A 57,671-nucleotide genomic window follows, 5' to 3' on the forward strand; every position below is an offset into this window, starting at 1 on the left:
TTTAATCATATAGAAGTTTGTTCTAGAGAATATTTCGATTCTCGGAATAGTTAGACCCACGAAACACCGCTTAAAACGCTCCACGACACTTTTTCATATAGAAAACTGTTCTGAAAGAGGAATATAGAAAATGAATCCATGGGGCTCAAATCCCTCCTCTAAACGAAGAGATAAGTTATACATAATTGCAGAAATTTTAGAAATTGCAAAAGACGGTACTTTGAAAACTCAAATCATGTACAGAGCGAACCTAAGCTTCACACAACTTAACGATTATCTCAGGTTCATGCTAAAAATTAACCTACTAGAAAAAATATTGGAGAATGACAAAGACGTGTATAAGGCAACCGAAAAAGGTTTAGATTTCCTTCAACGTTACCGCGAAATAACGGAACTAATTAAGGCAGAAGGCGAAAACTACAATAAAAACGGCGTTAAGATACCGCCACCACACCTACTCAAGAGAAACTAAAAACTCCACATAAAAGCAGAATTCTTCAAAAATTTCTCTCCATGAACTATCTTTTGGGTTTTTGCTCCTTCAAATAAACCTTAACTTTCTCTTTTAACTGTGGAAACTCGTCTAACATGGCTTTTATAACTTGCCAGCGGATTTCTTCGTTTTTTGAACTAGAACCCATAGTTTTCAATCAACCTCAAATAGTGTGTAGCAATACACAATATAAACTTTTATTTCCCAGAAGAAATATGTCCATAGAAACAAAAAAAGAAAAAAGGGTTTTAGTGGACGTTTACTATGTTAACTGGCTTCTTTCGCAATTTCATAGCTGCAACGGCAACTGCTATGATTATTGTAGCTCCAATTAGAATCATCAGCAGATTGGTTGGCATCCACGGAACAACATTTTCAACACCAATCGAAGGGTCATGCTCTAAAATATTGCTGCCAAAGTACGGATAACCAATAAATACTCGCATGTGGTGCCCGGCAGGAATGTAGGTTGCTGTGACGTTTACAGGCGTAGTTTCTTGGGTTGTTGAGTTAATTATAACTGCTTGATCTACAAAGTCAAAGAATCCTGCTAGGGTTTGGCTTCCTTTAGCAAAGCGCAGTCTGTAACGTTCGCGTATTCGGTCTCTAATAGTCATGGGCGTCTCATCGGTACCTTGAGCTGTTAGATTTTCACGCACTTGAACTCGTTGACCTCCCACAATCATGTCGGAAGCTCTAGAGTTGGGTTCTATTGCATCGTACGTTGAGCTTGCATCTTGATCGGCTATGGGCATGTCCACGATTTCTATTGATGCCAGGTCAACCCATAAGGCTAGACCAGCACGCACTTGTGGAACCGTTATGCCATATTCATCATGTAGAATATTGAAAAGTCCGTTTATCTTGTCAATGTTCCACTTCCAGTTTTTGATGATTAAGTCCATTTTGAGCTCTCCTGCATTTACTGTGTAATTGTATAAGCCGTAAACGTTCTCCGTAGCATCTGTCGTATAGAATCTGCATCTGATGATTACATTGTCTTTGGCAAATTCAAATTTTGGCGGCGGAGTGCTTAGAGTAAAGTTAAAAGTGATGTATGAGGTGCCATCTTCTCTGGTTACGTTAGATGGTTCTGTGAGGTTCCACTGGCATGCGCTGAATGGCAAATAGGCAGGATGTAAATCTAGAAGCCAATTTAAGTATCCGTAAATTCTGTTCCTTATTTGATTTTGATGCGGTCCTGCTAAGGCATATTTTGCTTCTAGTCTTTCGCGTATTGTTAAGCCATCTGCTTGATATCTGCGCAAGTAATATGGGTAATCAATGGTTAAGTATTCGATTAAGCCTTTGAATTTGACAACATAAATATTATTTGTGTCGTTTGAATACCACCAGAGGAACATCGGCTTTTTGCCTCCAGCAGGAAACAGTATTGTTATCAAGTCAGTTTCGATTCTCCTCCATTTATTGTTTCTATAAAGTCCATAGCTAACATTCAAGGGTTCGCCGTCGCTAACAGCATTGGCTTCATTCAAGAACATTGGAGAAGCGGCAGAAATCATAAGAAAAGCCAGAAACACTGTTATTATTGATTTTTTCTTGTTTTTCACGGTTTTTCACTGAAAATAACTACATAAAACGGTTTATTAAGAAAATCGTTTCGAAAAAGCCCGAATATCACATGTTTAAAGTTCTAGAAATCTCGAACTTTATGAGAAACGTCCCAAAATGAATAGTACTGCTATGTTTAGGTACATGGCTGTTAGGCTTACGACTATGGCTCTATCTAGTCTTATGCCTTTTCCGAAGCAGAAAGCTGCTGAAAGAAGTAGCAAACTCCAAATCTGCATTATGAACAGAATGTATTGCGCCACAATTTCGGATGTGAAAAGGTAGATGTATGGAAAAATTGCAAGGGGAAATGCTGCTAAACCTATGCACGTGAAGAGCTGTAAATCATTTCCTAACCGCTTGTAAAGAACATAGATTAAGAATTCCGCAAAGAGGAATAAACCTATCCAGTTGAAAAAGAATGACGCCATTATTCTAGCAGAACTGTAGATGGAATAGGGAAAATAAAAGAAAAGCGCAGAGTCAAGGTTTGCATTAGATGTGCCAAACGCACCCAAGAGCAATATAGCTATTGAAACAGGCAAAAGCTTCAAAGGTTTGGCTGTTTGGGCGAAAACAGGTGAGAGGAAAAGCCATTTTCCTAAGCGGTGGCTGAAGGCTTCGCCTATTTCAAGAGTTGCTGGAACGTTTCCTTCCTTCAAAATTCTATACAATGTTTGTCCACGGTCATTAAGTCTATACTTGCGTTGCTTGTCTTGTGTTATAAAGTTTGAAAGCATGTCTAAGTGGTAGTAGACTGTTCCTACGCCTAAGCCTAAGGCTTCTTTTAATTCTTTGAATCCAATTTTCTCTTGGGTACCTAAAATTTCAATTATTTTTCGACGCGCTGGGTCTCTAAGTAAAGTGTAATATCGCGATAGGTCTTCCATTATATACGTCCTCACAATTCTTGAAACCTTGTTTTAGACTTGATATTTATACATTTTTTATGATTGATAAGCATTAGGCACCTTCTTTAGAAGATGCTCTTCTGTAAGAATATTACTTCATTGGGAATACATGCTTTATTTTCAGAAACGGTTGTTGAATTGTGAGAGAGGAGAAGCTCTAGAGCTCGGTTATAGGGGATAGGCTTGTCCATAAAGCTGGATAGATTAAAAAATTCTAAAGCTGTTTACTTACTGTTTTGTATACCACTCGTTCTAGCTTATGTTTCTTGGCAGTTTTTCCCTGCGTTCGCTAATTTGCTTATAACTCAAATTTTTAGATATGGTATACCAACGCAACCGGCAAATTGGCTTTGGTACACAGTTGTTCGCTTTTTCTATAGTTGGTATACTTTTTTAGCTGTTGGCATTGCTGGATTTTGGGCTGTTGCTGCAACGCTTGCCAAGATTCAACATGATAAAACTAAGCAAATGCACTATCCTATGGTTTCTCTAGTTGTTCCAGCCTATAACGAAGAGAAGAATATTTCCCGTTGCATACAGAGTCTTTTCAAATGTACAGAGAAATACAATGGGTTGTGCGAGATTATTGTTGTTGATGACGGAAGCAACGATTACACTTACGAAGTTGCGTGGGCAACCATAGAACTTAACCGTAGAAGGTATCCGCATGTACGTGGGAAGGTTGTTAGGCACTCTGCGAATTTAGGCAAGGTTGAAGCAATTAGGACAGGTGTGAATAAAGCTTTAGGTAGTATTATAGCGATTATTGATGCAGATTCTTGGTGGATGCCCGAAACTCTTGTGCGGCTTGTTAATCATATGCTCTTGAATGGAAAAAAGGCTGTAACTGGTTATGTGCATCCATCAGACGGAGACGCTGAGGTGAATCCATACGTAGTTTTGCAGCAGCTTGAGTATAGTCAAGGCTTAGGTGTAGCTCGATGTGCCCAGTCTTTAGGTAATAATGTTTTGGTTGTTTCTGGAACCATCGGCTTGTACGATGCTGACATTTTGCGAGGAATTTTAGACTCAAAGAATGTTCGTTCTGTTACTGAGGATTTGGAGATTACTTTAGAGATGCATAAGAGAGGTGCAAAAGTTGGTTATGTCGATGTTGCCACAAGCTTAACCATCGCTCCTACCTCTTTCAATATGTTGTGGAATCAACGCCTGAGGTGGTTTACTGGCTGGCTGCATAACACTTTAAGCATCCATAAAGACTTACTTTTCAAGAAGGCTTGGTTAACTTTGCTTCTATGGTATTGTTATATTTTCGAATATGCGGGAGCCTTTATTGATTTGGCTGCGCTATTTGCATTTCCATTTCTCTTTTGGTTTGCACCTGACCAGATATTTTTTGTACTTAACTTGCTTGTTTTTGCATCATATGGCCTATTAATAGGTGTCATAAACCAAGCCATCGCTTTGAAATATGCTTATGATAGGCATAATTATAGGGCATTACTTTTCTATACTCCGTTTTATTCGATTTTAAGATTAATAAACATAATCGCCCGCTTGACTAGTGGTGTTAAGTATTTTCTAGGTGACCATGGGAATTGGCATCGTATCAAAATATGATTCTATTTTGCTTCTTCTGCATATTTTAGATATCTCCAAACTATGAACCCAAAGAAGGATAGAGCGAAGCTAATCATAACGAAAGTGTCTAAAGTAAGCCACGGAAGGTTTCTGTCCACAGGCCAATCTCCTGACCATGTTTGAGTTATGTGAATGACAATTATACCGTACACAAAAATCATGAGACCGTAAATGGTCAATGCCTCTGCAATGGATAAGAGCAGTTTATGAATGTTCACTTTTGCGTCATCCTCCACCCTTGTATGCTAATATTAAGGTTTATGTAAATTTTAATTGTTTGTTGCGAAAACCGTTTTATGCTTGCCTTGGATTATGGGTTCAAGGTGTGCGGATGCAAGTTGAGGCTGTCCTTTTTGATTTGTTTGATACTCTAATTCTAATTGGGGAATACGAGATTTATTATCCGCACTGTTTGAGGAGACTTCATGAATCTCTAGTCGAGAACGGAGTTACTGTTCCTTTTGAGGATTTTAGCCGGGTATATTTTGAAGTCAGGGACAAGTTTTATTCTGAGTCGCGTAAAAGTCTAGAGGAACCTCATTTTAATGTTCGCGTTGCGCAGACGTTGCAGAGGCTCGGCTACAAACTCGATGATTCTGACCCAGTTGTAATGTCAGCCACTCTGGCTTTTGCTGAAGAGTTTATGCGTTATGTGCGATTGGACTCTGAAGCCCATGAAGTGCTGCAACAACTTAGCGAAAAATACAAGCTCGGGTTGGTTTCGAACTTTGCTATTCCAGAGTGTGGTCGGATGCTCTTAGAAAAATTTGGCTTGAGAAAAATTTTCAATGCCGTCGTCATTAGTGGTGAGATTAACCGACGGAAGCCTAGCCCCGAGATTTTCAAAAGAGCACTTGAAGCTTTGAATGTTGAAGCGTCGAAAACGGTTTTTGTTGGTGATACGTTGGATTTGGATGTTATGGGTCCTCAAAGTGTCGGAATGAGAACCGTTTTCATCAAAAGAAGGTCTATGGAAGAAAGCACGGATATCAAACCAGACAGGGTTATTACTCGTTTAGGCGAGTTGCCACATGTCCTAGAAGATTGTTAACAACAAGATAATAATGTATATTAGGGTGTAAAGAAACATTTATATTGGCTGAGACGCCTTCAAATTCATTTTGGCGAATGATAGCTAGCCCCGCAATTACACGGCGGCGGCTCAACCCCAACTACAAAGGCGTTTAAACGCCCTATAGGATGAGGATGGTTGGCCTCCAGTTGCGGGGACAAACATGTGGACCTGACACGCTTACATTTGTTAGGTCTGAATTGGGCTTTGGCGTTTAGTGGTTATTTCCCTCCAAATCCAGTCGGCTTTGCCGGCTGTACCACAATTAGCGTCTGGCTTGTGGTCAGCATGGAGCGTAACTCCGGTTGATCCTGCCGGACCCCACTGCTATGGGGATGGGATTAAGACATGCTAGTCGTGCGTCTCCAAACCACGGTGGAGGCGCGGCACACAGCTCAGTAACACGTGGCTAACCTGCCCTTGGGACGGGGACACCCCCGGGAAACTGGGGCTAATTTCCGATAGGTGAAGAATCCTGGAATGGATCTTCGCTCAAAAGACGCTTAGATCATGCTTCTAGGCGTTGCCCAAGGATGGGGCCGCGGCCGATCAGGTTGTTGGTGAGGTAACGGCTCACCAAGCCTTTAACCGGTTCGGGCCGTGGGAGCGGTAGCCCGGAGATGGGTACTGAGACAAGAACCCAGGCCCTACGGGGCGCAGCAGTTACGAAAATTTCGCAATACGCGAAAGCGTGACGGAGCTATCCCGAGTGCCGTCCGCTGAGGATGGCTTTTCCCTAGTGTAGATAGCTGGGGGAATAAGGAGAGGGCAAGTCTGGTGTCAGCCGCCGCGGTAATACCAGCTCTCCGAGTGGTGGGGACGTTTATTGGGCCTGAAGCATCCGTAGCTGGCTGAGCAAGTTTTCCGTTAAATCCAGCGATTTAATCGTTGATCTGCGGGGGATACTGTTCGGCTAGGGGGCGGGAGAGGCTGACGGTATTCTCGGGGTAGGGGTGAAATCCTATAATCCCGGGAAGACCACCAGTGGCGAAGGCTGTCGGCTAGAACGCGCCCGACGGTGAGGGATGAAAGCTGGGGGAGCGAACCGGATTAGATACCCGGGTAGTCCCAGCTGTAAACGATGCAGGCTAGGTGTTAGGGCGGCCACGTGCCGCTCTAGTGCCGCAGGGAAGCTGTTAAGCCTGCCGCCTGGGGAGTACGGCCGCAAGGCTGAAACTTAAAGGAATTGGCGGGGGAGCACCACAAGGGGTGAAGCTTGCGGTTTAATTGGAGTCAACGCCGGAAATCTCACCGGGAGCGACAGCAGGGTGAAGGCCAGATTAAAGGTCTTGCCAGACAAGCTGAGAGGAGGTGCATGGCCGTCGCCAGTTCGTGCCGTGAGGTGTCCTGTTAAGTCAGGCAACGATCGAGACCCGCATCTCCTGTTGCAACCAGCCTTGAGCTGGGCACACTGGGGAGACTGCCGCCGATAAGGCGGAGGAAGGAGCGGGCCACGGCAGGTCAGTATGCCCCGAATCCCCCGGGCCACACGCGAGCTGCAATGGCAGGTACAATGGGTTCCAACCCCGAAAGGGGGAGGCAATCCTTAAAGCCTGCCGTAGTTGGGATCGAGGGCTGTAACCCGCCCTCGTGAACATGGAATCCCTAGTAATCGCGTGTCACTATCGCGCGGTGAATACGTCCCTGCTCCTTGCACACACCGCCCGTCGTTCCACCCGAGCGACTCTTGGGTGAGGCGTGGTCCTTCGTGGCTGCGTCGAATCCAAGTTTCGTGAGGGGGGAAAAGTCGTAACAAGGTGGCCGTAGGGGAACCTGCGGCCGGATCACCTCCTATGTAAGTGTTTGCCTTTGCAAGGCTGGCTGGAGGAGAAAGGTGAGGAGTGCCATGGTGGGGGCGTCAAAGCCCATTTGTTAGTTAGTGTGTTTGTGTGCGCGGAAAGTTATAGCCCCCCTTATATATAGGTTGAAACGGTGGTTAGAACTTGCTTTGGGAGAGTTTTTGGACGAATTGTTTGTTTTTTGGGCTCTTAATCCTCATTACGAAAAAATGTTCCTTCATAAATGGTGTTGTTAAATTGGATAATCCTCCAAAGATTTTACTTGTTCCTTCCTCTCTAAATTTTCACATTTCAGAGAGTACTGAAGGAAATAATCCCTTCGATTAAGGTTTTTAGTTAACTGATATCATTAAAACCGATAAATTATGTTAGCTTTTCGTTAATCAAGGTCGTGTGTTGTGGATATTTTTCTTTTAAGAATGATTTAAGGCGATTTTTATCTTGAATTAGTTGTCTAAACTGTTCTGTGGTGATATGGAGTTGTCTCGTGCATTTGTCTCTTACCGTTGATTCATGGACGCTATGCTGTTTGGCTATGTCTTTGAAAGCTTTGTTGAGTTGTTCTCCTTTAAAGACTAAATCAGCGACTTCAAGAACCTGTAGTAGCTTTTGTGGGACTTCCTTAGATGATATTATTTCCTGAATTTTTGGTCTTATCTCGATTCTTTCTTCAAAAAGCGGTTGGAACTCATGTATGTGAACTTCGATGCTTATGTTTTCTCTAGTGTATGTTTTGAATTCTATTATTGTGGTTGGAAAGGGTAGCTTTTTACAGATGTAGTCGAGTTCTGGGGTTTTCTGGTCGATTATTATTACTATGGTTGGCTGAATGTCTATTAATTCGGTTAACGTTTTGTGTAGGTCCTCGATGTTTTGCTGTTTCATTATGGCTGTTTTAAAAAGGTCTTCTCGAATCGCATTATACAAAGTGTTTACGATTTTCCTTCGAGTTCCTGTCTCTTCATAGGCTATGCTGAATTTTGTTATCTGGGGGATTATGTGTTCAGGAAGGGGATGTTTAGCTAATTCGACTTCAAGGATGAACCATCTGTTTTTGTCTATGGTTAAAATTATACCGTCGGTCCTTGCTTCTATTCCAATTTGTGTTTTCATGGTTTGAGGGTCAAAATATAGAGCATTCGTGCCAAAAATTTCTTTTATATGTTCGATTATCATTTGCGTAAGTTCTTCTTCTGATAAGTATTCGTAGGGTAGGTATTTGACGCCGTCCTTCAAGAGCAACATTTGTTTTTCACATTCTCCTTTTTATTCTTCCATTAGGGTTTTAAATTATTCGATTTCTTTAGCTATGGCAGAGTGAAGATAGTTCCAATAATTGATTGGTTTGTTCGGTTTTTTATGAGCCTTCAAACCATTTAGTTATGGTAGCGGTTTTTTCGAGTTTTTCTTCTTTTTCTGTTGCATTTTTTGTCTTTTTGGATGGTTTTCGTGAGGTTTCTAGGATTTTGTGCATGGTTTCGAGTTCTTTTGCTACTGCGTCGTAGATTTCGTCTAGACGTGGTTTCCAGTTTTCGATTCCAAGCATTTCGAGAGCTAACTCGTCTATTTCTCTTTGAATAGGGTCATGCTCCTTAATACGCACAAAAAGAGACTTAACATCAACTTTACTAACATTTTTAAAGACTTTTTGTGCTTTGTTTGCGATTTTATTCAATCTTTCAGATGTTGGGGTATGAATATGATTCCATACTTGTCTCCCATGAAATGTAACCCATGCGCCTTCTGTTTCCGCCATAAGAGAAATGAGCTGCAAAAAAGTAATTGTGCTATTAAGATAAAGAATTAACGGAACAGTCATTTTATGGTCGGCTATGTTCATGTTAAGTAATGCCGACGTAGTTCCCAACATTCTTTTGTTCGAGAAAAAGGCGGTCCAAAAGAAATCTGGCGATGTTAACCTAACTTTTCTAACAAGCAGAATGTTACCAGAAAGGTGGTCATATGCAGATGATATGTCCTTTGTTGCTTTAATCGCATCATTCAATGGAAGAAGACTAGCCATTTTCAGAGTTTCGTGAGGAATTAATTCTGCATCAATTATTGCAATTTCTTCTTCATCTGTTATGTCCAGATGTCGGACTTTACTGTATGTTCTCAATGAAGACACTGTAGAAGACATTGGAATTTTGAACGACGCTTTCGTCCTTCTAACTCTTATAGAAGCCTTTTTGTTGTCCATGCTTTCGATAAAGAAGATAGTGTTTGGACTTCTTGCGCCATATCTGCTTACAAAAAGTTTACGGGCAAATGGTTCAATCCCTTTTGTGGTGAATTGCCCCGGATTGTAGACCTTTACCTCAATTTTCTTTTCGTTTATTAAATCTCCTATTGTCGGATTATCTTTCAATTCATCAAGTAATTCTATGACGAGAGTGTATGCTTTTGGCGTATTAAATCCTACAAGTGGTTTCAAATTGCCGATATGCCGATTAACAAAGTCTTTTACATTAGCTATTTTGAGTAAGCTTATTTCTTCTGAATTTAATTTTTTATCTGAAGAAGTCTTAAATTCCATTACTCTGAGGGCTATTTTATCGATTTTTCCTCGCAAGTCATCCAATTTTTTCTTTACGACTAATAAAATGAGGTTTTCATTCCTTGCGCTTTTTTGCAGCACAATCAAGTAATCACGGTAATGCGCTGATTCGCTAAAAGCGACTTCTACTGCACTTCTTGCGATGTATTTAATAGCATATCCATTCTCAAAAAGGTACTTTCTGACACTCTTAGCCGATTTACCAACGAAGAATTCCTCAGGTATAACCACTGCTAATATTCCGTTTTCAGCAAGAAGTTTTTCCGATGTAGGTAAAAAGTATGCCCAGTATCCTGTTTTTCCTTTAACTTCTGGTACAAGCCTTTCCAAATCTTCCTTTTTGGCTGGTATCCGCTCTCTCCTTGTAAACGGCGGATTCATTATTACTACATCAAAATCTTTCGGTATCCGCTCCTCCCTCATAATCTTTAACCATTTTGTAATTGACTGCTCGGCAATCTTTGGTGGGTCATTATCACCTTCATTTTCTCGCGCTGACTCAACCATAGTTTTTATTCCGTCTTGACTTACAACATGAGGCTTTAAAGGCACTTCAATATTCTGTGCTGTAAGATTCATCGAAGTCATGTGCGAAGCAAAATGCATAACATCAATACCATAAATATCCCCAATAAACTTCTCATGCAACTTTTCTCGACTCATCGGCGGAGCCAACTGTGCTTTCCGCTGGTAAGCCTCAACCAAAAGCGTCCCAGAACCACAAGCAGGGTCCAACACCTTCGCATCCCACTTATCAATCGCAAGAGCCGCCAACAACCTCGCAGCTTCTGGCTTCGTATAAAAAGCGCCCAGATTCTTTCTTGTCTCAGGCGGAATAGTTTCATGATAAAGCCTTCCAAAAAGGTCTTCCTTAATGTGTTGCGGTCGCAACGCCTTCAGCGTGGAAACAACCCTCGCTATAGACCAAACAATTCTCAAATCACCACGCAAAACAGGAAACAAATCAAAACCCAAAATATGCGGATAGACCTCTCGTCCTTTCTTAAGAGTATGTTCGAGAACATCCAGAAAATCCTTCGGCGGATTCATCGGGTCTACATCAGGCAATCTATTATATCCAAGCCTTTCAGATATTATGTGATAAAACAGAAGCTGATTCACCAAAATGTAAGATGTTATATCCGCAATGTATAACCGCGCCTCATTCTCTTTCACGCCAGAAAAGTCCTCTAGCAAACTTTTGTAAATGTCAAACCGTCCAACAACAGCCATCGCACTATCAAGAACGGGTTTCTGTGAAAGACTCTGGCGCAGATACCCTGCAATCTCCCGAATCGAGTCTCTAGCAACATCAACTACCAAATCATAGCTAACCCTAGTCTTCTTAGTTTCCACCCAATCCCTAAAAGAAGTCGTAAAAGCTTCAGCCAAACTCTCTAATGTTAAGTCCTTCCTCTCTGCAAGCCAATCCGTCAAAACTAAAGCACACACAGGTAAACGCGCATAGTTTCTTTCTAACTCACTCGGCAATATTTCACGAATATAACTTGGGAAAAGCAAAGCAACAGCATTCCGCGTTCCTAACTTTCGAGCCTTCTGGTCAGCATCAATAATAGCTTTAGTTAGCTGAATCTCAGAATCAATCTTCACTTCAGAAATAACCCTAGTACCATCTCCTTCAATAATCAAATCAGGAAACTGCTCACCAACACTCGTTTCAGAAAAACAACGCCAACCGTACTTATCAAAGACTTTCTCAATATACTCGTAAAGTGTGCGTTCTGTAATCCTAGCAGACAATATACATCACGTAATAGATTAGAAATCTGAAAAGATAAAAATATTCATTGCGTTCATCAATCAGCAAGTCCCGCAGTGTCATTTCTGTAGGTTTACCCAAACTCATCCAGCATCAACCATGCCCTACCGTTATATCATAAATTAAACATATATTAGAATTTACTCAAACACCAACCCTAACACAAAACCAAAAGCTCCAACGGCTTCAATTCTCCAGTCACTGTGTCCACTTGCAAACCAAGCTCCTCAAGCGTCGTAACCCCCAACACTTCAGCATCAGAACCCTCACCAAAAACCACAACCGAATAAGTCGTATGACCGTTAATCTCCACTTCCACCGCGCCAACATCACGCTCAATAACCAGCCCATCAGCAGTCTTAAACCGCCTCTTATCCCCAGCCTCAACACCAAGCCTCTCCAACCGCTCCCGCCTCAAAATAGTATAAATGGCACCAGCATCCACCAACAAATCCGCCTCAGCTTCAAGCTCAGGCTTATGAACATTACGAACTTTAACCTTCACTTCCACGTAACCCACGATTCCTCACACTACTATAATAAATACACATCACCGTCAAAAATCATTCCACCAAAATTCTACCCTTACCATAAGGAATAAACTCTCTAATCGCTTCAACAGACGCTTCTGCAACCATTTCCCGATACTCCTTCGACAACTTCAAAGCCAAACTCCTCAAAACCCGCCTAAACAACTCTTTACCCGCCATGTCGCCGGGCACAACAACAACATAAACATCACTCTTCGCTTTAACAGCGTCAACTGGACCACCACCAACGCGAACCAACCCTTCATCCTCATTCACAGCAACACCAATGCCAACCCTAAGCGGAACATTACGCATCCAATTTCTCTCACCATGAACAGCAAAACCCCCACGAGGCACACTCTCACCCGAAGACCCACCCTTACTCAACTGCGAAGGCTTAATCCAATAAACATCAACTGTGCCGAAGCCTTCACGCCAACCACGCGAGAAAGCAGCAGCAAACTCTCCAGCCTCCCGCAAAGTCTGCCCACTCGGCTCCTTTCCTTCAGTCTTAACAACAACAAACGGCGCACCAACAACATCCGCATGAAAAACCACATCATCCACACTCGTATACTTCTTAATCAAAACCTCATTACTCACCGCATCTTTACCCGCAACAACCAAAAAACCATCAGAAGAAACAAACCACCTAAACTTCTCAAACCACTCCCTATGCTTAACCCTACGCTTAGCCATACCCTCCAAAACCTCAGCCGGCTTCACACTTTCCAACATTTCAGCCTCCCTAATTTTAGCCTCAGCCTCCACCAGCTTCTTGCGTGTCTCCTCCAAAGCCGCTTTGGCTCCTTCCAACTTCTGCCTAGCACGCTTACTCCTCTCAAAAAACCTCGCAGCATTCCCAAACACGCTACTCCGCAAATCCAAATCAAACCGTAAACCATCCACACAAACCCACAACACCATATTCTTAGCGTCAAAAGACTCAAAAAACAACCAAGGACTAACCCCCGAACGCTTCTCAGCCAAAGCCTGCGCAACAACCTCATCCCACTCTTTTCCACCCTTTTTTGCAGCCAAAAACCAATCCATTAAACCCTGAAGCTCACCACTATGCGCATAGATTAAATCACCAACACGCCTATCCCTCTCAGCCTTACCCTCACCCTCAACAATCATCTCCTCCTGACCAACAATAATCCGCTTAAGCCTCTCAGCCTCACGACGCAAAACATCCACATCAACACCAGCCACAGCCTTCTCCACCGCCGCAACTCTAACATAAAACTCATCCAAAGCCTCATTAAAACTCCCATAAGACTCAAACCTAAAACCTTCATAACGCCTAAGCTTAACAGGCACAACATCCACCAACCCGCCATCCTCATCCAAAACAACAGAAGGCTCAAGTTTACCATCCAAAACCTGAGAAAGCATTCCCCGCAACACATCAAAAATCAAACCAGCTTCAAAGTCACCGAGAACATTACACGGCTTAGTCTTGTCCACTCCCGCTCTAAGCAAAACTTCTTCCGCATAAAGCCCACCAATACCTAAAAGACGAGTGATTGCCCTAACAACCTCAACATCACCAAACTTCCCAAGCGCATCTTTAAATTCGGCTTTACCCACTCCTAACGGGTTTTTTCCACCAGAAGGCGCAAAACGAAAAACCCCACCCCGAACAACATCACGGTCTCGCATACGCTTATAACTCAAAGCATGCAAAATCACGCCGTTCTCATCCACCAAAACAACGTTACCCTCACCAAAAACCTCCAAAACAAGCCGCAACCCACCAGCCTTAGCTTTAAACGAAAAAACCACAACCCTCTCAAACTCATGCTGCTCAACACTTACAAGCCAACTGTTCCGCAAATACTTCCTCAAAGCCATACAAAACGCAGGCGGCATCACAGGCTTCTCCAAAACATAAGAAGTCAAATGCAAACGTTTACCGGCCTCCAAAACCAGCCGAAACGCAGGCTTATCAGGCTTATGCAATTTAAGAAGCAAAGTTTTCTCGTCCAACTGGTAAACATTGTTAACACGAGAATCCAAAATAGCCTCTCTTAACTCGCGAACCACCGCTGCCACATCAAAACTTGTAAACTCCCGCTTCACCAACAACACGGCACCACTCCAGAAATCTAACACCACTAAACTATAAATAGGCAACTTTAAATCATAATCCAAAATATAAAATGCAAAGACGCTGAGAAACAATGAAACCCCTAACAAAAATTTACTGGTCAAGATTCACACTTGGCATCATAGCCGCTTTGATCTGCATAGGCTACGGCTTCGCCACAGGATTCATTTACACAAACCTCGTCCTCAACCACTCCGTGGAAGACGGAGACACAACGCCACAATACTGGTCTTCCTCAAACCAAACACTCACAGAATGGAGCACAAACTACCCACGAACAGGAACAAAGAGTTTAAGAATAAACGTTGCCAACTCAAGCGCCGAATGGATTGGCACAGTCAAAGAAGTCCAAGAAAAATACACGTACCATTTATTGGGGTTCTTCAAAGGAGAAGTTGTTTCAGACGAATTTTTCTTGGCAATCAGATGGTTCTCTGACATGGAAGGACACAACTTACTAGCGCAAGACAAAATTCCAATACCAGTCGGCAATCAGTCACGTTGGACACTAATTGAAAAAGAGTTTCCCGCACCGCAGGGAACAAAAAGCTGCACAATAGTATTCGGCGCAACAAACGCCACCGGAGACCTGTACGGAGACGATTTCGAAATCAAACAGCCAGAAACATTACCACAAAGCCTCGGAATATCTTCAAAACTCTTGACAGGCATAGCCTTGGCAATAGTCGTTTACATATTGTCCTATTACGTTATAAAAATGAAGTTCATGCATGTGGTTGAGAAACCGCGAAAACTTTTCATGACAGGAATAGGAATATACTTTCTAACATGGCTGGTTTCTTGGATTCTATTCTACACGTTAATAAGCACTTTACTTTAGTCTAAGCTTTTCCACCGAGAAACTTCTCCATAGTTACTTGACTCTTTTCAACGCTTAAGGCTTCAGACTTCGCTTTTGGATTGTTTGCAATGTCAATTCTGCTGAGCACGCGCATGCAGTCAGCCCAAGCGGAGAAGAAGCCCCTGTCAAAATCTCCGTGAAGCCCACTTTTCACGTGACCTAGAAACTCTCGCCGATAACTTTGCAGCGCTTGCACGTCGTTGAGGTCTAATTTTGAAAAGAAAGCGTACGAGTCATTGTTGTTTGCTCGTCTTGCAAGCAGCATTCCATACAAGGCTCTGAAGTAGCCGCGGTTCCATTCTGTTTTGTGTATTTTATGTTTGAGCCTTTCCAATTCGCGTTCTGCTTCTGAAAATTGTCTATTAACTAAGAGTTGGAAGTAACGTGTGACTAAGGCTGAGGGAATAGGCATTTTTAGCGCCCGCGAGATTTTGTTTTTTCTTCTTCGGAAACATCTTCTATGCCGTTCTCAGTTATTTTAAATATTTCCTCTCCTTCTGGCAAGTAGGGACTAGAAACTAAGCGGGCAATCCGAACGGGACCATGAGCAGCTCTTCGCAAATAAACACGCGTATGGCTCGTGTGCCCTACTATGTGACCGCCGATTGGGTGGACGGCATCTCCGAAGAACACGTCTGGTTTAGCCATAACTTGGTTTGTGACAACAGCTACTGCGTTGAAGGCTCTTGCTAGTCCAATGAGCTTGTGCATGTGTTTGTTTAGTCTCTGCTGTCTCGAAGCTAACATTTCACGTCCGATGTATTCGCTTCTGAAATGCGCTGTTAAAGAGTCGACAATTATGAGTTTCACGTTGTTTTCTTTTATCACTTGGTCAGCGTTCTCAAGCAGAAACATTTGGTGGTCAGAAGTGTATGCTTCAGCGTAAATGATGTTTTTAACCACTTGTGCTGGGTCTAATCCCAAGTGTCTTGCCATCTGCACAATCCGTTCAGTTCTAAAAGTGTTTTCAGTATCCACATACAAGGCTGAACCGTTGAGTCCGCCTCGTTCTGGAGGCAACTGCACGTTGACGCAGAGTTGGTGGCAGATTTGGCTTTTTCCGCTGCCGTATTCGCCGTAGAACTCGGTTATTGTCTGCGTTTCCAGTCCGCCATCGAGTATTCTGTCTAAGGCTTTGCTTCCCGATGTTAAACGCAGAACATTCTGGCGCATTTTGAGAAGCTCATCGGCGCGGATGAATGAAATGCCTATAGAAGACCGTGCAGCTTCGATTATGGTGAGGGCTTTTTTCTCGCTTATGCCCACTGGTTCCAACTCGCGGGCGGTAGCCATAGCCAAAGACTCAACAGTGTGATAGCCCAACTCCTTCAATTTCTGCGCGGTAGCCGGACCAATGCCTGGCAAATCTTCTAGAAACTCGAATTTTTTCCTCGTTGTGCTTGAACATTCGCATTCTTTCTTTTCTTCCTCAGCCATCAAACAAACTCTCCTTCCTAACAGCCCAAGAGAGAGTTACGGCAAGACATATTTAAAACAAGCGAAGTGCAATAACGCTGAAACCATAGAGAGATAAGTTAAAGTGAACTTTGGAAATTCTTAAATATTTTAGAACATCACGCTTGATTGTTTAAGCTTGGTGAATCTTTAGTGTCTCAAACAGTCATAACGGTTTCGGGTTTAACAAAATATTATGGAGAATTTAAGGCGTTAGATTCGGTTTCTTTCACAGTGGATAAAAGTTGGGTTTACGGTTATCTGGGTCCAAATGGTGCAGGAAAAACAACCACAATAAGAACCATGCTGGGTCTGTTAAAACCCGGCCAAGGCGAAGTTCAAATAGCAAACGTCAACCCATTAGAAGACCCGGTGAATGCTCTCAAAATCGTGGGGTACGCTCCAGAGTTGCCAACCCTTCAAGCTTTTTTCACTGGAGAGCAATTGTTGGATTTAATGGGTAAAATGTATGGTCTATCAACACAAGAAAGAAAGGAAAGAATAAGCAAGCTCCTCGAAACTGTGGGCTTGCAAGATTGGGGAAACGTAAAAATTGGAAAGTACAGCAAAGGCATGGTTCAGAGATTGTCAGTAGCTTTGGCTCTTGTTGGCGACCCGTTGGTTCTCATCATGGATGAGCCAACGATAGGTATGGACCCGGAAGCTACAGCGCACTTCCGAAATTTGTTTGCAAGTCTTTCCAAAGAAGGGAAAACAGTTTTTATTTCTTCTCATCTCTTGGATGAGGTTCAACGCATATGCACCCATATTGGAATGATTAACAGGGGAAGGCTAGTATTCAGTGGCCCCATATCGCAGGTTTTGGAAGCATTCACAGAAAAGTGGATTGTGGAAGTTGAGCTGGAAAAAATTACTGAAGAAGTGGTTTCAGCCATAAGAAGACTTGATTATGTTGAGAATGTGAAGATTAACGGAAATAAGTTAATGATATTGCTGAAGGAAAAGAAGGATTTGCGTGGTGAAATATCCTCAGAAATCTTTAAACACAAAGGAGTTTTGCTGGGCTTAAACCTTCAAAAAGCCACCTTAGAAGACGCATATCTTCAAGCTTTGAAAGGAGGCGAATAAATGAACGCCATGCAAAGGATAGCCGTGATACTTTGGTATGAGTGGAGAAGAGCCTTAGCAAAGAAATGGGTAATAGTGCTATCTATTCTAGCCATAGTTTTTGAAGCGCTACCGTTCATCGCCCTCTCTCAAATTCCATTTTCCTATCTTCCAGAAGAAACTAGAGAAAACATGTGGGTCGTAGGTGTCTTAAACGGTCAAAGCCTTTTCGTCCAACTCATAGCGATACAGATTGCCGGAAGCTCAATGTCAGAAGAATATGAACAAGGAACAGCTGATGTATTGCTTTCAAAACCCATTACGAGGGCAGAGTTTCTTGCCGGGAAATTCTTCGGTGGTTTTCTCTTATTATGTTTAGTGGAAACTATCACAACAATTACTGGCGTGGTTTTATCTTTTGTTTTCTTCGGGATTCAGCGGAACATTCATTTTGTTCCGCTCATATTTGCAGCAATCATTTACGCTTCACTTGTATTCTACTCTTTAACATTCATGTTCAGCGAAGTTCTCAGAAGAAGTAACCTTGCCATGTTTGCTGGTTTCGGCGTATTTTTAGTTTCGGAAATAGTGGGCACCTATCTGCTTTTCTTACCAGGGCAGTTTTACAGGGACCTTAGTCAACTACTCCCCACATGGAGTGCAACAGCTCTTCCTACAAGTTTGGCGATGGATCTTAATTTATTTCCCGGTGGCGGGTTTGTAAGTGGTTTAACATTCACAACTGTTGGAGACGTTAAACTTGCGACTGTCATAATAGCGATTTACACCACCATTTTTGTTGCGTTAACTTATCTCAGATTTGTTAGGTCTGATGTGACGAAAAAAGCTGCCTAGTCCACCTACAATTAATCTTCTGTTTTGCTTACAACTCAAGACAAGGTATAAGTACGTGAATTGTTCATAAAACCGAAAATGCAAGAGGAGAAAAAGCATGGAGAAAACGAAAATTGTGGAAAATGTCGCCTTTAACATTCTAAAACAAGCCGTAATTTACCTGCCAGACGACGTTAAACAAGCATTAAAGAAGGCTTATGCGGAAGAAACAAGCGAAGTCGGCAATACCCAGCTGAAGGCAATTCTGGACAACATTGAACTCGCCGAAAAATACCAAGCGCCTGTTTGCCAAGACACTGGCACAATAATATTCTATATAAAAGCTGGTTCGAAAGCCAAAGACCTTGACAAAATCGAAGAGGCACTAGTAAATGCCGTGCGAAAAGCCACAAAAGAAATTCCGCTGCGCCCAAACGCCGTTGACCCATTCACACAGAAAAACAGCGGAGACAACACAGGAAGGTTCATACCACACGTGAACTGGGAAATCGTACCCGGCGACAGCATAGAATTAACTGTTATGACGAAAGGCGGAGGCTCCGAAAACGTCTGCGTAACAGGAATGCTCGTGCCCGGCGAAGGAATAAAAGGACTGAAAAGGTTCGTCATAGACGCCGTGATAAAGGCTGGAGCGCAACCGTGCCCGCCGACAATTTTGGGCATTGCAATGGGAGGCGGAGCCGACATTTCCATGAAACTGGCTAAGAAGGCGCTTCTCAAGCCCTTAAACGAGCCTAATTCAAACCCGGAAATTGCCAAGCTTGAGAAAGAAATTTTCGAAGCTGCAAACATGACTGGAATCGGACCGATGGGACTTGGCGGAAAAACAACCGTGTTAGGCGTGCACATTGACTATGCTTTTAGGCATCCAGCATCGTTTCCCGCAGCCGTCGCATTTAACTGTTGGGCTGCAAGACGAGCTTCTGCAAGGATTAATGCAGACGGAACCGTGGAATATCTAACTCATAAACTGAAATAGTGAGGTGAAAAAGCATGGCTGTTTACCATCTTAAAACGCCAATCTCGGAAGAAGAGATTCGCAAACTCAAAGTGAACGACGTAATATACATAACTGGCACAATAGTGACCGCCCGTGATCAAGCGCACAGAAGAGCCCTCGAATATCACAGCCAAGGCAAACCTTTACCGCTTAACCTTGAAGGACTAGCCGTTTTCCATTGCGGTCCAGTCGTGAGCAAGGAAGGCGAAAAATGGATTGCCGTTGCCGCTGGACCAACAACAAGCACGAGGATGGACATTTTTGAAGACGAATTCATAAAGAATTTTAAAGTGCGTGTGGTAATAGGCAAGGGTGGAATGGGCAAAAAAACAACAGACGCAATGGCAAAGTATGGCGCTGTTTATGGCGCTTTCACCGGAGGAGCCGCAATACTAGCTGCTAAAGCCATAAAAAACGTCAAAAGCGCCGAATGGCTTGATTTAGGCACGCCAGAAGCCTTATGGGTTTTTGAGGTTGAAAATTTTGGACCTTTGGCTGTGGCTATCGACTCTCATGGAAACAACATTTTCATGGATGTCGCAAAGAAGGTCGAAGAGAACAAGCAGAAGATTTATCAGAAACTTGGAATTTAACGCCTCTCCATTTTTCTTAATTTCTGTTTTTGATTTTTGATAGTTAATTACGATTTTGTTTAGTGTATCAGAAGATTTAATATGTTTTTCAACAATCACGTAAACGGGGCCAGAGTCATGCTCAAGAACTTTAAAGAGAAGATGACCCTTTCCGGAATAATTGTACTAATGATTGGCGTAGCCTTGCTAATAGCCACTTTCATAAGCGCCTATGGATTTCTAACGCAAAGTCTTTCAATTTTGACTTCAAGCGACTTGGTCGGGGTCTTCGGCGAGGCACTAGCTCCTCTAATTGCGACGTGCATAAGAATAATGTATCTTGGAGTGATGGGCTGGATAGGCTCACTGCTCACAATAAGAGGCGTAACATTACTAGTCAACGCGCCAAAAACCGAAGTTGCCGCTCCTCAAAAACCAGCCATAACCACACCGCAACCAAAACCAGCACCTCAGAAAGGAAAAGTTGAACCGCAAAAAGAACAGAAGCCAGAAGCTAAGCCTTCAGAGCCAGAGTTTGTCGTCATACCACCAGAACAAGTAGCCCAACCCCAATCGCAACCGCAACCACAGCCACAAGCTGAACAAAAAGAGCAGCAGAAAAACAATTCTTCTCCCCAACAATCCAATCAATAAACGCCTTTGTAAAACGCCGGAAAAGGAATAACTATGCAAATACCAATTCGAATAATAGGCGTAGCCACAACAATTTTCTGGATTTTTCTAATCATATTTGCAATAACCGCAGTTTACTCCGTTAAAGATGTAAGTTTCGAGTTCGGCGAACCACAGATGAACCTCACCGAGGATGGCGAAATGGTTTTTTCTCTTCCAGTAACAATCACAAACAAGGGCTTTTACAACATTGGATTTTTCAACGTGACAACCAAAGTTTCAGACGAGAACGGACATGTAATTGCTGAAGGTTCTTCATCTACACCACTCATTAAGAGCGGTGAAAAAGTAACTGCAATCCATAACATGACAGTCAATTTTAGCGATTTGATGCAGAACAACCAAAACTACCTTTTCAACGACACTGAACTGAAAATTTTCACCGCATTAGGCATGGGTATTGCACAAGCGATTCCAGTTCAAGCCTCAACAAACATGTCTATTCCGTGGGGCGCACCACTCTATAATTTCATGTTAGGAACACCAGAGCATGTAGCATTTAACTCGACACACGCGCGGGTTACGGTGCCGGTGAGCTTTGAGAACCACGCATTCTTCGATGTCACAGGAACCATGCAAGTTAAAATGTATAATAACGCTGACTTGCTCGTGAGCGAAAGCCAAACCGCTGTTGACGCTTTACAGCATTCTTTCTATGAGGGTTATGTGGAGTTTTACGTGCCAACAACAAGGCTGACCCATACTGGATATTTTGAAGTTTACTTTCTAACTCCCGTTTTCAATTATGGACCCTTGGTGATTCCATATGGTTGAAGCAACTAATAATCTGAAGACAAAACTTAAGAAATTCACGTTCAAAGCCTTAAAGGCAACAGTGAAAGGCGTCATTTTTTACGTTGTATACTTTGTTTTATGGACAATGTTTTTAGCACAAGCAGCCACTTTAGTTCCTGGCTTGCAACAAGTTATTGAAGCCTTCGTCATGGTGTATGTTGTTTTAATAGTTATTGGCGAGCTTACTTCTGGAACAATCTACCGATTCTTTTTTGATGCAGCAAAAGCCTTGTTTGTCATAGGCTACTTGATTTTCTCTTTGAAAGGCGGCGTGATTGATTTTTCCTTCGAAAACATAAACTTGCTTGTCGACCTCAGAGTATTCTTGTCAATCGCTATACTCCTCAGCCTTTTGGGATTGGCAAAGTCCGTGCTTGGCGCTATCAACTTCATGAGCGAAAAAGCAGAAATTGCATACGTCTAGTTTTACTCGTCCCTATCTTGTTTAAGCTCTCGACTCATTAGATAAGCGTCTTCTCCATCAGCGTAGTAACCGTGAATTGTGCGAGTTACTTGAAAACCAAGCTTCTTGTAAAGGCTTATCGCTTGAGTGTTAGTTACTCTCACTTCCAGAAAACACTGTTTTGCATTATACAATCGCATGCCTTCCATGGCTTTGCTGACTAAAGCTTCTCCAATACCCTTGCGTCTGTATTGAGGCAGAACAGCCACTGAAACGATGTGTCCCTTTTTCACTAAGCCCTTGAAACCAAAATTTGACAAGCCTAACTCCATGCGGCACATTATGTAGCCTACAACTTCGCCGTTTTCTTCTGCGACAATGAAAGTTTCTGGGAATCTCTGGTGCAAATCGATGAAGAAGAAGTCTGTGTAGTTTTCTGGCAGACAAACCATGTTAATGTGCACTACGCTTCGAAGGTCGTTCATTGTGAATTTGCGCAGTTTAAAGGTTTGCTGCAAGTTTTCGTCTCCCCGTTTGTCTTATTGCATAAACTAGAGAAGAGTTAATCAATTTTCCGTTTTTAACTGTTCGCTGGGATGGTTTGTTCTTCGGTTATTTTGACTTCGGGTAAAGTGAAGTTTCCATAGGGCATAACCCAAACTCTCGCGTTTTTTCCAGCAATGTTGAAAGCATCGTTTAAAGCGTCATTCACTGCTCTGGCAGTTTTCAACTTGAAAATGCTCGTGGCATAATAGTCTGGCATGGCGGAGACCAAAATTATCTGAACCTTTTGCAAAGCCTTCATGAGATAATAGGCTTTGTGTCCACCCAAAACAAAATTGCGTTTAATCTCCTTCTCAACAGCCTTCAAATCTTTAAATTTAACCATCCAATCATAAAACACTTGGTTTCCATGTCCTTCCGGGCATTCGGCAACCAAAATTATCACACCGCCGCGTTTAACGACTTCCAAAGCGCTGTCAACGCCCTTGTAAGCTTGGAAAAGGTTTAGGTCTGCGGGTTCGCCGCCGGGGCTCACGACAACTATGTCTGCTTTGCGGTCCACGGTTACGCGGTACATTTCATCAACGACTTTGACTCCTTCGTAAAAGGCTTGTTCTAAGTCACCTGCGAAGGCTTTGACGATTTCGCCTTTGCTGTTTGCTACAACGTTTAGAATGAAGTCTACCCTGGCTAATTTTGCAGCTTCAATCATGTCCTCGTGGACTGGATTTCCTTTTAGAACGCCAGTTTTTGCGTCTGGATGTAGAATCATGGCATGATTGTTCTTTATTGTTTCTTCACCTGAAACTCCGGGCAAGACGCTTTTTCTTCCGCCGCCATAACCAGCATAATAATGAAAACCTACGTCACCAGTCAGTATCCTCACGTCTGCTTCGGCGAAAACACGGTTCAAATACACTTTAGTTCCGTATTTCGGCGTTGTGCCAACATAAACTAAATCTTGAGCTTTGCAATTGTGACTTATTGCTTTCACACGGTTAAGAACAGCTTCGCCTAACAATTTGACGGCTTCTTCTTGAGTTACAGCCCTATGGGTTCCACAAGCAAAAATTACGGTTATATTTTCATCTTTAACTCCAACAGTGTTCAACTCATCCAATACTGGCGGAACCATAAGATGGCTCGGTGCAGGTCTGGTTGCGTCGTCAACAACTATCGCCACTTTATGCTCTGGCTTAACAATTTCGCTTAATTTTTTTGAGCCAACAGGTTCTTTTAAGGCTCTTTCAATTTCAGCTTTAGCGTCTGGCACGCCGGGTTTCTCGTGTGGTTCTATTGTGCCAAGAAAGTTTCGCGTGGGGATTCTTACGCAGACTTCTGTTTTTCCATAGGGAAGCCAAACGTCAACCATAAGGACACCACTTTGAATATTGAAACACACAAACAGCAACTATTAAGCCTTTATCACAGCACAAGTTCTTTAAAACATAAACACGCTAATTATATGATTGTGAGGAATCACACATGTCAATCGAAAAATCTCCCGCAAAAAACGAAATCCTCTTCGTATGGTTTAATCGCTACGCCGGAGTAACCCTGAAAACTCCATCCAAAACATTCGTAATAGATCCTGTTGATGTTAAAGCCAAAAATTTCCAGAACGTAGACGCAATATTAATCACGCATGAACATTATGACCACTTGGACCAGTCGCTAATTTCAGAAATTCACAAACTAACACAGTGCATGGTCGTGGCAGACCCAACATCCGCAAGAAAACTGCGAAATACAATTCCTTCAGAAAAACTGCAAGAAGTTCAGCCTGGCTCAGAAATCAAAATTGGCGAAGTCTCCGTAAAAGCGGAAAAATGCAACCATCCACCAGCAACCACACCCACAACCTTCATAATCACAAGCGAGGACGGCGTCAAAGTTTTCCACACAGCAGACAGCCTACCCTTTCCAGAAATGGCAAGTATGAGTGAAAAAGAAAAATTTGATGTAGTCTTCTGCACCGTCGGAATAGCGCCCGGTGCATCTCCCGAAACTGGTGTGGAAATTGTAAGATTGACGAAACCTAAAGTAGCCGTTCCATACCACACAGGCTCACCCGCAGACCAGAAGAAATTTGCTGAATTATTAAAGAAGGAAATGCCCAAAGTCAACTGTTTAATACCGGAGGTTGGCAAAATCTACCAAGTAGGAAAAAGGACGTGACACAGTGCCAGCGACAAAAGACAAAGAAACCGTCAAAATCGAAATCTGCAAAATTCTAAACAAAATAGGCGCTTTACAGTTTGGAGCCTTCAAACTTACGAGCGGAAAAATAAGCCCATACTATATAGACTTGCGCATAGTGCCAAGCTTTCCAGACGCTTTCAAAGAAATCTGCAACTTCTGCGTGGATTTCATTAAAACAGAAGTGAACACAAAAAACTTTGAAAGAATAGCCGGCATCCCCGTAGCAGGCATTCCCTTTGCATCCATAATCTCTTACAGTTTACAGAAACCATTCATTTACGTCCGTAAAGGCGCACGCTTACACGGAAGACAAAGAAGAATCGAAGGAATCCTAGCACCCGGAGACCACATACTGCTAGTTGACGACTTAATCACGACCGGTTTATCTTTAAAGAAAGCAGCAAAAGCAATAACCGCTGAAGGTGGTGTTGTAACTGACGCGGTTGTGCTTCTTGATAGGGAAGAAGGCGGAAAAGGAAAACTGGCAAAAAGCGGAATAAAACTGCACTCGCTTATCAACATTCACGAAATAGCCAACAAACTGTATGAGACCGGCGTCATAGATGAGGAACAACTAAAAACCATTTTGAAACAAATCAAAAAGAGATAAAAAAAGCTAAGAAATGTAGATTTTAATGGTTTACTCGTAGAATATGAGTTGCTGCTCTTCCAGTATATTATGGAGTTTATGCACCGCGTCATAAACATCCTGTTCTTTCTTCGCCCCAGTGCAAACCAACTTTCCACTTGCAAACAACAATATGACAACCTTCGGCCCATCCATCCTGTAAATGAGCCCAGGAAACTGTTCAGGCTCATACATTGTCTTTCCAAGCGTGTACGCTGACTTTTCCAAGTCAATCATTCCGCCTAGGCTTGCAGACGCCACAATGTTCTGTATTTTCAGCTCCGGCTTACTAATGATTATTATGCCGCCTTTCTTCAGTTCCTTAATCACTTTCATGACAGCCCTGCGCGCTTCCTTCTCTGATTTTGCACCGGTGCAAACCATCTTTCCAGAGTTGAAAATCAGCGTAGCCGTCTTCGGCCGCTTAAGCCTAAACACTAACCCTGGAAACTGTTCTGGACGGTATTCCACGCCTGGATAACCTTTCACAACCGCGTTCAAATCAACTTTCTGATTCAAGGTTGCAGAAGCAACCACGTTTTCTATGTTTATTTGAGCTTTAACTTTCGGCATGAACATCACTTCTTATAGTGAATGCTTAAATACCCTTTATAAAGCATTAGGTGGAAAATTCAACCTTGCTCATCAAACTACACATTACAGTTTTTGCTTTAATTGGGCACTAGCCATTTTAGGATGTTTCTATAATTGCCCTAACTAAACCTCCAACTAAGCCTCCAGCAGCTGCTACAACTACACCGAAAATGTTCAATAGTATCGCCACAATTCTTATGGCAAGATCAAGCGCTTCACTCACAAATCCAACTACGAACTCGCCAAGCGGCACAAGCCCACTTATCAAAAGCATTGTGGCCATTACTCCGCCAGCGATTCCTGCAAGAAAACCTGCAAAAGCTCCTTTACGCATTCCACTCCCAACTATTAATCCTGCAAGAAACCCTCCTGCTAAATGAGCAATTATTGGAAGAAAGCCCCCGCAAAAAACGATAACAAGAAACCCCACAGAAAATCCAAGAAAAAAGCTACTTAATTCGCCGTTATTTTTCGTCTCAGCGTCTTTTATTAATGGTTTCATGTGCGTCCATTTCTGTTCTTTCTGAGTTTTGGAATCAAAAGTTTCACAATTATTATGGCAAATATTAAGATCATTACTACGAGCATTCCAAAATAGCTAGATACAAAAAATACTAGGTGACCAATCCAAGGGACTCTAAAAATAACTTTGCCGATCAGAAGCTTTTCCGAAATCATGCCGTTCCAAGTGTAGTTTCCACTGTAATCAGACCAAATGTCATATTCTCTTTCGCTTAACTGTTCAGGCCATTTATGTATTCCTTTTCCGTCACTTTTCGTCTGGAAATATACAGTGCCGTTCACTTCTGTTTTTGCTACAACTCGCGTTATGACTAGTCCGCTTTCTGGAGAAGGACCCGCTTGTGGCACACGAAACACTACTATGTCGCTGTTGGGATATTCAGAGTTAACATTTTCCGCGTCTACCCCTTGAACCACTATTACGTCTCCTCTGTGCAGCGTATGTTCAAAGGGATGCGTAAAACCATCACATGAAACTTGCACAGTGCACATGTCACCTGAAGAAACAATAAGCAGAGGCTGTTCTGTGTTTAACGCAAATTTTAAGGTGAACCAAAAACCCAAAAGTCCAACAGCCAACAATAAAAGGAATATAACAATTTTTAGAAATCTTTTTTTGCGGGCTCCTTCGAGTTTTGCAAAACCTATTTTGCGTGGTTTTGACTGCATATTCCTAAGTGTACTATTCTGTTAATATAGGCTTTTGAGCTTCAATAACGGTTTTCGCCTTTTTCTTATGCCTCAGAAATTTCATCAGTTCCCAAACGTCCACCACTATCAAAAGAATTATTGCAGCTTGAGCCCACGAGAAGGTTGCAACACCCAATCTTATTCCCTCATGCGAGCCGTCACTTACGTTAGCGTTGATTGTGTATGTTAGGAAATTGGAAATTAGATAAACTTCGTGAACGTTGCTGAAATCGTGGTGAAACTCTACGTCAGGATACATCCCATGAATTGGAACGTTTTGCGCTGGGTTGGCTCCTGGCTGCCAGAAAGTGAAGGCTCCCCATAAACTAAAGGCTATGAAAGTTATGATTAGTATGTTTATGACAAGAAGATAAACCATGCTTAGGCTGATTTTTCCAAACAGTTTCTTTTCTTTCCATGTTTCTGTTTTTTCGCCTTGTTTTTCTTCTTTTTCACTTTCGAAGGGAAACATCAGAAACAACACTATTATAATGATAATTATGATTGTGAACAAATACATGTTTGCCTTCGACTGCATAAGCAGCGCTAAATTGCCAACCCAGGGAATTTTTCCTACAACTTTTCCGACAAGTAAGGATGCGGGCCAAGGAGAAAATTGGTCTTTTTCTCCAGGAACGTTGTCTCCTTTTGTGTAGATTATATAGCCACTAGTGGTGTTTTCTATTTTGACGGCTCTGTGGACAATAAGGTCTTCTGGTTTAGATTTGTTTCTGAAGACGACAATGTCTCCGTCGAGGTAGTTGGCATGTATTTGTTCTGGTGGTATGCCTTGGACTATTATTAGGTCGCCTACTTTTAGTGTTGGCAGCATACTTGTGGAGACTACTGCTAATGCGGGGTGTTCAGTGTTAAGCGCAAATTGTACAGTGTACCAGAATCCGAAAACTATGCCTAAGATTAGGAAAATTGTTATTATAGTTTGGAAATACTCGTTTTTCCACAATTTCTTGAGAGTTGCCGTTGCCAATTTCGCGCCTTCTTTGGATTGGAAGTTCTTGTTGTTTTAGGCTTCTATGCTTTAAAACTTACCGCTTTTAATGAATTGAAAAATAGGGGGAGGAGGGGGTAAGTGCGAAGCGCCGGCGAGTGGAATTTAAACTTTCTTCTTGCTTAGGACTTCTCGGAATGGTTTCTTACATTTGGGGCAGTCGAAAAGTCCGATTTCCAACTGCATTCTCTTTCCTGATTTGTCTGGGCGTCCAGCCATTGTCCACTTCTTTTTTGGCGATGATACGACGGTTCCGCATTTTGGACATTTAGCCATTTAATTTCCTCCAATATTCTCAGTATCCATGGTTTCATATGATGGTAGATAAAAAACTTTCCATTGTTTTCGGATAGAAAAGCTTCGCTTGAGCATTTTGTTTAAACATTTTTATTGCAAAAGCATGGTGATGATTTGGCAAAGACTTTTAAATTAAAGCCTAAAAATGGGTACGTGGCTGGTTGGAATCGCTTATGGAAGAGGATTTGGCGCTGTTTGCTGTTGGTTATGCGGTTAAATTGGGCGCGGATTACGTGGATGTGAGGCTTGAAGACCATTATAATGAGCTTATAACCGTTGCAGATGGCAAGGTTCAACGTGGAGTCATTAATCGGAAACGTGGATTAGGCGTTAGAACGCTGGTTAATGGAGCATGGGGTTTTCAATCAACGACAAATTTAAGTAAAAAAGGAGTTGGACAAGCAGCGGAAATTGCATTCAAAACAGCAAAAGCATCAAGCCGACATGTCCATGTACCAGTAAAGCTTGCACCCGCTAAGGCATACAAGACTTCATACAAGACTAAGGTGAAAGTTGACTTGGAAAATGTGGCGTTTGAGGATAAGCTTAAAGAGATGCTGGTGTGGGAGAAGAAACTGCACACTTCAAAAAGGATTGTTCGAGGGTCAGTTGAGTTTACGGGAATAAAAATTGACAAAGTCTTCGTGAACAGTGAAGGCGCAGACATTCGTTTTTCTAACTCTGTAGCGTGGGTTGGTTTGAAGGCTGATGCTAAGAAAGGCGATGTGACACAGTTTTATGAGAAGATGGTTGGGCATTCGGGTGGTTATGAAATATTTCAAAAGAATGATATGGAAGAAATAAGTGTGGAAACTGGAAGAAAAGCGGAGAGTTTGCTGGAGGCTAAGGCTGTCAAAACAGAGAAGGACGCAGTGGTTGTTCTCGACAGTAATTATGTTGCTTTGCTTACGCATGAGATTGTTGGGCATCCGAGCGAGGCGGACAGAGTTCTTGGGCGTGAGGCTGCTTGGGCTGGGACTACATGGTGGGCGGGCAAGATTGGCGAGAAGATAGGCTCAGACTATTTTACTGCGTATGATGACCCTACGGTTGCGGGAACTCTGGGCTACTTTCTTTATGATGACGAAGGCGTGAAAGCCAAGCGAAAAGTGCTCATCGAAAAGGGTGTTTTGAAAGGGCACATGCATAGCCGCGAGACTGCTGCCGTTTTCGGTGTTGAGCCGAACGCTGGGATGCGGGCGATAACGTTTGAGTATATTCCGTTGATTCGCATGTCCAACACTTTTCTAGGTGAGGGTGACTGGAAGAAGGGCGAGCTTATTGAGGACACTAAGCATGGATACTTGATTTCGTGTATGCGGCACCCGTCAATAGATGATAAACGGTATAACTGGACGATTAGTGCACAGGAGGCTTATGAAATAAAGAACGGCGAGTTAACAACGCATTTGCGGGACATAGCCTTAACGTCAACCGCGCCTAAAGTCTTCAAAAGCATAAACGCCGCTACAAAAGATGCGGAGCTTGTGCCGTTGCCCGGATGTGGCAAAGGCGACCCGATGCAGTCGTTGTATGTGGGGAATGGTGGTCCTTACATTCGTGGGGTTGCCACGGTTTTGGGGGTGCAATGATTATGGCGTCTGCTTTGGATTATTTGAAGGAAGCTGGAGAGGCTGTTTTGAGAATTGCTGAGAAGCGGGAATTAAGCGAAGCGGAGGCTTTTCTTGTTTCGAACAAGGTGTTGACGGTTAGGCTTGTGAATAATGCAGTTTTTGAGTCTAAAGGCGTGCATGATGTTGGTGTTGGCTTACGCGCCCTCAAAGGCAACATGCTGGGCTTCAGTTCTACAGCAGACTTGTCGAAAGGCTCTTTGGAGAAGCTTGTTGATGCGGCTTTGGCTACTGCAAAAGCCAGAAAATTGCCGTTCAAATACTCTTTTCCAAAGCCAAGCAAGGTTCCGAAGGTTTCTGGAGTTTATGATAAGCGATTGGCTGGGCTTCCTTCGGAGAAGGCTGTTGACCTTGCATATGAGATTGTTGAGGCGTCGCTTGGGTATAGCAAGAAGGTTGTGGATAACGCTGGCGTGCTGAACATTGTGAATTACGAGACGCTTACACTGAACAGTAACGGTGTTTCTGCGGAAAATTGTGGAACATTCTTTGAAGCTAGTCTAAGCGCGACGGCTAAAAGTGGAAAAGAAGTTTCTGAAGGTTCAGATGCAACTGCTGGACGAAACCTAAAAGAGCTCAAGCCAAAAAATGTCGGCGAGAAAGCAGCGGAGATGGCTGTTTCTGGATTGAAGGCGAAGAAGTTAAAGGCGGACACTTATACGGTGATTTTGGATTATGAGCCAACCCACTCTATAATCGGCTATCTCTCAATGCTAGTTAGTCCATTGTTTGCGAAGCTTTTCTCTCCACTTTTGTTGGACAAAATAGGCAAGAAAGTGGCTAGTTCTCAAGTGACTTTGGTTGATAACCCTTTAATGCCAAACGGTGTAGGCTCGGCGCCTGTGGATGATGAGGGGACTCCGTCCAGAAAGAATGTTGTAATTGATAATGGTGTTTTGAAAACTTTTGTGTACGACAGTTTTTATGGAGCTATGGAGAAGAAAAGAACAACTGCAAGCGCTGTTCGGGCGTCTTTGGCTGTTGGTGTTAGCAGTTTTCCAGGCAAGAATTATAATTGCGAGAATGTTCCAGTGCCTAGGAATGCGTATTTTGAAGTTGGAAAGTGGAAGCGTGAGGAGATTTTAGAAGAGACAAGGAATGGTTTGCTTGTTAGGCGTTTTCATTATACGCGGTTGACGAATCCGACGCGTGGCGATTTTACGAGTATTTTGCGGATGGGCTTGATGACTGTGAAGAACGGCGAAATAGTAGGTGCTGTTGCGAAGTCAAGACTACTGGATAATTTGTTGAGTATGCTGCAGAGTGTTGATGCGGTTTCGGATAAGCTGGTTGTTGCGGGAGGTTGGGGGGACTACACGCATACGCCAGTAATCCGCACAAAAGCGCACATTACACCAATAGATTAGCCTTTTTCTCTTTTTCTTTCATTGCTCAAGGTTTTTGCTGTACCAGATGTAGGTTTGTGCCTCTTTAAAGCCTAATTTTTTGATAAAGCATATTCCCGCTGGATTATTGCTTTCTACATCAACCATGACGATGCGTGCGCCTTTCTCTTTAAAGCGTTTCTCCAGTTCTCTGTAGAGTCTTCTTCCCACACCAGTTTTCTGGAAGCGCTTTTGCACGCCAGCCCAAACAAAATAGCCGTAAGTCCACGGGCTGAATGGACGTTTCAAAATTGTTCCCAAAGCAAAGCCGACTATTTTGTTTGTTTTGGTATGTTCGGCTACGAGGCAGAGTTCCGGGTCATTGCTGAAAAGCGAAAGCAACTCGTCAGTGTTCCACGTTCTGTAAGTATATTGCAAACTTGACGGAGTGAAAGTTTTCTCGCCCAAATGCCAAACACTCGGAACGTCTTCCAAAGTCATCTGTCGGATTTCGATATTTGATTTAGGCTTTTTTATAGATTTTTTACGTTTGTTCACTTTTTAGAACCCAACGGTTTTTCTTTTTTATTCTAAAACAGTTATGTTTGCTCATTAAATCTTTAGCATGTTGCATCCTTCGATTATGAAGATGTAATCTTGTACTTGACTAGTTGGGTAGGGCATTAGGAAAGTTAGGTCTATGGTTTCTAGGAGTAGCATTTGTGTTTTGTAATCGTCGCTTAGGATTAGCCTTAACCAGACGTTTCCTTGCGTGCTATGTGTTGCGCTTATGAGCGGGCACAGGTAACGGTTTCCATTTATAATGGCGTACAGCTTCACTTGGTCTATGACGGATTCTGAAAATTCTAAGCCCGGCCAGCCTTCTCGCAAACGAAACTTAACAGTATAACTGCTTACGCCTACTTCCTCCTTTGAAACTTGCACCTCGCGGACCACATCCTCACCGGTTGGATTATGAATGTCTATGACGCCGTAATCTATCCATGCCGTGTCATTCCAAACAAACAAGGTTGGACACGGTTCGCTTGGACCGCCTCCAGTGAAGTTGCTGAAGACTGCTGTTAGAGAGTGATCTGTGTTCATCAGAACGTTTATGGTGTTGCTAAAATTGTAGTAGGCTACTCCATCCAGAACCCAACATTTAAGATAGTAGCCGTTGGCTGTGTCGGGAAAAGCAGTGACCGTTGCATACATGCCCTCCACATACGCGTATGTTCCAGGAGGCGGGTTGGTTGTGCCACCATCAGAGGCGCTGATGTTCAATATTCTCAACTGCTGAAAACTCACCGACATGCTATAAAAGCCGAAGCCTCCGTTTGTTGCGTTGACTTTTATATACCACCAGCTGCTTTCTCTTAACTCGTCTCCTTGAACGAGTTCTGCTTGTCCTGCTGGATTTTCAGATATGGAAATGATGTGGCGAGTTGAATTGTAAAGGTAGAGGTCGTAATTTGTATTGTTAGGTAGTGTTGGTGCAATAGTTACGCATACACGTCTATAGTAAGGAACATAGACTCTATAGTAGTCATCGTGGTCGTAGTCGTCATCTATGTAGAGCCAATTATAGGTTCCTTCGTGTATTTCTTCTGCTAGGTCGAAGGAGTTTTTGCCTTTGTCTGGGTTTACTTTGACATCGGTTATTGTTGTGGTTAGGTTCCATGAATACGCGGCGTAGCCATACTCCACGGTAGCCTTTATTGTTAGAGTGTGAGGCTGGTCTCTCGCAGAGTCGGTAAGCAACCAATAGAGGATTACATCTAAGGTGGCGTCTTGAACGTATGATGGATAACCATCTGTACGGTTTGCTGGAACTTTGATGTAAGCGCGTTGTCCATCCACGCGCTCGACAACATCAGTGGAATTGTATTGGGCTTTTGCAAATTGGTCGTAATATCCCCACGCTAATATAACCGCGCCTACAGGAATCGTTATTGGAGCGACGCTAAACTCTATCAATTCCCATCTCTGCGCCAAGTAGCCGCCAAAGCCCAACAGCCAATTGCTTGTGCTGGCAAGCAGCCTCTCCCAACTGCCAGTGTCGTCTGGCTGTGGTGGAGGATCAGTTTTTGTTTTAACGTTGTGTCCTCTGGGGAAGCCAAAAGCGTCTGGTATGCCGCATCGTGAATTAGTATTTGAATCCTGCGCTTCCAAGTATAGATTTTTTATGAAATTGTAATAGCCTTCTGCTTCAAATTTTATTGTTTTTCCGTTGAAGCTTGCTAGGTTGGATCCGCTGAGGCGTCCTGCGCCTTTGCTTAAGGAGCCGTCGTGGTTTTCGATGCCGTAGGTGAATGGGCGGTTAATGTTTTCTGTGTGGTTGTAGTTGAAGTAGACTAGGCCATTGACTGATGTCTCGAGTCCTTGGCGGTCTTGTTCATCTTCCCAAGCTGTATACATTAAAAGAACGGTTTGAAATGTCAAGCGGGTTGCTGTGTTTTTCACACGCACGTTTCTCCATGTTACAACAAAATAGTTTCTGTTACTTATCGGCGGGTAGGGCGGAACGTGGTAGTGATAACCAACAATTATTGAGGCTTGCTCGTCAACCACAAGATCTGTCCACAAAGGCGCTAAAAACGCGTTCGGCGCTTGTGGATTAGACAGCGAGGCAGGCTCGCCACCCTTATGTTCTGAAACGTCAAAGCTTATGAACCCGTTGCTGCTTATCCAAACGCAAGTCCACTCGCCATCCGCTTCGACACTTCTATATTTTGCATGATAAAACTTGAACCTGAAATCGTTGCCTAAAACGCCCCAGAACACTGAAAGGTTAAGCCACACGCCCCAATCGTCGCCCACGCCCGTGTAAACAACCTTCTGGTCATAATCAGACTCGTCTATCCAAAAATATGGAGTATCCCACATTTCAGAATAATCAAGCTTGCGCGTATTAGCCATCACAGTAACATTAAAACGCACACAATCATAGCCGTCAAACTCACTATCTGGATCGTAACTGCGCAACCCAACACCTAAGGCTATGGAAGCATTATCATCCGAGTTCACACCATAAACGTTCTGGTCCCCTAGCTTGATGGATCTATGCGGTCTTTCAAACTCAAAAGCTGTACACACTTGAAGTAATGTTTGAAAAAAGAAAATTGTGATTAACGCTGATACAAGTATTCTACGGCGGATTTTCACGCTTCATCACTTTGCGTTATAACTGTAACAGTGTATATGAAATGGCCCCCATCTGGTGCAGCTAGTTTTATGTACCGCCAGCCTGTTTTGTTTATCTTTAACATGAGTTGTTTTAACGAAGAATTTCCTCTGTTAAGCAGACAAGCCTCAAGCGTTCCGTTTGGACCATAAACGTATGTCTCAATCCCGCCGCCTCCCAAATAATTAAGATTGAGTATGACTGTGGTGCCTTCTTCCAGCCAAACTTTATAATAGTCTACACGATCAAAAGGGTCAATTGGGCATCCTACGTAGGCTCTGCGTGTTTGGTTTACGCTTAATTCCTCTGCGGTTTCGAAGCTGTTGTTATCGTCTGGAAAAACCTTCAGCACGAAAGGCTGAATAACCCTCTTGTAGACTGTGCCATTAAAATATGTAAATTCCACGTTTATCCTCAATAAATGTGACTGGTTATAGAGGCTGCGCAAAAGCCAGACGGTTGGCTTCCGGAAACTAGCATACTGTGGGTTGTTTACGCCCATCAAACTGAAATAAGCTTTCTGCGCTCCAACTAATCCATCAACGCTCTCAACCGTGGAAAGGTTATAAAGGTGAGTGGCTAGGTCTGGTTCTTTGAATAATCCAACCCGCGAAGCCGTATAATCTTCTTGAAAACTCACATTCACATACACTATGTAACCCCCTTGCACAGAAACCATTGAAGAAACTACCATCCTGAAACATGAAGAACCAAACTCAAATTCAGATTCACTACAATATGAATAGATTGTGATGGTTGGGTTCGCCAAGAAATCGTTACTAAAATATAAGGCTGTAATATTCTCGTTTGTGTCATTCTCTGTGACCTTTGTACTAAAGCTTGGTCTCTCAAACTCCCACCTAACCGGTTCCAACGTGACAGTCTCCGCCACTGTCTGCGCTTCGCTTGTTCTCTCCGTCAATTTAAACGCCACAAACAAACCCACGGGCACCACTATTATTGACAGCAGAACCGCAGTTTTCCAAGTTTTAAGGTTTGGGGCCTCCAAATAGTATTCCTCTGCATGATTCGCAAAGTTCAATAAAATTAATAATCGAAAATCGCCTTATAAGACTTGCGATTTTATCTTCTAGCAAAATCTTAAATCTTCGCTTATATGCTAGCGAATATTTTTGGTTGAACCTATTTATGGGGGGCTATAGTTAAAAAAGCCTAAATGAGCGCATCAACCATGCAAAACACTTTTACCTATCGCTTTGCGCTATTCTCTATCAGCATTGAGGCACATCTCCATTGAAACAACCGTCACAAAACGCTTTTGACTTACTTGTCAAGCCCGTTCGAAGGCTTGTTGAGCAGAGAGGATTCTCTAAACCAACAGAGCCACAAGAAAAAACCATACCAAAAATCCTCGAAGGCAAAAACGTTCTGCTCATCTCGCCCACAGCCACAGGCAAAACAGAAGCTGCATTCCTCCCAGTCCTAAGTATGCTTCTCCAAGGACAACAAGGAACACTAGGCATAAAAGTCCTCTACATCACGCCCCTACGCGCATTAAACCGCGACATGCTTGAAAGGCTCGAGTGGTGGTGCAACAACCTCGACATAAAACTCGCTGTTAGGCATGGCGACACAGAAACAAAAGAACGCACAAGACAACGCATGAGCCCGCCGGACATTCTAATCACCACTCCAGAAACACTCCAAGCAATACTAATCGGCTGGATAATGCGCCAACACCTACAAAGCGTAAAATGGGTAATCATCGACGAAGTACACGAAATGGCAGACAGCAAACGCGGAAGCCAACTCGCCTTAGCATTAGAACGCCTACGCACAATGATAGGCAAAGACTTTCAACTGATGGGCTTATCCGCCACGATAGGTAGCCCAGAAAAAGTCGCGCAGTTCCTCGTAGGAAACCACAGACCAGTCGAAATCGTCCGCGTCCCAGTCGCAAGAACAATGCACCTAAAAACCGTTTACCCCAAACCAGAAGAAGACGACGCCAAACTCGCCGACCAACTATACACACATCCAGAAGTCGCCGCACGCCTACGCATAATCCGCGACTACATAAGCAAACACAAATCCGTACTATTATTCACAAACACACGCGCCATATCCGAAGTACTAGCAAGCAGATTCAAAGTCTGGGACATCGACTACCCAGTATCCATACACCACGGCTCACTCGCAAAACCATCACGCATAGCCGCAGAAAGAGGACTAAAAAACGGCGAACTAAAAGGCTTAGTATGCACAAGCAGCCTAGAACTAGGCATAGACGTTGGCAGAATAGACCTCGTCATACAATACATGAGCCCAAGACAAGTAACCCGCCTAATCCAACGCGTCGGCAGAAGCGGACACAGAATAGGCAAAATAGCCCAAGGAATAATCGTCGCAATGGACTCCGATGACACACTAGAAGCCTTAGCCATCGCAAAAAAAGCCCTAAAAGAAGACTTAGAACCAGTTGACATCCCACCTAAACCCTACGATGTCCTAGCACACCAAATCGCGGGTTTGCTACTTAAAAACCGCAGACTAGAATTCAACGAAATCCAAGAAATGTTCAAAAACGCCTACCCATACGAAAACCTAACAATAGAAGACATAGAAAAAATCCTACGCTACATGCACCAACGCTTCCCACGCTTAGCATGGGTATCCTTCGAAGACAAAGTCGTCCTAAAACCACGCAGAACAAAAGCACTCTTCGAATACTACTTTGAAAACCTATCCATGATACCTGAAGAAAAACAGTTCCTCGTAGTAGACGAATCAAGCGACGCAGCAATAGGCGTATTAGACGAAGCATTCATGGCAGAATACGGCAAACCAGGAACAAAATTCATAATCCGCGGAACACCATGGCGAATCCAACACGTCTCAGAAGAAAAAGTCCACGTAAAACCAGTCGACGACCCAACAGGCGCAATACCAAGCTGGATAGGAGAAGAAATCCCAGTCCCATTCGAAATCGCACAAGAAGTAGGCAAAATCCGCAGCTTTGTCGAAGAACAACTGCAGAAAGGCGCATCATCAGACGAAATTGCCACTAAACTAAGCGAAGAATATCCAGCAGACAAAGACACGATACTACGCGCAATAACAGAAACAATAGAACAAGTCTCAGCAAGATTCCCCGTGCCCACACAAAATCGAATAACCATCGAAGACTGGGAAGAATTCGTAATAATCCACGCCAACTTCGGTTCACTTACGAACAGAGCCCTCGCACAGCTACTCGGTCAACTACTCTCCGAAAAAATCGGCTACGGCATCGTAGTCCAACACGACCCCTACCGCATATTCATCCAAACCATGGGCGCCACAAACGCAAACCAAACAATCGAACTACTCAACGAAATCCGCGCCATGCCAGACCAAACAATAAGAGACACACTAACACGCGCAACCGTAAAAACCGGACTCTTCAAACGCAGAATGATTCACGTTGCAAGACGCTTCGGCGCACTCAAAAAATGGGCAGACTTCAGCAGCGTAAGCCTACAACGCCTAATAAAAAGCTTCGAAGACACACCAATTTACGAAGAAGCCCTAAAAGAAGTGTTCACAAAAGACTTAGACTTGGAAAAACTACTCTTTGTTTTAAGGAAAATTCGCGAAGGCGAAGTCCAACTGCAGAAAGTTGAGACAGGCGGAAACGCAACACCAATAGCGCGTGTCGGCATCGAACGTGTAAGCATGAAAACCGACTTGATTCCGCCAGAAAGAATGCGCGCTGTCCTCATCGAATCCACCAAAGCAAGATTACTAAACGAAACATGCAATTATGTTTGCACAAACTGCTGGAACTACATGGAAATGATACGCGCGAAAGACTTGCCAGACAAGCCCAAATGCCCAAGATGCGGCTCAACAGCCATAGGCTTACTAAAAGTAGAAGAAGAAAAGGCTATGCCACTCATCGGAAAGAAAGGCGAAAAACTAGCGAAAAGCGAAGAAAAACTGCACAAACAAGCAACGCAAACAGCACAGTTAATAACCAAATATGGAAAAGCTGCAGCTGTAGCCTTGTGTGCCCGAAAGGTTCAGCCTTCCGATGTTAAAGAAGTTCTTGAAGAAGAACCTAAACTCAACGATAGATTCTACGAGCTCGTTCTGGAAGCAGAACGCAAAGCCCTAAGCAAAAGATTCTGGTAACAGTTTAAGATATACAACAACTTTTAAATGAAGGCTTATCCTATTTTGCCTAAGCACCATCTGCTTGCTGATTAGGGAGATTAAAAGTTTGGAAATAAGCCGAAAAAAACTCCGAGAAGAAGTTCTTGAAAGAATCAAATACGTAAAAACTTGCGTTCTAGCCAGAGAATTATGCCTTCTGGTTCGCACAAACAGAGCTGTGCTGGAACCAAAAGACGTGCGTGACATCTGCTCCTACATATCCAGCCTATGCAAAGAAGAAGGATGCGAAGAACAAAGCGAACTATGCCGCAAAGCCGCTGAAGCGGTTAATTCCAAAGACGAAGCAAAATACCTTGAACTATGCGCGCAAAGCTGCATGAAATGCGGAGAAGCCAGAAGACCACAACCCAAAAAAGCCACATACGTCGCTTAAACCGCACAAAAGCCTTTAAAATCACAAAACATAGGTTACAATTAAGTTTAAACGGGGGCAAATGAACTGTTCATCGCACCATACGTTCCAAGTCCGCCGCAAGTAATACGCCAAATGCTCATTCTCGCCGAACTAAAACCCGGCGAGGTATTCTTCGATTTAGGCGCAGGAGACGGCAGAACAGTCATTATGGCTGCGAAGGATTTTGGCGCAAGGGCTGTCGGTGTTGAGTTGCGAGAAGACCTTGTTAAGAAAGCGCTTAGCTCCATTTACGAGCAAGGACTGCAAGATAGAGTAACAATAGTGAACGGTGACATGTTTAACGTAGACCTAACTTCGGCTGATGTTGTCTTTCTCTATTTAACAACAAGCGCTAATGAGAAGGTTAAGCCGAAGCTCGAAGCTGAACTCAAAAAGGGAGTTCGTGTGGTTTCTCATGATTATGAGATTGTTGGTTGGAAACCTATTAAGGTTTTGAATTTCTGTGAAAACCAAACTTTAGGGTATCCTTCGCACACTATCTATTTGTATAAGAAAGTTTAATGTTGCATTCTTTAGTGATAGGCATGCCGCGTACCACTTTTAAAACTTCTTTTAGAGTCACATGGGCAGACACGGACGCTGCTCAAGTCGTGCACTATTCAAACTATTTCAGATTCTTCGAAAGAGCAGAAGAAGAATTTTACAGGCATTTAGGCTTCAGCTTCACCGACATTAACAAAATGGGAATTTGGCTTCCAAGAGTTGAATCTTTCTGCCAATTTAAAAAACCAGCAAGATTCGGCGACTTAATCGAAGTGGAATTGACAATTGAGGAGCTGAAGGAAAAATCCATAAAATACGAGTTTAAAATCTTCAACAAGGAATCGGCAGTTTTGTTGGCTGATGGATACATAGTTATTGTGGCAGCCGATAAGCACATGGAAAAAGCCGTGCAAATTCCAAAAGAAATCGTTGAAAAACTGAAGCCTTTCTGCAAATAAATTTTTAAGAAAAAGTTTTCTTAGAATTTTTAGCGAAACAGAAATGTTGTTTGTTCCATGGCAGTACATAGCTGATTGGAAATGCAACTCTTGCGGAATCTGCTGCAGAGCCTACAGTGTAGTTCTGAAATTTCCTGAATGGCTGAGAATAGTCAAAAATTACGGTGTTGGCGCAACGGTTTCGGGCTTGGATAAGCTGTTTCTTAAAAGGAAAAGTGACGGCTCTTGTATCTTTCTATATAGCCTATCTGGCATGTATCTATGCGGTCTACAACACATGAAACCTAAAGCATGCAAGCTTTGGCCTTTCAAAATTCTTGGCAAACCACAGTATGGTTATGCAAGCGATGCGGTTTATAGTTATGGTGAAAATCAACTTTTTATATATGCTGATTCAACATGTAGCGGCTTAAGATATGGAAAGCCAACATTAGAGTTTTCTGAGCATACATTAAAAGAGTTTATAGAAATCGCATTGGGAACACGCAATAATCAGTTTAAGACCACTGCAGATTTAAGTTTTGTAAGAACTAGTTTTCATCATAAACAATTCAGGTTATTCTAAAGAAGATTTAATTATTCACATATATTTAGAAACTAAAAATAAAAAAGGCTTTTTCAATGCTACTTTTTGCTTGTTGCTGGTTTTTCTTCTTCTAATTCTTCTTCTAATTCTCTTACTCGTGTTTCAATGAACTCTTTGACTTTTTCTTGGCTGTACTCTTTTTCTTCTTGCTGTTTTTGCAATTGTTCTCTGATGACTGCTATGACCTTTTTTACGTCAAAGGGTTTCACTATGTAAGCGTGTGCGCCTTTGTTTAGGGCTTCTACAGCGTTTTGCAATGATGGGTAACCCGTAACCATTATCTTGCGCATTTTCGGCGTTGTGTCTTTCAGTTTTGTTAGAAGTTCTGTTCCTTCCATGTCTGGTAGTCTTATGTCTATTAGAGCTACATTGTAGAATTTCTCATTTGTTTTCTTAATTGCTGTCTTTCCGTTTTCCGCCGTGTCTACAGTGAATCCTTCGTCTTCTAGAATTGTTGCTAAGACTTTTCTGATTCCTTCATCGTCGTCAACGACAAGGATTCTGGCACGTTTATCCAAGTTTTTTCACCTCCTTCTTCTTTTATTCTTGGTTCTATAGGAAGTGTTAGAGTGAAAGTTGTGCCTTCACCCACCGTACTTTCAACTGAAATTTTTCCGCCATGAGCTTCAACAATTCGTTTGCATATGGGTAAACCTAATCCCATTCCCTTGGCTTTCGTTGTGAAAAAGGGTGTGAAGATTTTCTCAATTGTTTCCTTTGTCATTCCTATTCCAGTGTCCTTGAAAATGAATTCTGCGCTACCATTTGTTCTGCGGCTTGTTATTGTGAGTTTGCCACCATTGGGCATGGCGTCAATCGCATTAGTGATTAAGTTGTTGAACACTCTTGTCATTTTTTCTATGTCAATGTGTATCTTAGGTTCTGGTTCTGTTTGGTCTATTATCTGAATGCTCTCTGGTAGCTTAATTAGACGCAGAGTTTCTGTCACGATAGTTTTGGGGTTTGTTTCAGTTAATTCCAGATGCACTTCTCTCGAGTATTCCAGCAAGTCAGTTATGATTTTATTCGCGTATTGTATGTCTGCTTCGATTAATTCAAGCATTTCTCTTGTTTTTGCATCCATTTTGGAGCCTAGTTTTGTTTTTAAGTAATATGCAGCGCCTTTTATTCCTGTTAAGGGATTACGCAAGTCATGACCAACCATGGCTGCTACTTCTCCGATAGCGGCAAGTCTTTCAGATTTTATTAGTTTCTCTTGTGCTTCTTTCAACTGTCTAGTTCTTTGTTCAACAAGCGCTTCCAGATGTTGAGAGTACTCTTCCAGTTTATTCTGCATTTGCTTTCTTTCTGTAATATCTCTAGCTATGCCCAAAATTTCGATTCTTTGTCCAATTTTTATCGGAATGGTTGAAATTTCAACAAAAACTCTGCTTCCATCTTTTCTTATGAGTTCGAACTCGTCTGGTCCAGTTCTTTGTCCGCGCAAGTTCTTTTGAACAGCGTTAATAGCTTTTGGCACGTATTTTTCTGGAAGAAGCCCAGCTTCCAGCATATTCTTTCCGATTAATTCTTCTTTCTTGTAGCCCGTCAGAATTTCTGCTTGTTTGTTTCCTTCCAAAATCTTTCCATTAAGGTCGTTAATGTAAATTGCATCTGGCGCATATTCTATCAATGCCCTTAGCCTTTCTTCAGACTCCCGCAGTCTTTCCTCCATTTTTTTGCGTTCTGTAATGTCTCTAAAAACTGCTTGAATGCCTGTTACCTTTCCGTTCACAAGTATGGGAGCAACATTAATTTCAATAGTAGCCATGGTTCCGTCTCTTTTAGGAAGTTCTAACTGTAAACCTTCAAGGCTTTTACCTTGCATCAAATCTGTGAACAACTGCGAGGCATTAGAAAGCGTGTCTGAAGAGAAATATTCCAAGAAGGATTTGCCGATGACTTCGCTTTGTGGATAACCCAGAACCTTTCCTACAGAAGGAGAAGCATACGTGATTTTTCCTTCAAAATCAACAAGGGCTATTGCATCAAAACTTCTTTCCGCTATACCCCTGAACTTCTCCTCAGACTCTCGTATTTTCTCTTCCATTAGCTTGCGTTCTGTCACATCCATGATTATTCCAAGAGTCCCTGCGAAGTTTCCATCCTCATCCCAAAATGGTGACGCAGACACTTGAACAAAACGTGGTTCACCATGTTTACAGTATAACTTAATTTCATATCGGCTTGTAGCGCCCTTCTTCCTAGATTTTGTTTCTTTCCTAATCTTTTCGAAACCTTCTTCGTCGACAAGTTTACGTAAATTTGCGCCAATCAGCTCTTCTTGCTTGTAACCCAGCATCTCAGCAAATGCCTTATTCACAAAAGATAAGTTATCATTTGCATCAGCAATAGTTATTCCTTCCATCGCCGTTTCAAACAACATTTCCAGTTTTCGGTTAGTCTCCTTCAGCCTTTTTTCTATCTGTTTTCTTTCAGTTAAGTCTACAATTATTGCTTGGAAACCCACTGTTTTTCCATTAATTGTAAACCTTGAGGGTTTGCTCCAAAGATCGAGAACACTACCATCTTTTCTCACTGCACGAAACTCTAAATGTCCAGGTTCTCTTCGCAAAACAATAATGCGCAAAAATAGGCGCATCACTTTTCCTCGATCAGCGGGATGTATAAAATTTTTGAATGGTTGATTAAACAATTCGGAAACGGAATAACCTAACAAATCAGCCAATGCTTTATTTACATACTTCAATCTTCCCTTCAAATCAGAAACAGCGACGCCTACAAATGCATTTTCGACCAGACTACGAAATGCTTGCTCGGATTCGAGGAGAATTTCACCCAAATCTTCATCTTTTGCACTATCGTACTGCGTAGCCATGAGGTTAGCTTCCATAGTAAATACTGTTCTTTCATTTAGGTTTCTTTGACTGTTACATTTAACTTGTATGAAAGCGAAGTCTGAATTATTAGTAACAATGCATAATTGGAATCTAACTCGGATTTCACATGTTTCTCTTAACAAAAACTTTCATTACAAAACAAGTTAAGTTATAAATCAGAAGTTAGAAGTCTAAATTTCTGCCAGGCGCAATGGGGATTAGTCTATGGCAACATCCAAAATCGGGCTTTCCATGCTCTACTGTTTAAGCGAACCTTTCAAGAGAATGACTAAACATCTCACGAATATAGAAACAAACTATGTGGAAATTGTTGACGATGGACTTCACACACTGAATAGACAACGAATTAAAACACTAAAGGATATCGCCGGCTCGCACAGTCTAAAATATTCTGTTCATGCACCATTCGCAGACATAAACATTGCATCACCATCTAAACCATTACTAAGAGCTGTTTGTAAGCGATTGAAAGAATCAATAGCCTATGCACGTGCCTTGGACGCTTACATGTGGATTCTTCATCCTGGACTAAAAACGGGCATCAGCATGTTCTATCCAGACATGGACTGGCACCAAAACATTGAAACAGTACGTTTGCTCTTCAAAGTTGCAAACGATTACGGTGTTAGAATAGCTATTGAAAACGTGCCTGAACCGTATCCATTCTTAATGAAAAGCGTGGAGCAATTTACTAGGTTTTATGAAGAAATCAACGAAGATATAGGCTTAGTTTTAGACGTTGGGCATGCAAACATTAATTGTCAAATAGAACGTTTCATAGAAACCTTCGCAAACAAAATCGTGCATGTTCACGCACATGATAATGATGGAAAAACCGACCAACATTTAGGCATCGGCTATGGAACTGTAAACTGGGAAAACTTTGCAAAAAAATTAAGAATGATTTCTTATGACAAAGTTGTCGTAATCGAATCTATTATGTATGTTAATAAAAGTGTGCAAAAAATGAAAAAGTTACTTGCGTAATCAACTATGTTTCCTTCAAAGGAATCTCTATCTTCATAAAATCTTCCGCTACCAACGTGTTTTTGAAAAATTTCCGCGCCTCCGCGAGAAGTTTACTCGTGTCTTCATACCTTGCGCTAACATGCGTAAGAACCAGCTGTTTTACTTTCGCTTTTTTGGCATTTTTAGCAGCTTGGCTTGGTGTGGAATGCCCATCTTCCTCTGCTCTCTCAGCCAAATCGTCATCCAGAGTAGCATCGTGAATAAGCAAGTCTGCATTAGTAGCAAACTTCACGAAGCCTTTAAACGGTCTTGTATCGCCAGTGTAAACAATTTTTCTTCCTGGTCTAGGCAACCCAGTAACATCTTCCGGCTTTACCACTTTACCATTTGACAATCTAACCTTGTGTCCATGTTGTAGTTTAGACCATAAAGGGCCTTCTGGAACACCTAACGCCTTGGCTTTTTCTGGAAAGAATCTTCCCGGTCGAGGCTTTTCTATAAAGGCATAGGCTAAGCTTGGGATTACATGGTTTGCCCACACCGCTTGAACTACATATTCGTTTTCTTCGCACACAACACCTTCCTTGTATATCTCGTGAACCTCGACTGGAAATGTCAAAACAAACTGGACTGTTTCCCTAATATTCTCTAAGAAACGCTTGATTCCAGACGGTCCGTAAATGTCAAGTTTCTTTTCTCTGTCAAGCAGCGCCATGGTTTGCAGAACCCCGGGCAAGCCAAGAACATGGTCGCCGTGCATGTGTGTTACAAAAATTTTCATTTTTTTGTGAAAACCTGCTTTAGCCTTTATCATTTGCCTTTGCACCCCCTCGCCGCAGTCAAACATTATTTGTTCGCCTTTGCGTTGGATAAGCACAGCAGGTAGGCTTCTTTTTGGTGTCGGAACACTTCCGGCTGTGCCCAGGAAAACAACATGCAAACTCATGTGTCTACACCTTTTCAAACACTGCTATTTCTCTTGTTAGGCTTCTGTGAACATAAACGAAATGGGATTCTAAATGTTTGTAGCCTAAAGTTTCACCTGTTTTTTTGATGTTTAACGTTTTTGGTGCGGCCAAACAAACTCGCTGTCCCTTGCCAAGCATGCCATGAACAGCCGTCAATACTTCCTCAACTATTTGCTTCGTGGAACGCTTAAGAGTTGTTGAAGACCTCCCATAAGGCGGGTCAGCCACAACGCAGTCAACTTTTGTTATAGGTGGATTACGTGCATCCGCAAGGATGACTCCTTCAGGCTTTATTCCAAAATAATCTAAATTTCTGAGGGTTCCTCTCACCATTCGCCTTTGAATATCCAAACCTAAAACGCGGCATCCGATTAATGCAGCTTCAATCAGAGTGCTTCCGGTTCCGCAGAAAGGGTCAAAAACAAGTTCTCCAGTTTTTGGTTTGGCCAAATTTACCATGCACCTAACGAGTTTTGCCAGCATGGCTGATGGGTGGAAGAATGGTTTTTTCTTTGGGCGTCTCTCAACGAATGGTTTTGGTGGAATCTCAGCAAGTGCTATGCCGAAAATGAATTTTTCTTCGGTTAAGAATCCTATGAAGGTTTTATCTGGATTTTTAAGGTTCACTTTTGTTTTCCCTATTTTGTTGAGTATGAGTTCTCCAAGTTTTCTTTCAAGAAACATGCTGTCAATGTTGGACGCGTAGTCTTTTACGTGGTGCACGCGGACGGCAAAGGTTTCTCTGTCTTTTAGAACATCTTTTAAGTTTGCTGTGCGTATATTTTTCAGTATCATATTTGTTTCGGCTTTGCAGGTGAATAGTTCGAGTCCGCAAAGTCTTGTGAAAGCTGCTCTACGTTTTACGGTTTCTACACATTTTGAATCTGTTTCAAGCCTTAGAATTTGGTCAAGTTTCTCCAAAATTTTGAACGCATAATCTTCCGCTTCAAGTATTGCCTTTACCTCGGAAACTGGCAGAGTTTCATGTTCGCCTGAAAGCAGAAAGAAAAGTTTAGCCACTTTGGCGTTCCTTCAATTGCTTGGCTATTAAGGGTGCAAGAGAAACTTTGCTAACATGACTTGGAACGCTGTCCGTGCCTACTATCTCCTCAACTCCAGCCTCAAGAATTCGTTTTTCTGCGTCACCTATCAAAAGTGGATGTGCACACGCAGCAAACACTTTTCCAGCTCCAAGCTCTTTCAGAATTTTTGCTGCTGCAACTATTGTGCCGCCAGTGCTGATTATGTCGTCGAAGATTATCACGGTTTTTCCTTTAACGTTGAATGTTTTCTTTTCAACGCTAATCTGTCCAGTGTAGCGGTCTCTGTGTTTTTCTAAGTAGCCGCATTCTCCATCGAGCACTTTTTTCGCTTCTTCTGCGATGTAGATTGCACCCATGTCTGGAGCCAGCGCAAAAGCTTTTGCAAAACCTTTCTGCTTAAAATATTCTGCCAGTAATGGAATGGTTGAAACGTTTTTTGCTTGAAAAGGAAATCTATTTAATACTTTCTCTTGGTGCACGTTCACTGTTATTAGGCTGTCAACTCCAACAGCGTTAAGCATCTGCGCTATGGCTTCTATGCTTACTGCTTCGCCTTGAAGGAAAATCTTGTCTTGGCGTGCGTAGGCAAGATAAGGCACGACAGCTGTTACTTTTTTTGTACCATGGCGTTTGGCTGCATCGACGATAAATGCTAGCTGCATTAAACGGGTATCTTGTGGTGGACTTGTGGTTTGGATTATTACCACTTCTTCATTCTTTACTGAGCCTTCTAATCTTACGTATGATTCTCCGTCTGGATGAGTTTTAAAAGTCAGCGGAATCGCTTCTACGCCTAAGAGTGCAGCTATTTTTTCGCCTAACTCTCTTGACGCTGGACCTGGTATTATCTTCATTTTGTTCGCCGTGGTTAAGAATGCGGTTCTCTTGGTTTTTTAGATTTTCCCAGATGCCTTGTACTGTTCGATAAGTTCTTTTGCTCTGTCCATGCGGATTTTGCGTTCTTCAACCATTTTTTCTGCTACTAAATCGATTAGTTCGCCTGTTGCGCCTGCTGCTACGGCTATGTTTCTCGCGTGAAGTGACATGTGTCCGCGTTGTATTCCTTCATGTGCTAACGCACGTAATGCGCCAAGATTCTGTGCTAAACCAACAGCTGCTAAAACTTCTGCGAATTCGTTTGCAGTTTTTACGCCTAAGATTTTTATTGCTATTTTCGCGATTGGGTGGGTTCGCACTGCTCCACCGATTAGGCCTACAGCCATCGGCAGTTCAACTGAGCCTACTAGGTCGCCGTTTTCGTTTTTCTCCCATGTTGAAAGCGTTGTGTAGTGTCCGTTTTTTACTGCATAAGCGTGGGCTCCTGCTTCGATTGCGCGGTGGTCGTTGCATGTGGCGATTATGACAGCTATTATGCCGTTCATTATGCCTTTGTTGTGGGTTGCGGCTCGGTATGGGTCTGCTGCTGCGAAAGCGGATGCGTTTACTATGCCGTCTACGACTTCTTCTCCGCCAACTGAGTCTTTGGGCACTATGCACCATGCTCTGGCTAAGCGTTTAACGGCTAAATTGGAGATTATTCGCAGGTAAACACGTCCGCCTGTTATGCGTTCTATTAATGGCGCGACAGCTTCAGCCATCGTGTTAACTGCGTTGGCACCCATGGCGTCGCGGCAGTCAACATGCAATTCTGTGATGAGCATTGGTCCTTGGGTTGTTTGGATCACTTTTGCGTCTAGGTCTTTTGCGCCGCCGCCGACGGAAACGAGCACTGGGTCTTGGTCATTTGCCTTCTTTATGATTTCTTCTTTTGCTTGTAAAATGCGCATTTTGGCTGCGTATGGGTCTTTTATGCCGACTGCTTGTATTTGTCCGATCATTATTGGTGGTGTGCTGCTTGTGTGGAAGCCTCCACCGTCGCGTGCCATTTTTGCTGCGTAGCTGGCTGCTGCGACAACGGATGGTTCTTCAATAGCCATGGGAATCAGATAGTCACGTTTGTTTATGAGAAAGTTTACGCCGATGCCTAATGGTATTGGAATGGCGCCGACAACATTTTCTATCATGCGGTCAGCTAAATCCAAAGACAAAGAACCAGTATTCTGCAACAAAGACGCTTCTTCATCCGTTAAACCAGCAAACTCCCTAACAAATTGCAAACGCTCTTTAGTACTAAGCTTATAGAAACCTGAAATTAGAGACGATTTATTCATATTGAACCTCATGTTTCTATTGTAAGTAAAGATACTTCTGTCTATCATTTATAACTTTGTTGAAAAATAAAAAAGTGAGCCAAAGTTTCCACTTCTGTTTTAATGGCCCATTCTTTACTCTTATAAATGATTCTTAATTAATAAAAAGGAGGAAAATGTGTGGAGCATTAGTTTTTGACTAGTATCATTATTTTTACATCCACAGTATTTGTCTCTGCAGCGTCGCTTACCCATCGAATTACCCATTCAATTCGCCAGTTTGCATTTGCTGGAATGACGACATCTCCTGTACTGTCTACGCCTTGTAGATTTCCTGGCAAGTATATCATGTTACCTTGTAGAGCGTTACTTTCGTCATAGATGGCGATGGTTATATATTCAAGTGCACTACTGTTAGAGATAGTCCATGAATCAAACTTCATCTCAAACGTATGCGATGAAGAACCAACATTTGTAATGCTTACGGGTTCATAGTATGTCTTGTTAACTCCCTGTCCCCCAGTCATGGAGCCGAACTTTACTACTGTCTTAGAGGGATTGAGCCAACCTCCTGCTATTGAGAAGTTGGCGCCTGCCACAAATTGAAGATCTTTGGGTGTGACGTCGACACCAACATGCGACTCAATGTACATTTGACTGTAAAAATCTGCGCTTACTACAGCAATCAGTATCGATACTATTACCAGTGTTACAAATTTCAGACTTTTCTTGTAGTTTATTTTCATTTTGTTGTTTCACCTCCTTTCCTTCTTTTTCTTTCTTTAAGCGTGTCTATCCATATTCTTGCGAGCACGTAGACGCTTACGCCTAAGACTAAGATGCAGGCTATTGCTAAGGCTACGGCTGAAGTTACGAAGGCTGCCTCCCCCCAAGAAGGCTTAAGAACTGCGTAAACGCTTGCGCTTGTTATTGCTGTGCCTGCACCTAGGGCTATGTACCACCATTTTGGCTTGAAGAATATGTATGCGCCTAACCCCACGACGAGCGTGTCGAACGCGACTATTGCTATGAAGGTTGTTTCCCATGTCATGTGTGGAAGCATCACTAATGGATGAACAGCTATGTCGGCGTAGTTGGTTACGAAGAAGGTAGCTAAGACTATTGAGGGCAAGGTGACGGTGAACAGGAAAACTTTAGCGTAGTTCAGCAGTTTCTTTACTATTCCAAGATAAGCGTTGACTGCGACGATGTTCGCCAAAGCCACAACCAAATACAATAGACTGTACCAGAACCGCATGTACTCGCCAAACGACAGCATGAACTCTTTGCTTACGATTAGTTGTCCAAACCCAGCCAAAGCCGCAACTTGATACAAGTACGGTAGATGCCACGGAAAATGACGGTCTAATAGGCATGTTAGCAAGCTTACGGCTAGGAAAAGGTCTATGCCCAGCAGTGCGAAGAACTCTGGTTGTAGTGGGGAAGGCAATTTCGGTACCGCACCCGAAAGTCTGGTTTCTTTTTATTTAAGACATATGAATTCGGAATTCGAATCCGAATTCTATAATAGAAAACGTGAAAATGGAAAATAATCTGTTGTGTAGCAATGTGCAATACACACAGTAAAAGTGCTGATGCGACAGATAAGTGTGTTTGTGGGTTATTTTTTGGGCAGTGCTATGGCGGAGATTCCGAAGCGTTTATGGATTTCTTTTGCGAGGATTTCTGCGTGTCCTACGCGGTAGTTGTCGGTTATGACGAGTTTTGGTTTTGAGCGTCTAACGTATTCGAGTAGTCCGTTGAAGTCTGAGTGGTCGCTCAGGGCGATTATGTATTCTTTTTCGTTGATTTCGCGGCATGGAGAGTTAAATTCCCAACCGCTAACGTAAACTCTGAAGGCGTCATGACCTACTTTGCTTCTTGAGCCCATGTGGTAGAAGGCTATGCATGACACGTTTTTTTCCAGCATTTCTTTGGCTTCCCGTTCTTCAGAAAGCATTAAACGCCCAAGACGCATGCCATGTTTTTCGCAAACTTTTGACACATGAAAGACTTTTTCCGGCACAACAAAAGGCGCTTTTACACCAGCTTTGTGTAGGATTTGCATGACTTCTTGGAGTTTGCCGTGATAGCCAAAAACGTAAACGGTGCCTTGTTCTAATCCATGTTCTATGACGGAGATTAGGAGGTTTTTGATGTCTTTGGCAAATGAGCGTTTGCATGTTGGACCTCCATACGTGGCTTCCATGACAAGCGTGTCTGCGTCTAAAATTGGGGTTCCGTCGATTCTGAAGTCACCTGTGAAAACTGTTTTTGCTCCTTCCTTGTCTTCTACGAGCACTTGTGCTGCGCCTAGGATGTGGTCGGCGCCGAAAAGCGTGATGTATTCGTCATTGTATTGGAAGGTTTTGCCGTATTCGTGTGTTTCCACGTTGCCTTCCATCAGGAAAAGTGGTCCCATCATGACGTCGATTAAGTCTTTTGTTGCTTTTGTCATTAGCACTTTTTCGCATGTTCGGAGGCTTTGTTTTAAGCCGGTCATGTGGTCAGCGTGGGCGTGCGTGACCACTCTTAATGGTCTTGTTTTGTCGAAGGCGTCGCATGCGACATGTTTTCCCAAAAGCACAGCGCCAGTTTCTGTTATTGTGGCTTGCGTGGACAAGGTTACGCACCGGTCATGTGGTTTTTGGCGCGAGCCAATCGATTAATTCTCTTGGGTTTTCGCATTCTATTTTGACTTTTATTGGTCCTAAGGGCGATTCTGCCACTTCTTTAGAAAAAGATACATGCCCTGCGTATGCAACTTGCTTGTTTAAGCAAAAGTTTATGGTTTTTCCACTTAGTCCTTCGAATAATACTGCTCTTGCGGCGTCGCGGATGCGTTCTCTGCGGAGTAAATTGTAAAGTTTAGTGAGGGCTTCTTGTTCTGTTGCTTCTGCGGTTAGTATAGCCCCCTTATATATAGGTTGAACTTTGGTTTGAATGTTGCCGAAAATGTTTTCGATGGCGCGTTTTACTTTTTCTTCGCTTTCTGTTGGGTTGATTTCCGCTTCCACGTAGACTTTTATTTTGTCCATTTGTGTTCGACTTTCCTGAGAACTTCTCTGGCTTTCTGTTTTACTAGCTCATATTTTTCTTCGTTTACTATTAAGTGTTCAGCCATTGCTATGGCTTCGCCTAACCCGACGCTTAATTCACGCGTGTCTCTTTCATGGAAGATTTCCCAACTGGCTGGGTCGTCGCTTCTTTGTCTGTGATAAAGTCTTTTGAACCTTGTTTCCGGCGGCGAATGAACCGCTATGAGCGTGAATTTTGGAAAATGCCTTTTGAATTCTTCAACTTCGTTTAAGCTGCGTATACCATCTACGAGAATTTTGCTTTCTTGTGCGTTTTCTATTTTTGGAATGCACATTTTTGCTATGACACTTTTTCCCTCTTTCTCACGCAATTCAAGCATTATTTTGCCAATGTTTTGGGGGTTCAGTTCTAACCCTCTACGCGTTGTTTCCTCTCGCACCACATCACCCATCACAACAATGCCATAACCCATCTCTTTAGCGGCAGAAACCACTAAGGATTTTCCAGCTCCGGGCATACCAGCTAAACCAACAACCAGTTTATTGCTGCTCACTTTGCATTTCCCTCTGTGGACAGATTTTGTCAGTAACAGATAGTCTTTTACATTAAAAGCATTTATGAGAAAGTTACATGAAGAATAAGCGAAGGAATACTTGATGTCTGAGGCCATAAGAAGTTTTATAGCTTTTGACATGGACAGCGAACAAGTTCTTAAAAGGATAACAGACATCCAATCTCTCCTAACCAAAACTGGAGCAGACCTAAAACTAGTTGAACCTAAAAACATTCACATAACCGTCCGATTTCTCGGAAACATAACCCAACCCATGGTAGACAAGATTTTTGAAGAAATGAAAAAGGTTCAGTTTGTCCCTTTCAACATTAAAATTCGTGGAACTGGCGCTTTTCCTAACTTGCGTTATCCGCGAGTTTTGTGGGCAGGAATAACTGAAGGCGTCGACCAATTGAGAAACATTTTCAACCAGCTAGAACCCCGTTTACGCAGTTTAGGATTTACACCTGACCCGAAAGGCTTTAGCCCTCACCTTACGATTGCCCGTGTCAAGTCTGGAAGAAACAAGGCTGAACTCGCTAAATTCCTAAACGAGAACGCAAATTACGAGTTTGGAATTGTACTGGCTGAATGTTTAAGACTTAAAAAGAGCGATTTGACGCCGAAGGGACCAATTTACTCAACACTTAAAGAGGTTTGTCCATAAAAATAGAGAAAGGGCAATGTTTATGGAGAGAAAGATAGCGGATGTCTGCGCAACTGTTCTAAAACGTGTCACGCCAGACAAGAAAAGGCGCGCAAAAATTGAGGTTTTAGCTAGAAAACTGGAGAAGAAAGTTGCTAACGCATCTAAAGCTTTGGGTGTTGAAGCTATAGTGCGCGTGGAAGGTTCTGTTGCGAAGGACACTTGGCTCAGCAAAGAGCCAGACATAGACATTTTCATGCGTGTTCCAACAACTATACCGCGTAAATCGCTTGGAGAAGTCTGCCTAAAAGTAGCCAGAAAAGCCACCGAAGGCGCAAAACAGATTGAAAGGTTTGCTGAGCATCCGTATTTGGAGGCGATAATTAACGGTGTCAGAGTGAATATTGTGCCTTGTTATAACGTTAAGCGTGGAGAATGGTTAAGCGCCACAGACCGGACGCCTTACCATACAGATTATGTTAAAAAGCATTTGAAAATGCCAATGCATGCTGAAGTGCGTTTGCTGAAAAAGTTTATGTCAGGAGTGGACGTTTATGGCGCTGAAATAAAAGTCGGCGGGTTCAGCGGTTACCTATGCGAACTTCTAATTTTACACTACAGATCCTTTGCAGAGACACTGAAAGCTTTTGCGCAGTATAAGCAAATAAAAGTCATAGACATAGAAGGCTACTACAGAGAAAGAGAAAACGAGCTACCGCTGTTATTCACGGAACCATTGATAATCATCGACCCAGTAGACAAAGGAAGAAACGTAGCTTCAGCAGTACAACCACAGAAACTCTACACTTTCATAGCCGCAGCACGAGCTTTCCTAGAAAAACCCCACTTAGCCTTCTTTTATCCGCCAAAAACAACAGCCTTAACAGCGAAAGAACTGAAACAAACATTAAAGCAGCGTGGCTCCGCCATTGTCCTCGTAACCTTTGGAAACGTTAACGCTGTCCCAGACGTTTTATGGGGACAACTATACAAGTCTCAGCGTTCTCTCCGCAAGCTTATTGAATTAAACGATTTCAAAATTTTAAGAGACGCAACGTGGAGTGACGAAAAAAACCTCAACACGTTCCTCTTCGAACTTGAAAACCACCACACCGCACCAGTCAAGAAACACCTTGGGCCTCCTCTGGAGAGAGAACGTGAATGCAGAGATTTTTTGGAAAAATACACGCATAATTCTGATGTGGTTTCTGGACCATACATTGCGGATGGACGATTGGCTGTGCAGCTAAAAAGAAAATACACCGATGTGCGTGTATTGCTCAAGGAAAAGCTGAAGGATGGAGGAAGAAACGCTGGTGTAGCTGAAAAAATTTCACACGTCTTAAAGAATGATTTCAAAGTTTTGGTAAACGAAGAAATAGCCGAAATATACACCAAAAACAGCAAATTTGCAGAGTTCTTAACTGATTTTCTTTCTGGTAAACCAAAATGGTTAGAAACCACTTAGGCTCAACGCTATTAATGCGACGCCAAAAAGCCAGCAGTATAACGCGAAAAAGTGAAACTTCTTTTTAGCAAGGATTTTCCAGAGCAACTTTATTGTTAAATAGCCAACAATCATTGCAGCAACGACTCCCACGAGGATTTCTGTCCATCCTAAACCCGCAGTTACAAGTGTCCCGTAATCCTTGTATGCCGTGTAGCCGATGGCGCCGATTATTGCTGGTATCGAAAGCAGAAATGAGAATTTGAAGGCTTTTTCACGTTTTATTCCTAACAACAATGCAATAGCGATTGTTGCCCCACTTCTGGAGACGCCTGGAATTATAGCTAAGCCTTCTGCCACACCAACAATTACCGCAGTCAAATAGTCTATGCCATCTTTTTCTTCCTTTCCAATCTTCGACAAGTAAAGCACTAAACCGAAAACAACGAACGCTACAGCAATTGGCAGCAGATTTTGGAACGTTTGCTCCACGGGCTCTTTAAGTAAAACGCCTACAACCACGGCTGGGATTGTTCCCACGATTATTAAAGATAATAGTTTGCCGTGTTCTGTTTTGAAATCAAAGCGAACCAGAGCTGCAAAGATTTTTTTGATGTCCTCTCTGAAGAAGAACAATACTACGAGCAATGTTCCAATATGCAGCATAAACTCGAAAAGAAGCGAATTCTGTGTGCCGAGAAAATGTAGAAAATGTTCGGCTACTTTCAAGTGTCCGGTGCTTGAGATGGGTAGCCATTCTGTTAAGCCTTGTATTGTGCCGAGAATTGCTGTTTCCACCAGACCCAAATGTTATCGCCGCTTTCCTTTCTTGTATTTTCGAGTTATGTTTAAAAGATTAATTCAAGTAACACATTAATTCTTCAATGCTGGTGTAAATGAATGAGTGGGTATCCGCCTGGAAGCCGCGAAGACCGTGAAATGCTGGCTAAAATGCCCATGGAAAAGCTGCTTGACTATTTCTTTCTGGAAATCCGAAACCTGTGGAGAGTTGACGGCTTATACTTTCTTGGCATAGAGAAAAAGTTTGGCACAGAAGCAGCTACAGAAATTGACGCTGGAGTTTGGGAAACAATGGCTGCAATAGAAGCCAAAAGCCTGCAAAAAATGTTCAACATTGGCGAAAATCCGGATGTCCCAACAATTATTGATTTACTGCGAAAATCAAGTTGGGCTTTAGATCAGCCGTTCAAAACTGTCGAGGTAAGCAGTAAAAGAGGCACTTTAAGCGTTGACCGTTGCAGAACACAAGAAACACGCTTAATCAAAGGATTAAGCGAGTTTCCATGCAAAAAAGTCAGATTCGGCTATTTGAAAAACTTCGCAAAGACGCTCAACCCAAACGTGGAAGTAGACTGCATAGTTTGCCCGCCAGACAAGCACCCCAAAAATCTATGGTGCAAATGGGAGTTTCGCTTATAATTTTTAGTAAATTACAGTTTGTTTCCTCTTTCTAGCACGTACTTAAAACCATAGAATAATCGCATAGAAAACACCTTGCTTGCTTTTGTGTGTATTATTATGTTGTTGCCTCGCGCAAAAAGTGTTCTTTTGGGGTTTTAGTCGAAAAATAGATTGAGCATCCTATAGCGTAAACGAAAGGGAAGGGTAGAAATAGAATTCTTGCTATGCTCAGATATTGATACCACGGGTCGCCACTTTCCAAATAAAGCATGTAACGCCATACTCCCATAAAATTGTAACACCATATGAAAAACAAGACAAAAACTATCCAAAATATTATTGAGCTGTGCCAAGCGTACCTTGCCCGGGCAAGTATCATAAATGAAACACTGAAAGCAAAAACCGCAAGCATTAGCGGAGCGTAAAATATTGGTGAAAGTTGGGCTGATGTGCCAGAGGAATACGGTCCACCAACCATAGCAACTACCCAAAACAATAAGAAAATAAAAAGCAAAGCTATTCCACTCAAGACAGTTAGCCAAGCTACTACTGTCACGCCAATCGGTCTTTTCACAACTGCCCCTTCACCTTTATAGTATGGCAGTTCGCACAGATAAAGGTTAAGCGAACCTAAGCATACGTGATAAGGATGCCCTCCTTACCATATCTCATCAATTTGGCCAAAATCTCTCAAGAAACATAGAAAAGAGTTTCCACTAAATTAATAAAAAACGTGGGAAAACTGGGTTACGAATTAAAGCTATTAGCTTAACCTAATATCTTCTTCTTTGGCCTCTTCTTTTCGACCAGCACTCTCGGCAGTAAACGGGCCTATTTGGGTCAGGCTTGAAGGGGACTTCACATTCCTGTCCACAATCAGCACAAACTGCCTTGTGCATCTCTTTCTCTGACATTTTACTATTTCAACTCCTTACGCGTTTATCGTGCAAAAATCGCTTCTTGCACAACGCAATCATCCACTACACTGACGCTTATAAAACTTGTTATCAAACGTTCAAAATCTAAACAAGCCACATCTACACGCAAACATGTTAAGGTTCTTATTTATGAAAGCCGTAAAAAGTAGTTAGAGAGGCGCTGTTGATGGCTAGTCAGCAACCAGAAATAATCTCTCGACTTCGTGAGTTTTCTCCGACAAAAACTGCCGGCTTAATTTCTGACACACATGTTCCAGCAAGAGCCAGAGAACTTCCCAAAAAAGTGTTCGAAGTCTTCGACAAAGTAGACTTCATTGTGCATGCCGGAGACCTTGTGCAGTTGTCTGTCATCGACGAGTTGGAACAGCTTGCGCCAGTCTTGGCTGTTTACGGCAACATGGATGGACCAGAAATCCGCGGAAAACTACCAAAACTCGACTCCGTAAAAGTTTTCGACTGGAAAATAGGAGTAATACACAATCCAGGCGCGCTTTTCGGCTTAGCAAAAATGCGTGAAATCGCTGAACGGAACGCATTTAACGTGCTTGTTTATGGGCACACGCATAGCTCTAACATAAAATGGGAAGGAAACACTCTTTTCATAAACCCAGGAAGCCCAACCAATCCTATTCCGCCTTTCATTAACAAGCCCACTGTAGCTTTGCTTAGAATTACAAAGGAGAAAATAATACCGGAGATAGTTCAGATTTAGACAAGTTTACGCTTCTCAATTAATCGACGGTGCTCTTGCATCATGCACTTGTCCATAATCACGGTTAAGCCTGCTTTTCTTGCTTTT

General features: G+C 42.7%; 59 protein-coding genes and 1 rRNA gene (1 of these 60 running past the window's edge). 26 read left to right on the plus strand and 34 right to left on the minus strand.

Annotated features, from left to right (window positions below; translation table 11 throughout):
* The first annotated feature begins 130 nt into the window (after positions 1-130).
* Complete coding sequence (locus HM003_07640) at positions 131-472, plus strand: hypothetical protein (protein MBX5329204.1); 342 nt, start codon at positions 131-133, stop codon at positions 470-472.
* Between the two features lie 269 nt (positions 473-741).
* Here the strand turns inward: HM003_07640 and HM003_07645 are convergent, their stop codons facing one another.
* Together HM003_07645 and HM003_07650 are read right to left on the minus strand one after the other, a co-directional pair.
* Positions 742-2,064 (minus strand): hypothetical protein, encoded by a 1,323-nt coding sequence (locus HM003_07645; protein ID MBX5329205.1) that lies wholly within the window; start codon positions 2,062-2,064, stop codon positions 742-744.
* Positions 2,065-2,163: 99 nt separating this feature from the next.
* Entirely contained in the window at positions 2,164-2,955 is a 792-nt protein-coding gene (locus HM003_07650) for a winged helix-turn-helix transcriptional regulator (GenBank protein ID MBX5329206.1), read from the minus strand.
* A gap of 315 nt (positions 2,956-3,270) precedes the next feature.
* On the opposite strand from HM003_07650, the gene HM003_07655 reads away from it, so the two are divergent.
* Positions 3,271-4,557: a glycosyltransferase family 2 protein gene (locus tag HM003_07655; GenBank protein ID MBX5329207.1), complete on the plus strand. Its 1,287-nt coding sequence runs from the start codon at positions 3,271-3,273 to the stop codon at positions 4,555-4,557.
* Positions 4,558-4,559: 2 nt separating this feature from the next.
* Here the strand turns inward: HM003_07655 and HM003_07660 are convergent, their stop codons facing one another.
* Positions 4,560-4,796, minus strand: a complete 237-nt coding sequence (locus tag HM003_07660) for a hypothetical protein (protein MBX5329208.1) — start codon at positions 4,794-4,796, stop codon at positions 4,560-4,562.
* A 113-nt stretch (positions 4,797-4,909) separates the two neighbouring features.
* Here HM003_07660 and HM003_07665 point away from each other — a divergent pair, with 113 nt between their 5' ends.
* Both HM003_07665 and HM003_07670 read left to right on the plus strand, forming a co-directional pair.
* Positions 4,910-5,629, plus strand: a complete 720-nt coding sequence (locus tag HM003_07665; protein MBX5329209.1) for an HAD family hydrolase — start codon at positions 4,910-4,912, stop codon at positions 5,627-5,629.
* 317 nt (positions 5,630-5,946) lie between these two features.
* Positions 5,947-7,445: ribosomal RNA gene (locus tag HM003_07670) — 16S ribosomal RNA — on the plus strand.
* Positions 7,446-7,812: 367 nt separating this feature from the next.
* Here the strand turns inward: HM003_07670 and HM003_07675 are convergent.
* From HM003_07675 to HM003_07690, 4 genes are all read right to left on the minus strand, one after another.
* Complete coding sequence (locus tag HM003_07675) at positions 7,813-8,694, minus strand: hypothetical protein (protein ID MBX5329210.1); 882 nt, start codon at positions 8,692-8,694, stop codon at positions 7,813-7,815.
* 112 nt (positions 8,695-8,806) lie between these two features.
* Positions 8,807-11,767, minus strand: a complete 2,961-nt coding sequence (locus HM003_07680; protein ID MBX5329211.1) for an N-6 DNA methylase — start codon at positions 11,765-11,767, stop codon at positions 8,807-8,809.
* Positions 11,768-11,943: 176 nt separating this feature from the next.
* Positions 11,944-12,291, minus strand: coding sequence for a Retroviral aspartyl protease (locus HM003_07685; protein ID MBX5329212.1), 348 nt, complete (start codon positions 12,289-12,291; stop codon positions 11,944-11,946).
* Positions 12,292-12,349: 58 nt separating this feature from the next.
* Complete coding sequence (locus tag HM003_07690) at positions 12,350-14,404, minus strand: fibronectin-binding domain-containing protein (GenBank protein MBX5329213.1); 2,055 nt, start codon at positions 14,402-14,404, stop codon at positions 12,350-12,352.
* Positions 14,405-14,502: 98 nt separating this feature from the next.
* Here HM003_07690 and HM003_07695 point away from each other — a divergent pair, with 98 nt between their 5' ends.
* Positions 14,503-15,270, plus strand: coding sequence for a hypothetical protein (locus tag HM003_07695; GenBank protein MBX5329214.1), 768 nt, complete (start codon positions 14,503-14,505; stop codon positions 15,268-15,270).
* A 1-nt stretch (position 15,271) separates the two neighbouring features.
* On the opposite strand, the gene HM003_07700 is transcribed toward HM003_07695, so the two are convergent.
* Together HM003_07700 and radA are read right to left on the minus strand one after the other, a co-directional pair.
* Complete coding sequence (locus HM003_07700) at positions 15,272-15,703, minus strand: hypothetical protein (protein MBX5329215.1); 432 nt, start codon at positions 15,701-15,703, stop codon at positions 15,272-15,274.
* A gap of 2 nt (positions 15,704-15,705) precedes the next feature.
* Positions 15,706-16,728: a DNA repair and recombination protein RadA gene (radA, locus tag HM003_07705; protein ID MBX5329216.1), complete on the minus strand. Its 1,023-nt coding sequence runs from the start codon at positions 16,726-16,728 to the stop codon at positions 15,706-15,708.
* Positions 16,729-16,899: 171 nt separating this feature from the next.
* Here radA and HM003_07710 point away from each other — a divergent pair, with 171 nt between their 5' ends.
* From HM003_07710 to HM003_07740, 7 genes are all read left to right on the plus strand, one after another.
* Positions 16,900-17,835, plus strand: coding sequence for an ABC transporter ATP-binding protein (locus tag HM003_07710; GenBank protein ID MBX5329217.1), 936 nt, complete (start codon positions 16,900-16,902; stop codon positions 17,833-17,835).
* A complete protein-coding gene (locus HM003_07715) occupies positions 17,836-18,669 on the plus strand; it encodes an ABC transporter permease subunit (GenBank protein ID MBX5329218.1) in 834 nt (277 codons plus the stop codon).
* A gap of 97 nt (positions 18,670-18,766) precedes the next feature.
* A complete protein-coding gene (locus tag HM003_07720) occupies positions 18,767-19,648 on the plus strand; it encodes a fumarate hydratase (GenBank protein ID MBX5329219.1) in 882 nt (293 codons plus the stop codon).
* Between the two features lie 14 nt (positions 19,649-19,662).
* The gene (locus HM003_07725) at positions 19,663-20,262 is read left to right on the plus strand and encodes a fumarate hydratase (protein MBX5329220.1); all 600 of its coding nucleotides are present in this window, start codon (positions 19,663-19,665) and stop codon (positions 20,260-20,262) included.
* A 117-nt stretch (positions 20,263-20,379) separates the two neighbouring features.
* Complete coding sequence (locus HM003_07730; GenBank protein MBX5329221.1) at positions 20,380-20,895, plus strand: hypothetical protein; 516 nt, start codon at positions 20,380-20,382, stop codon at positions 20,893-20,895.
* A gap of 33 nt (positions 20,896-20,928) precedes the next feature.
* Complete coding sequence (locus HM003_07735; protein ID MBX5329222.1) at positions 20,929-21,708, plus strand: hypothetical protein; 780 nt, start codon at positions 20,929-20,931, stop codon at positions 21,706-21,708.
* Positions 21,701-22,153, plus strand: coding sequence for a hypothetical protein (locus tag HM003_07740; protein ID MBX5329223.1), 453 nt, complete (start codon positions 21,701-21,703; stop codon positions 22,151-22,153). The genes HM003_07735 and HM003_07740 overlap by 8 nt, the downstream gene beginning before the upstream one ends.
* 2 nt (positions 22,154-22,155) lie before the next feature.
* On the opposite strand, the gene rimI is transcribed toward HM003_07740, so the two are convergent.
* Together rimI and larA are read right to left on the minus strand one after the other, a co-directional pair.
* Positions 22,156-22,617 (minus strand): ribosomal protein S18-alanine N-acetyltransferase, encoded by a 462-nt coding sequence (gene rimI / locus HM003_07745; GenBank protein ID MBX5329224.1) that lies wholly within the window; start codon positions 22,615-22,617, stop codon positions 22,156-22,158.
* Positions 22,618-22,712: 95 nt separating this feature from the next.
* Positions 22,713-24,008, minus strand: coding sequence for a nickel-dependent lactate racemase (larA, locus tag HM003_07750; protein ID MBX5329225.1), 1,296 nt, complete (start codon positions 24,006-24,008; stop codon positions 22,713-22,715).
* Between the two features lie 113 nt (positions 24,009-24,121).
* Between larA and HM003_07755 the strand changes: the two genes are divergently transcribed.
* Together HM003_07755 and HM003_07760 are read left to right on the plus strand one after the other, a co-directional pair.
* The gene (locus tag HM003_07755; protein ID MBX5329226.1) at positions 24,122-24,814 is read left to right on the plus strand and encodes an MBL fold metallo-hydrolase; all 693 of its coding nucleotides are present in this window, start codon (positions 24,122-24,124) and stop codon (positions 24,812-24,814) included.
* 4 nt (positions 24,815-24,818) lie between these two features.
* Positions 24,819-25,448 (plus strand): orotate phosphoribosyltransferase, encoded by a 630-nt coding sequence (locus HM003_07760; GenBank protein ID MBX5329227.1) that lies wholly within the window; start codon positions 24,819-24,821, stop codon positions 25,446-25,448.
* 30 nt (positions 25,449-25,478) lie between these two features.
* Here the strand turns inward: HM003_07760 and HM003_07765 are convergent, their stop codons facing one another.
* From HM003_07765 to HM003_07785, 5 genes are all read right to left on the minus strand, one after another.
* Positions 25,479-26,039, minus strand: coding sequence for a TATA-box-binding protein (locus tag HM003_07765; GenBank protein MBX5329228.1), 561 nt, complete (start codon positions 26,037-26,039; stop codon positions 25,479-25,481).
* Between the two features lie 118 nt (positions 26,040-26,157).
* Positions 26,158-26,562 carry a DUF5518 domain-containing protein gene (locus HM003_07770; GenBank protein MBX5329229.1) on the minus strand — a complete coding sequence of 135 codons (405 nt, stop codon included), beginning with the start codon at positions 26,560-26,562 and terminating at the stop codon, positions 26,158-26,160.
* Positions 26,559-27,251: a hypothetical protein gene (locus tag HM003_07775; GenBank protein MBX5329230.1), complete on the minus strand. Its 693-nt coding sequence runs from the start codon at positions 27,249-27,251 to the stop codon at positions 26,559-26,561. Before HM003_07775 ends, HM003_07770 begins: the two co-directional genes overlap by 4 nt.
* 13 nt (positions 27,252-27,264) lie before the next feature.
* Positions 27,265-28,260, minus strand: coding sequence for a signal peptidase I (locus HM003_07780; protein MBX5329231.1), 996 nt, complete (start codon positions 28,258-28,260; stop codon positions 27,265-27,267).
* A 126-nt stretch (positions 28,261-28,386) separates the two neighbouring features.
* Positions 28,387-28,557 carry a chorismate-binding protein gene (locus HM003_07785; protein MBX5329232.1) on the minus strand — a complete coding sequence of 57 codons (171 nt, stop codon included), beginning with the start codon at positions 28,555-28,557 and terminating at the stop codon, positions 28,387-28,389.
* A gap of 182 nt (positions 28,558-28,739) precedes the next feature.
* Between HM003_07785 and HM003_07790 the strand changes: the two genes are divergently transcribed.
* Positions 28,740-30,170 (plus strand): TldD/PmbA family protein, encoded by a 1,431-nt coding sequence (locus HM003_07790; protein ID MBX5329233.1) that lies wholly within the window; start codon positions 28,740-28,742, stop codon positions 30,168-30,170.
* A 2-nt stretch (positions 30,171-30,172) separates the two neighbouring features.
* Positions 30,173-31,576: a TldD/PmbA family protein gene (locus tag HM003_07795; GenBank protein MBX5329234.1), complete on the plus strand. Its 1,404-nt coding sequence runs from the start codon at positions 30,173-30,175 to the stop codon at positions 31,574-31,576.
* Between the two features lie 18 nt (positions 31,577-31,594).
* Here HM003_07795 and HM003_07800 read toward each other — a convergent pair whose 3' ends face one another.
* From HM003_07800 to HM003_07810, 3 genes are read right to left on the minus strand one after another with little or no spacing between them, the layout of a single operon-like run.
* A complete protein-coding gene (locus HM003_07800; GenBank protein ID MBX5329235.1) occupies positions 31,595-32,092 on the minus strand; it encodes a GNAT family N-acetyltransferase in 498 nt (165 codons plus the stop codon).
* A gap of 54 nt (positions 32,093-32,146) precedes the next feature.
* Positions 32,147-34,699: a hypothetical protein gene (locus tag HM003_07805; protein MBX5329236.1), complete on the minus strand. Its 2,553-nt coding sequence runs from the start codon at positions 34,697-34,699 to the stop codon at positions 32,147-32,149.
* Positions 34,696-35,727 carry a hypothetical protein gene (locus HM003_07810; protein ID MBX5329237.1) on the minus strand — a complete coding sequence of 344 codons (1,032 nt, stop codon included), beginning with the start codon at positions 35,725-35,727 and terminating at the stop codon, positions 34,696-34,698. Before HM003_07810 ends, HM003_07805 begins: the two co-directional genes overlap by 4 nt.
* A gap of 245 nt (positions 35,728-35,972) precedes the next feature.
* Between HM003_07810 and HM003_07815 the strand changes: the two genes are divergently transcribed.
* From HM003_07815 to HM003_07835, 5 genes are all read left to right on the plus strand, one after another.
* Entirely contained in the window at positions 35,973-38,852 is a 2,880-nt protein-coding gene (locus tag HM003_07815; protein ID MBX5329238.1) for a DEAD/DEAH box helicase, read from the plus strand.
* An 88-nt stretch (positions 38,853-38,940) separates the two neighbouring features.
* Positions 38,941-39,267 carry a hypothetical protein gene (locus HM003_07820; protein ID MBX5329239.1) on the plus strand — a complete coding sequence of 109 codons (327 nt, stop codon included), beginning with the start codon at positions 38,941-38,943 and terminating at the stop codon, positions 39,265-39,267.
* Between the two features lie 114 nt (positions 39,268-39,381).
* Entirely contained in the window at positions 39,382-39,810 is a 429-nt protein-coding gene (locus tag HM003_07825) for a class I SAM-dependent methyltransferase (GenBank protein ID MBX5329240.1), read from the plus strand.
* Between the two features lie 23 nt (positions 39,811-39,833).
* On the plus strand, positions 39,834-40,250 hold the full coding sequence (locus tag HM003_07830; GenBank protein MBX5329241.1) for an acyl-CoA thioesterase: 417 nt from the start codon (positions 39,834-39,836) through the stop codon (positions 40,248-40,250).
* A 43-nt stretch (positions 40,251-40,293) separates the two neighbouring features.
* Positions 40,294-40,815 carry a YkgJ family cysteine cluster protein gene (locus tag HM003_07835; GenBank protein ID MBX5329242.1) on the plus strand — a complete coding sequence of 174 codons (522 nt, stop codon included), beginning with the start codon at positions 40,294-40,296 and terminating at the stop codon, positions 40,813-40,815.
* 59 nt (positions 40,816-40,874) lie between these two features.
* Here HM003_07835 and HM003_07840 read toward each other — a convergent pair whose 3' ends face one another.
* Positions 40,875-41,354, minus strand: coding sequence for a response regulator (locus HM003_07840; GenBank protein MBX5329243.1), 480 nt, complete (start codon positions 41,352-41,354; stop codon positions 40,875-40,877).
* Complete coding sequence (locus HM003_07845; protein MBX5329244.1) at positions 41,294-43,675, minus strand: PAS domain S-box protein; 2,382 nt, start codon at positions 43,673-43,675, stop codon at positions 41,294-41,296. The genes HM003_07840 and HM003_07845 overlap by 61 nt, the downstream gene beginning before the upstream one ends.
* Positions 43,676-43,901: 226 nt before the next feature.
* Here HM003_07845 and HM003_07850 point away from each other — a divergent pair, with 226 nt between their 5' ends.
* Positions 43,902-44,684, plus strand: coding sequence for a sugar phosphate isomerase/epimerase (locus HM003_07850; protein ID MBX5329245.1), 783 nt, complete (start codon positions 43,902-43,904; stop codon positions 44,682-44,684).
* 4 nt (positions 44,685-44,688) lie between these two features.
* Here the strand turns inward: HM003_07850 and rnz are convergent, their stop codons facing one another.
* The 9 genes from rnz to fliE all read right to left on the minus strand — a co-directional run bounded on the left by rnz (position 44,689) and on the right by fliE (position 52,419).
* A complete protein-coding gene (gene rnz, locus HM003_07855; protein MBX5329246.1) occupies positions 44,689-45,612 on the minus strand; it encodes a ribonuclease Z in 924 nt (307 codons plus the stop codon).
* Positions 45,613-45,616: 4 nt separating this feature from the next.
* Positions 45,617-46,654, minus strand: a complete 1,038-nt coding sequence (locus HM003_07860; protein MBX5329247.1) for an N-6 DNA methylase — start codon at positions 46,652-46,654, stop codon at positions 45,617-45,619.
* Positions 46,647-47,531, minus strand: a complete 885-nt coding sequence (locus HM003_07865) for a ribose-phosphate diphosphokinase (protein ID MBX5329248.1) — start codon at positions 47,529-47,531, stop codon at positions 46,647-46,649. The genes HM003_07860 and HM003_07865 overlap by 8 nt, the downstream gene beginning before the upstream one ends.
* 39 nt (positions 47,532-47,570) lie before the next feature.
* Entirely contained in the window at positions 47,571-48,860 is a 1,290-nt protein-coding gene (locus HM003_07870; GenBank protein MBX5329249.1) for a hydroxymethylglutaryl-CoA reductase, degradative, read from the minus strand.
* A 155-nt stretch (positions 48,861-49,015) separates the two neighbouring features.
* A complete protein-coding gene (locus tag HM003_07875) occupies positions 49,016-49,480 on the minus strand; it encodes a hypothetical protein (protein MBX5329250.1) in 465 nt (154 codons plus the stop codon).
* Between the two features lie 89 nt (positions 49,481-49,569).
* Positions 49,570-50,277, minus strand: coding sequence for a hypothetical protein (locus tag HM003_07880; GenBank protein MBX5329251.1), 708 nt, complete (start codon positions 50,275-50,277; stop codon positions 49,570-49,572).
* Between the two features lie 171 nt (positions 50,278-50,448).
* Positions 50,449-51,450 (minus strand): exonuclease, encoded by a 1,002-nt coding sequence (locus tag HM003_07885; protein MBX5329252.1) that lies wholly within the window; start codon positions 51,448-51,450, stop codon positions 50,449-50,451.
* A gap of 13 nt (positions 51,451-51,463) precedes the next feature.
* The gene (locus HM003_07890; GenBank protein MBX5329253.1) at positions 51,464-51,865 is read right to left on the minus strand and encodes a hypothetical protein; all 402 of its coding nucleotides are present in this window, start codon (positions 51,863-51,865) and stop codon (positions 51,464-51,466) included.
* Positions 51,853-52,419 (minus strand): flagellar hook-basal body complex protein FliE, encoded by a 567-nt coding sequence (fliE, locus tag HM003_07895; GenBank protein ID MBX5329254.1) that lies wholly within the window; start codon positions 52,417-52,419, stop codon positions 51,853-51,855. Before fliE ends, HM003_07890 begins: the two co-directional genes overlap by 13 nt.
* Before the next feature lie 103 nt (positions 52,420-52,522).
* Between fliE and thpR the strand changes: the two genes are divergently transcribed.
* Both thpR and cca read left to right on the plus strand, forming a co-directional pair.
* Positions 52,523-53,086: an RNA 2',3'-cyclic phosphodiesterase gene (thpR, locus tag HM003_07900; protein MBX5329255.1), complete on the plus strand. Its 564-nt coding sequence runs from the start codon at positions 52,523-52,525 to the stop codon at positions 53,084-53,086.
* A 22-nt stretch (positions 53,087-53,108) separates the two neighbouring features.
* Positions 53,109-54,533 (plus strand): CCA tRNA nucleotidyltransferase, encoded by a 1,425-nt coding sequence (cca, locus tag HM003_07905; protein ID MBX5329256.1) that lies wholly within the window; start codon positions 53,109-53,111, stop codon positions 54,531-54,533.
* Here the strand turns inward: cca and HM003_07910 are convergent.
* Positions 54,519-55,319, minus strand: coding sequence for an undecaprenyl-diphosphate phosphatase (locus tag HM003_07910; GenBank protein MBX5329257.1), 801 nt, complete (start codon positions 55,317-55,319; stop codon positions 54,519-54,521). The two genes, cca and HM003_07910, sit on opposite strands and share 15 nt — an antisense overlap.
* Positions 55,320-55,412: 93 nt before the next feature.
* Between HM003_07910 and HM003_07915 the strand changes: the two genes are divergently transcribed.
* Positions 55,413-55,952 carry a hypothetical protein gene (locus HM003_07915; GenBank protein ID MBX5329258.1) on the plus strand — a complete coding sequence of 180 codons (540 nt, stop codon included), beginning with the start codon at positions 55,413-55,415 and terminating at the stop codon, positions 55,950-55,952.
* 97 nt (positions 55,953-56,049) lie between these two features.
* Here HM003_07915 and HM003_07920 read toward each other — a convergent pair whose 3' ends face one another.
* Both HM003_07920 and HM003_07925 read right to left on the minus strand, forming a co-directional pair.
* Positions 56,050-56,508, minus strand: coding sequence for a hypothetical protein (locus HM003_07920; protein MBX5329259.1), 459 nt, complete (start codon positions 56,506-56,508; stop codon positions 56,050-56,052).
* 199 nt (positions 56,509-56,707) lie between these two features.
* Positions 56,708-56,848, minus strand: a complete 141-nt coding sequence (locus HM003_07925; GenBank protein ID MBX5329260.1) for a DNA-directed RNA polymerase — start codon at positions 56,846-56,848, stop codon at positions 56,708-56,710.
* A 190-nt stretch (positions 56,849-57,038) separates the two neighbouring features.
* On the opposite strand from HM003_07925, the gene HM003_07930 reads away from it, so the two are divergent.
* The gene (locus HM003_07930; protein ID MBX5329261.1) at positions 57,039-57,584 is read left to right on the plus strand and encodes a metallophosphoesterase family protein; all 546 of its coding nucleotides are present in this window, start codon (positions 57,039-57,041) and stop codon (positions 57,582-57,584) included.
* Here HM003_07930 and HM003_07935 read toward each other — a convergent pair.
* On the minus strand, positions 57,581-57,671 hold the final stretch of the coding sequence (locus HM003_07935) for a CoA-binding protein (GenBank protein MBX5329262.1). 353 nt of this gene lie beyond the right edge of the window; the window shows 91 of its 444 coding nt (coding positions 354-444); the start codon falls outside the window, past its right edge; the stop codon is at positions 57,581-57,583. The two genes, HM003_07930 and HM003_07935, sit on opposite strands and share 4 nt — an antisense overlap.

Source organism: Candidatus Bathyarchaeota archaeon A05DMB-5 (genome assembly GCA_019685655.1).
Lineage (GTDB): Archaea > Thermoproteota > Bathyarchaeia > Bathyarchaeales > Bathycorpusculaceae > DSLH01.

Excerpts from the sequence above, each read along its gene's own strand:
- HM003_07640 (MBX5329204.1), top strand. The coding sequence starts at position 131 with ATGAATCCATGGGGCTCAAATCCCTCCTCTAAACGAAGAGATAAGTTA.
- HM003_07650 (MBX5329206.1), bottom strand. The coding sequence starts at position 2,955 with ATGGAAGACCTATCGCGATATTACACTTTACTTAGAGACCCAGCGCGT.
- HM003_07665 (MBX5329209.1), top strand. The coding sequence starts at position 4,910 with ATGCAAGTTGAGGCTGTCCTTTTTGATTTGTTTGATACTCTAATTCTA.
- HM003_07675 (MBX5329210.1), bottom strand. The coding sequence starts at position 8,694 with ATGTTGCTCTTGAAGGACGGCGTCAAATACCTACCCTACGAATACTTA.
- HM003_07695 (MBX5329214.1), top strand. The coding sequence starts at position 14,503 with ATGAAACCCCTAACAAAAATTTACTGGTCAAGATTCACACTTGGCATC.
- HM003_07700 (MBX5329215.1), bottom strand. The coding sequence starts at position 15,703 with ATGCCTATTCCCTCAGCCTTAGTCACACGTTACTTCCAACTCTTAGTT.
- radA (MBX5329216.1), bottom strand. The coding sequence starts at position 16,728 with ATGGCTGAGGAAGAAAAGAAAGAATGCGAATGTTCAAGCACAACGAGG.
- HM003_07715 (MBX5329218.1), top strand. The coding sequence starts at position 17,836 with ATGAACGCCATGCAAAGGATAGCCGTGATACTTTGGTATGAGTGGAGA.
- HM003_07720 (MBX5329219.1), top strand. The coding sequence starts at position 18,767 with ATGGAGAAAACGAAAATTGTGGAAAATGTCGCCTTTAACATTCTAAAA.
- HM003_07725 (MBX5329220.1), top strand. The coding sequence starts at position 19,663 with ATGGCTGTTTACCATCTTAAAACGCCAATCTCGGAAGAAGAGATTCGC.
- HM003_07730 (MBX5329221.1), top strand. The coding sequence starts at position 20,380 with ATGCTCAAGAACTTTAAAGAGAAGATGACCCTTTCCGGAATAATTGTA.
- HM003_07735 (MBX5329222.1), top strand. The coding sequence starts at position 20,929 with ATGCAAATACCAATTCGAATAATAGGCGTAGCCACAACAATTTTCTGG.
- HM003_07740 (MBX5329223.1), top strand. The coding sequence starts at position 21,701 with ATGGTTGAAGCAACTAATAATCTGAAGACAAAACTTAAGAAATTCACG.
- rimI (MBX5329224.1), bottom strand. The coding sequence starts at position 22,617 with ATGAACGACCTTCGAAGCGTAGTGCACATTAACATGGTTTGTCTGCCA.
- larA (MBX5329225.1), bottom strand. The coding sequence starts at position 24,008 with ATGGTTGACGTTTGGCTTCCCTATGGAAAAACAGAAGTCTGCGTAAGA.
- HM003_07755 (MBX5329226.1), top strand. The coding sequence starts at position 24,122 with ATGTCAATCGAAAAATCTCCCGCAAAAAACGAAATCCTCTTCGTATGG.
- HM003_07765 (MBX5329228.1), bottom strand. The coding sequence starts at position 26,039 with ATGCCGAAAGTTAAAGCTCAAATAAACATAGAAAACGTGGTTGCTTCT.
- HM003_07770 (MBX5329229.1), bottom strand. The coding sequence starts at position 26,562 with ATGAAACCATTAATAAAAGACGCTGAGACGAAAAATAACGGCGAATTA.
- HM003_07775 (MBX5329230.1), bottom strand. The coding sequence starts at position 27,251 with ATGCAGTCAAAACCACGCAAAATAGGTTTTGCAAAACTCGAAGGAGCC.
- HM003_07785 (MBX5329232.1), bottom strand. The coding sequence starts at position 28,557 with ATGGCTAAATGTCCAAAATGCGGAACCGTCGTATCATCGCCAAAAAAG.
- HM003_07795 (MBX5329234.1), top strand. The coding sequence starts at position 30,173 with ATGGCGTCTGCTTTGGATTATTTGAAGGAAGCTGGAGAGGCTGTTTTG.
- HM003_07825 (MBX5329240.1), top strand. The coding sequence starts at position 39,382 with ATGCTCATTCTCGCCGAACTAAAACCCGGCGAGGTATTCTTCGATTTA.
- HM003_07830 (MBX5329241.1), top strand. The coding sequence starts at position 39,834 with ATGCCGCGTACCACTTTTAAAACTTCTTTTAGAGTCACATGGGCAGAC.
- HM003_07835 (MBX5329242.1), top strand. The coding sequence starts at position 40,294 with ATGTTGTTTGTTCCATGGCAGTACATAGCTGATTGGAAATGCAACTCT.
- HM003_07845 (MBX5329244.1), bottom strand. The coding sequence starts at position 43,675 with ATGGCTACGCAGTACGATAGTGCAAAAGATGAAGATTTGGGTGAAATT.
- HM003_07850 (MBX5329245.1), top strand. The coding sequence starts at position 43,902 with ATGGCAACATCCAAAATCGGGCTTTCCATGCTCTACTGTTTAAGCGAA.
- rnz (MBX5329246.1), bottom strand. The coding sequence starts at position 45,612 with ATGAGTTTGCATGTTGTTTTCCTGGGCACAGCCGGAAGTGTTCCGACA.
- HM003_07865 (MBX5329248.1), bottom strand. The coding sequence starts at position 47,531 with ATGAAGATAATACCAGGTCCAGCGTCAAGAGAGTTAGGCGAAAAAATA.
- HM003_07870 (MBX5329249.1), bottom strand. The coding sequence starts at position 48,860 with ATGAGGTTCAATATGAATAAATCGTCTCTAATTTCAGGTTTCTATAAG.
- HM003_07875 (MBX5329250.1), bottom strand. The coding sequence starts at position 49,480 with ATGTACATTGAGTCGCATGTTGGTGTCGACGTCACACCCAAAGATCTT.
- HM003_07890 (MBX5329253.1), bottom strand. The coding sequence starts at position 51,865 with ATGGACAAAATAAAAGTCTACGTGGAAGCGGAAATCAACCCAACAGAA.
- thpR (MBX5329255.1), top strand. The coding sequence starts at position 52,523 with ATGTCTGAGGCCATAAGAAGTTTTATAGCTTTTGACATGGACAGCGAA.
- cca (MBX5329256.1), top strand. The coding sequence starts at position 53,109 with ATGGAGAGAAAGATAGCGGATGTCTGCGCAACTGTTCTAAAACGTGTC.
- HM003_07915 (MBX5329258.1), top strand. The coding sequence starts at position 55,413 with ATGAGTGGGTATCCGCCTGGAAGCCGCGAAGACCGTGAAATGCTGGCT.
- HM003_07925 (MBX5329260.1), bottom strand. The coding sequence starts at position 56,848 with ATGTCAGAGAAAGAGATGCACAAGGCAGTTTGTGCTGATTGTGGACAG.
- HM003_07930 (MBX5329261.1), top strand. The coding sequence starts at position 57,039 with ATGGCTAGTCAGCAACCAGAAATAATCTCTCGACTTCGTGAGTTTTCT.